Here is a 57,172-nt window from a genome sequence, read left to right as displayed (position 1 = left end):
GGTCGGCGTGTTCGCAGTGGCGCAGGTGATGCGCGCGATGCTGACGCCCGAGCCGCCGCCGCTGCCGCGGCGAAAATTCGGAAGTATCATGGCCGGCCAATGGCGGCTGACGAAGCTCTACCATTGGCAGATGACGCGCGGGAACATCGTCGGCATCATCATCGGCGTGCTGCCCGGCGCCGGCGCCGACATGGCCGCGTGGGTGTCCTACGCGATGTCGAAGCGCTTCTCCAAGGAGCCGGAAAAGTTCGGCACCGGCCATGTCGAGGGCTTGGTCGAGGCCGGCGCCAGCAACAATGCCAGCATCGCCTCCGGCTGGGTGCCTTCGCTGCTGTTCGGCATCCCCGGCGACACCATCGCCGCGATCGCGATCGGGGTGCTCTACATGAAGGGCCTCAATCCCGGGCCGACGCTGTTCACTGAGAAAGCGTCGAGCATGTACGCGATCTACCTGATGTTCATCATCGCGAACATTCTGATGATCCCGCTCGGCATCGCCATGATCCGCGTCGCCACCTACATCCTGCTGGCGCCGCGCTCGGCGATCATGCCGATCATCATGCTGTGCTGCGCGGTCGGTTCGTTCGCGATCGGCAACAACATGTTCGGCGTCGTCACCGTCGCCGCCTTCGGCGTGATCGGCTATGTCATGGAGACCAACGGCTATCCCGTCGCCGCCATGGTGCTCGGCATCGTCATGGGCACCATGGTGGAACAGGCCTTCGTCACCTCGCTGATCAAGTCGGACGGCAGCATCTTGCCGTTCTTCGAGCGCCCGGTCGCGGCCATCCTCGCCGCGATGGCGATCGGCGCGCTGCTCTGGCCGGTCATGGTGTGGATCTGGCGCAAGGTGAAACAGCCGCAGACCGCCGCGGCAACGACCCGGTGATATCGAGCGGGCGGCCCTCGCCTGCCCCGCCTCGGCGTTGTAAAGCAGAGGCATGACTGAGAAGAAGGCCTCGCTCGACATCAAGACTCTCGCCCGCGACGTGCGCGCCGGCAGTCGCGCGGCCCTCGCCCGGGCCATCACGCTGGTGGAGAGCCGGCGCAGCGACCACCAGGCGCTGGCGCGGGAGCTGGTGCAGATGCTGCTGCCCGACACCGGCAAGGCGTTTCGCGTCGGCATCACGGGATCGCCGGGCGTCGGCAAATCCACCACGATCGATGCGCTGGGTACGTATCTCATCGAGCAGGGCCACAAGGTCGCGGTGCTCGCGGTCGATCCGTCCTCGGCGCGCAGCGGCGGCTCGATCCTCGGCGACAAGACCCGGATGGCGCGGCTGTCGGCCTCGAACGACGCCTTCATCCGGCCCTCGCCGTCCTCGGGTACGCTCGGCGGTGTCGCGGCGAAGACGCGCGAGGCGATGCTGCTGTGCGAGGCCGCCGGCTTCGGCGTCGTGCTGGTGGAAACCGTCGGCATCGGCCAGTCCGAAACCGCCGTCTGCGACATGACCGACTTCTTCCTCGCCCTCATGCTGCCGGGCGGCGGCGACGAGCTGCAGGGCATCAAGAAAGGCCTGGTCGAGCTCGCCGATATGATCGCGATCAACAAGGCCGACGGCGACAATTTGAAGCGCGCCAGGATTACCGCGGCCGACTATCGCGGCGCGCTGCAGATCTTGGCGCCGCGATCGCAGCATTGGCATCCGCCGGTCGAGACCTATTCGGCGCTGACCGGCGACGGCATCGCAAAGATCTGGCAGAAGGTTTTGGATCACCGCAAGGCGATGAATGCCTCCGGCGATTTCGCCGCGCGGCGGCGCGAGCAGCAGGTGAAGTGGATGTGGTCGATGCTGGAGCAGCGCATGCTGGCGCGGCTGCGCAGCGAAGCGTCGGTGCGGACCAAGGTCCGCAAGATCGAGGCCGAGGTCGCCGACGGGCATCTCACGCCGGCGCTCGCCGCCGAGCAGATCCTGGAGTTGCTGCAATGAGCGACAAGCTCCGCATTCTCCTCACCGGTTTCGGTCCATTTCCCGGCGCGCCCTATAATCCGACTCAGCCGCTGGTGGCGCGGCTGGCGCAGTTGCGCCGGCCCGCGCTCGACGATGTCGCCCTATCGAGCCACATCTTCCCGGTCACCTATGCCGCGGTCGACCGCCAATTGCCCGAGGTGCTCGCTACGCAAAAGCCCGACGCGCTCCTGATGTTCGGCCTCGCCGCCCGCACGCCTTACCTGCGCGTCGAAACCCGGGCGCGCAACGCCGTGACCATGCTCTGGCCCGATGCCGCCAACACCCGCTCGACCAAGCGCGGCATCGCCGGCCATGCCGACGCGATGATGTTCGGCCCGCACACCGCAAGGCTGCTGCGCGCCGCGCGCCTCACCGGCATCGACGCCCGCCCCTCGCGCGACGCCGGCGCCTATCTCTGCAATTACCTGAGCTGGCGCGCGATTGAGCAGGTGAAGGCGGGCGGCCCGAAGCTCGCGGCGTTCATCCACATTCCCCTACTCGCGCGCAGCGGCGGCATGCACTGCAAGGGCGCAGCCCGCATCACGCTCGAGGAGCTGGTGGATGCGGGGGAAGCGATGCTGATGGAGATGGTGCAGTTGGCACGGAAGGCGCGGAACGCCTCGGTCTCGTAGCGTGGTAGGGTGGGCAAAGCGAAGCGTGCCCACGTCTTCTCTTGTATTTGACAGGCGGTGGGCACGGCGCAAGCGCGCCTTTGCCCACCCTACGGCACCGTCTCTTGCGTAAACATTTAACCCTACCGCGAACAATCCTCACGGTCCTCGCCGTGCTGCGCTACGAAACCGCTGCGGACACCTCCCGCGTCCGCCGGAGGACGCGTCATGGACCTCAATCGCCGTCATTTCATCGGGGCTTCGACCGCGGGCATTGCCGGTGCGCTGGCCATGCCGGCCGATGCCGCGCCGCTGACGTCGCTGCTCGGCCGCGATGCCAGCCAATACGGTGTGCGGCCAGGCAGCGGCGAGGACCAGACCCGCGCGCTGCAGCGTGCCATCGACGAGGCCGCGCGGGCGCAATTGCCGCTCGCCTTGCCACCCGGCGTGTACCGGACCGGTCTGTTGCGGCTGCCGAACGGCGCGCAGCTGATCGGTGTGCGCGGCGCGACTAAGCTCGTCTTCACCGGCGGGGTCTCGGCGATCCAGAGCGACGGCTCCGATGCGATCGGCCTCACCGGGATCACCTTCGACGGCGGCGGCATTCCGCTGCCGACACGGCGCGGCCTGATCCACGTTCTCGGCGGGCGCGACGTGCGCATCACCGATTGCACGATCGCAAGCTCGGGCGGCAGCGGCATCTGGCTCGAGCAGGTCGCGGGCGACATTTCCGGCAATATCTTCACCGACATCGCGGTGACGGCGGTCGTGTCGTTCGACGCCAGGGGCCTCAGTGTCTGTCGCAACACGATTCTCGGCACCAACGACAACGGGATCGAGATCCTGCGCACCGCGATTGGCGATGACGGCACGCTGGTCGCCGACAACCGCATCGAGAACATCAAGGCCGGCCCCGGCGGCTCGGGCCAATACGGCAATGCCATCAACGCCTTTCGCGCCGGCAACGTGATCGTGCGCGGCAACCGCATCAGGAATTGCGACTATTCGGCGGTGCGCGGCAACTCGGCCTCGAACATCCACATCAGTGGCAACAGCGTCAGCGACGTGCGCGAGGTCGCGCTCTATTCCGAGTTCGCGTTCGAGGGCGCGGTGATCGCCAACAACATTGTGGACGGCGCGGCCGTCGGCGTCTCCGTCTGCAATTTCAACGAGGGCGGCCGCATCGCGGTGGTCCAGGGCAACATCATCCGCAACCTGATCCCGAAGCGGCCGATCGGCACCGCGCCCGACGACGATGCCGGCGTCGGCATCTACATCGAGGCGGATTCTTCGGTGACCGGCAACGTGGTCGAGAACGCACCGTCCTACGGCATCGTCGCCGGCTGGGGCAAATATCTGCGCGACGTCGCGATCACGGGCAACGTGATCCGCAAGGCGCTGGCCGGCGTCGGTGTCTCCGTGGTGGCCGGCGCCGGCACCGCGCTCGTCAACAACAACATGATCTCCGAGACGCCGCGCGGCGCCGTGGTCGGCCTCGATCACGCCCGCGCGGTGACGTCGGATCTGTCGGCCGACGGCGCACAACGCTTCGCGCAGCTGGTGGTCGGCGGCAATGCGGTGCGGCGCTAGAACGCGTTCCTGAGCAGCGGGTACTTCGCTTCCAGGCCGTCGAGGCTGAAGGTGAATTCGACGACGCGCTCGGGGGCGGCGACGATTTCCTCGGCGGGCGGGGCGAACTGCGGCAGGAGCGCCGCCATCGCTGCAGGCGCGGTTTTCGGCGGCTTCGCCGCAGGCACGGGCGGCCTCACTTCCGGCGCGGTGAAGGGGGCACTCGCAGCCGGCTCCACGCGCGGTGATCTCACGGCAGGTGCGGTGAACGGTGGCTTCGCAGCGGGAGCCTTGAGCGGCGGCATCTCGGCAGGCGCGACGAACGACGGCCAAGCTACGGGCATAGCAAGCGGCGTGATCGGGGCTTCGGTGAGCTCCGCGAGCACGTCCGGTTTCGGATCGAGCCTCACCGGCGTGACGGTCTCGGGAGCGATGTGAACGGCCTTGGGCTGCACGGTCTGCGCCTGCTCGCGCGGCGCCATGCGGGGCATCGTCGCCGGCGACCAACCGAATGCCGGCGTCACGCTCGCAGCCGCCTCGGCGACATCCCCGCCCGTTGCAAGCGCGCGCCAGGTCTGGACGGCGCGTTTGGCCTCCTGGATGTTTTCGAGGAACGCGATCTCGGAATGATAGCGGCGCCAGCGGCCGGTCTCGAACATCTCGGAGAGATGTTGCAGGCGCTGCTCGGCGAGAGCGCACCAGCGCGCCGCGATTTGGCGGCTGCCCGCCGCGTCGCGAACGAACTCTTGGCGATGTGTCATGAACCAGCCCGTCAGGAGAAAACACGGACGCGGGGGACGCAACGCACACGAATCAATTTAGACGCGACATGAATATTTTGTGGAAAAGTTTTGACTTGTCCAGCAACGACGCGGCATTCGTCACCAGACACCGTAGTCGTGCGGAGAATTGCTGTGTTTTCGAGTCAAGCTTCGCACAAGCATGACGGAGTTGCGGCGTGTCGCGCGGGCGACGGCGACCGGCGCCGCGTCGATCTTCAACCGCACGCTGAACAAATGCGGAGCTTCAAAAAATCGGACGCAAGATTCTTGTTCTGACGCGTTTTCTTCACGCGAACCGGCATCCACTTCGCTCAAAAACGCTCTGAAAAGAAAAGACCCGTCCGGGGGGACAACCGGACGGGTCGAGCCATATGGGCGCTTGGGGTGGATGGGCGCTCGCGCCTGATATGACTGATGGGGAGGGATGACCGCTCCCACATCAGTTGGTCGTGGCAGCGGGCTGAACGTTCAATGCGGGGGGTCGCTTTTTTAACCTTCGGCGTGAGCGCAAAGGTGGCGCAGCGACTATCGCGCCGCCGGCCTATCTGCCTGAGAAACCGCGGATTTATCCTCCGCGCTCGTCAGCGAAGGCTGCTCGATCGCGCGTATGCCCGGCTCGTCGCGACGCTTCGGAGCATCTTCACGTTTTGTTGTACCGGAGGCAGCAGCGACCGGCGTCGCGCTGTCGGCGGGAACAGCCATGACGGCGGCAAACGCATCGGCATGGCCGTCGCCGAAGAGGTCGTCACGCCCGGGAGAGCCGAGGTCGCGTGCGGTCTTCACCAGCGTCATGCGCAGCGCTTCCGGCTTCAGTGTGTAGTTGCGCTCGAGCAGCAGCGCCGCGACGCCTGAGACATAGGCGGCCGAGAACGAGGTTCCCGACGTCACCTGGTATTTGCCGTCTGGCGCCGGCAGGAAGATGTCGACGCCGGGGGCCGCGACGGCGATGTAGTTGCCGCGGTTGGAGGCGGCGAACAGCCTATCCTGCCGGTCCGTCGCGCTGACCGCGATCACGTTGGGATTGGCCGCCGGATAGAGCGGCGGCGATTTCGCGCCGGCATTGCCGGCGGCCGCGATCAGCACGAGACCACGCGCGGCCGTCGCCGCGATCGCGCGTTCGATCACCGCGTCCTTCGGACCGGCAAAGCTCATATTGACGATCTGCGCGCCGTGCTCGGCGGCGTAGTTCAGGGAACGCAGGATGATGTAGGACGAGCTCTCAGCACTGCCATTGGCACCGCCGAAGGCCCGGATGGCGATGATGCGGGCTTCGGGCGCGCTGCCCATCAGACGGGCATGGGCCGCGATCGCGCCGGCGATGCCGGTGCCATGGACGTGCGGCCCCTCGGCACTGCCGAGCGCGTCGAAATTGTCGGCGACGGAATTGGCGAGCTCGGGATGCCCGGCGTCGATGCCGGAATCGATCACGGCGATCGTGACGTTGGCCCCGTGCGCCAGCGTATGGGCCTGCGGCAGGCGGAGCTTTGCCAGCGCATATTGCGCAGGATCGCCCTCGGTCGTGGCCGGCGATTTCTGGTCCTGGAGGACGTAGCGGAAGTTCGGCTGCAGCGAGCGCACGCTGCCGTCGGCCGCAAATTCGCGCCGCACGGTCTCATAGGGCCGGCCGTCGGTGATGCGGAACAGGCCGAACGTGGCTCCGATCAGCGGGAAATTCTCGGAAGCGAGGCGGGTCAGGCCGTGGCGACGCGCCAGCTCGTCGGCCTCGGCCGTCGACAGCGCGCCGTCGATCTCGGCGACAAATTCGCCTGCGAAGCTGCGCGAGGTCAGCGCGACCCGCGTGTTGTTGCCGCGCCCTTTGCCGGCGCTTTTCTTGCCGGATTTTCCGGTGCCCTCGCCGCCCGCGTTCGGCTGCGCCAGACATTCGCCGTCGCCACTGCGATAGGGCGCGGTACAGGCCGGATAGAGGTTCGGCGAGTAACGCGCATAGGGCAGCACCGGCGTCGTCGGCCCGATCCGCGACGTCGTGGTACGGGGAATGGTCGCCATCGTCCGCGGGCCGCGGTCGACGCTTGCCGCGCGCGCAGCGATGTTCGGGCTGACCCGCGGGGTGATGTTGGGAGAGACGGTCGGCGTGCGCGAGGGCACGCTGATCGTTGGCGTGCGCATGATCGCCTGCGCCTGCGCAACCTCGACGCCGAAACAGGAGGCGACCAGAAGCGCAACGCCGACGGATGAAGCGCGGGCCCCGGCGCGCACCCTGCTCTCGGGTTTGCCCGACATCGGCTGGGCGGCGCGCCTAAGGCGCCGCGACGGCGAGGTTGACGAACTTCTCGCGCTGCATCCTGCCGAGCAGCGACGCGAGTTCGTCCTGGCCCATCGCCTTGTCGAACTGGAGGCGGAACATGCCGCCCTTGGCATCGCCGATGATCGAAGCCTGGTAGCTGTCGAGCAGCGCGGTGATGTCGGCGACGCGCGCCTCGGGCGTGAAGCGCACCAGCGCGCGCGCCGGCGCGGCCGTGCTGCCAAGCTCGCGCGTGATCGGCGCGCTGGTCGAGAGCGAAGCGGTCTGGAAGGTCGCCGGCTGGTTCTTCATCAGCACGGCGCCGATGATGCCGGCCTGCAGCACGAGCGCGACGGCACCGAGGCTCGCCGACCACGCCAGCGTGCGCGGCGACAGGCTCGCGAAGAAGGTCGAGATACGCGCCGACAGCGGCAGCGAGCCGCTCGCCCTCGCCGGCTCGGCATCGATCGCGGCGAACAGCTTCTGCATGGCGCGCGCCGACGGCGCCCCCAAGCTCTCGTTCAGATGGATGGTCTCTTCGTACTCGGCGCGGATCACGGCGTATTGCCTGGCAAGCTCGGAATCGCGCGCCAGCGCTTCCTCGACACGGCGCGCATCGCGCGCGTTCAGCGTGCCGGCAGCGTGCCAGGGCAGCAGCAGTTCAATTTCACTGGGCTCTTGCTCCAGCATCTTCTTGCTCAAAGCCATCATGGCCAGCCTCGCTCGACGCCGGCTGCCTTCAGCAGTTCGGCCAGTTTCTTGCGCGCATAGAACAAGCGCGTCTTCACAGTGTTCTCCGGTATCCCGACGATTTCGGCCACCTCTTCCACGGACTTCTCGTGGTAGTAGACGAGATCGACGATTTCCCGATGATCCGGCGAGAGGCCCGTCAGACACTCCCGCAAAGCCTCACTGGTATCCTTCTTCTGCACCACCGTTTCCGGATCGTCGGACGTATCCTCGATCGCGTTGGCGGCCTCTTCGTCTAGCTCGAAATCCTTCCTGCGCCGGAGCGCAGATAGGGCCTTGAACCGGGTGATTGCCAGCAGCCAGGTGGAAACGGCAGATCGGCCCTCGAACTTGCCGGCTTGACGCCAGACGTCGAGAAACACCTCGCTGATGAGGTCTTCCGCCGCCTGCTCGTCCCGCACGAGCCTCAGCCCGAACCTGTAAACCCTGACATGGTGCCGCCCGTACAGCACCTGCATGGCGAGCCGGTCACCTTGAGCGATCCTGGCGATCAGGATCTCGTCCGAAGCCGCCTGTGTCGCGCTCAATGGCCGTCTCGCAAGGTTGGTCGGGTCGATGCGGTGGACGGTTCGACGTGGGGGGCAAAATTGTTCAACCTACCGCACTCATACGGGGGCCTGTGTGAGCTACCCCACATACGGGCATTTTTCTTGTCCCACCCGTGGTGGTCAGCGTCGTCAATCCGAAACGGTACCATAATACTGAGATATTCCCTACGGAATGCCTGCCCGGGCACATGCGGCCCGGCCTCATCCGGTTCCATAGCAGCCCCTCACCACCTTTGTCGCGTCAAGCCTTGTTTCGGCTCGACCGCAGCGCACACGATGCGTGATCACCGGTAAAATTCTCACGCTAGATGATCGCCTTGTTCCCTGCTGCACGGTTCGGATTCGATTTCAAAGGATACCAAACCTAAAGGCTTGCCACGTAGGTTTTTACGCTGACATCCACCATTGGCGGGACCATGGGTACGGCCGCGACGTCCTTTCCGGAGAGGAATGCCGCAGAGGTCGCGGATCTCGTCCTCGCGCCCGAGACGACGGCTCCCGAGGTCAAGGCGCGCCGCGTCTGGCAGCGCCGCCAGATGTATATCGGCCAGGTCGCGAGCTACTCGCTGGGCGGCGCGGTTCTGCTGCTCTACGCCTATGACGGCGCGGTCTCTATGGCCGTTCCGACGCTGTTCTGGTTCGGCGGCCTTCTGATCATCGGGACTTTCACGGTGCTGTCGGAGGCCGGTTTCGGCGACCGTTTCGAAGATCATTACCTCACCGTCTATCAGATTTCGGCGCATATGGCGCTGCAATTGGTGTTCCTGCTCTCGGTGCCGACCATCGGGGTCGCGTTTCTTGCCGTGTTGTTTCTAATCTTCGCGTTCGGCACGCTGCGGATGACCTCGAGCCAGGCCATGCTCACCTGGGGCCTCGCCACCTGCGGGCTCACCGTGGTTTTCCTGGGATCGGACCTGCCGATCGGACTGCCGGTCGCGACCCGCCTGCAGCGAACCGCCTCGATGCTCTGCTTCGTGCTGGTGATCGGGCAGTGCGCCTTCCTCGGCCTGTTCGGCGCCACCTTACGCAAGATCCTGTACCAGCGCAGCATCGAACTGAAGGCCGCCTATCGGCGCATCGAGGAGCTGGCAGAGCTCGACGAGCTCACCGGCTCCTACAACCGCCGCTGCATCATGCGGCTCCTCGATGCCGAGATCGAAAAGTCTCGGCGGGCATCCACGCCCTTCGCGATCGCGCTGATCGATCTCGACTGGTTCAAGCGCATCAACGACGCTTACGGCCATCCCATTGGCGATGAGGTGCTGCGCACCTTCGCGATCACCATTTTCGCCAACATCCGCCCGGCCGACAGTTTCGGCCGCTACGGCGGCGAGGAATTCCTGCTGCTGCTGCCGCACACGTCGGGCGACGTCGCGCTCCGCATGCTCGAGCGCCTGCGCGGCATCGTCGCCGATCTCGACTGGGGCGCGTTCTCCCCCAGCATGCGGGTGACCATTTCCGCAGGCGTCGTGACGCTGCGCGACGTCGATACTGCCGACACATTTCTCGCGCGCGCCGACAGCGCGCTCTATTCCGCCAAGGCGCAAGGGCGCAACTGCATTGCAGCGAGCTGACCGATCCATTTTCCTCCGGCACGACAGAAGCCGCTGCCGGGCCGAACGCTCCAGGACAGAGCAATGAGATCCAATTCCGCAAGACCATCCGAAAACCTGATCGAGGAATTGCAGGCTGCCCTCTCGCACGGGACCGTCGCGCGTCGGGTGGAGACGCTGCGCCGGGTCACCGATCTCTTCGTGGGCAACGCGGTCGACTATTCCGACGACCAGATTCGCGTGTTCGACGACGTGTTCCAGTGCCTGATCGAGCAGATCGAGACGTCGGCCAAAGCGCTGCTCGCCGAACGGCTCGCGCCGATCGCGGCTGCGCCGCCGCAGATCATCCGCACGCTCGCGCTCGACGAGGTGATCGAGGTCTCCGGCCCCGTGCTGTCGAAGTCGGAGCGGCTGGACGAAGCAATATTGGTCGAGATCGCGCACACCAGGGGCCAGGCGCATCTCAAGGCGATCTCGCTGCGGCGGACGTTGTCGGAAGCGCTGACCGACGTGCTGGTGGCGCGGGGCAACGAGGACGTGGTGCAGTCGACCGTCGGCAATCCGGGCGCGCGGTTCTCGGAGGAGAGTCTCGCCGACCTCGTGGTCCGCGCCGAGCGCGACGACGACCTCGCCAGCTGCATCGGCCTGCGGCCCGACCTGCCGCGCCATCACTATCTGAGGCTGGTCGCCAAGGCATCCTCGAGCGTGCGCAGGAAGCTCGCGGCCGCGCATCCCGAGCTCGCGGACGAGGTGTCGAGGGCCGTCGAGGAAGCGGCCCAACGGGTTCGCGCCGTCGCCAGGACCAAGCAGACGGAAATGGCTCGCGCGCTGGTGAAGTCGCTGCACGAGGACGGCCGTCTCACCGAGCTCCAGGTCGCCACCTTTGCCGAGCAGGGCAAGTTCGACGAGACCAATGCGGCGCTGGCCGCACTCGCAGGGATCGCGGTCGAGACCGCCGAGACCATGATGATCGAGAGCCGCACCGAAGGCGTGATGATCCTCGCCAAGGCCGCGGGCATGCAATGGTCGAGCGTGCGCGCCATCATCGCCTTGCGCGAGAAGCTCTCCGGGGGGTCGCAGACCGACATGCTGAAGCTGCGCGACACCTATGAGGCGCTGCGCTCATCGACCGCGCAACAGGTATTGCGCTTCCACCGCATGCAGTTGCACGCGACGCCGGCGGCGTGAAGCCGGCGCTAAAGCGCGATGCGATTAGGATGAATCGTCATCGCGCTTTAGGTTATTGTTTGAGCATGATCTTTTCGGAAAACCGCTACACACTTTTCCGGATCATGCTCTAATACCGCAACACCTTCGATCCGACCGCTGCGCCGATCGCCGTCACCAGCGCGGTCGCGAGCGTGTACCAGGTCGCGACGAACAGAGGGGAATCGTCGGTGCAGTGCGAGGCATAGAGGGTCGCCGCAAGTCCTGCCGACACCAGCCCGGCGAGCGCTCCGGCGAGAGCGGGGCGGGACGGCGCGCCGTGGCGCAGGCCGAACAGCGCCCCCGCAAGCAGCGGCAGCGACATAGCGGGGATCGCGACCAGGCACACCCTGGAGTTCTTGCCCATCAGCCGCATGGTCATCGGCATGGCTGGCGCCATCATCGCCTCGCTGCCGATCGCCACCGCGAGCAGCCCGACGGGAAGCAGCAGCAGCCAGCCCCAGCCGCGCAGCAGGGCTTCCGGACGCGACAAATGCAGGCTGACGATGATGGCGGGGATTGCGAGCGACAACGTCACCGCGAACTTCGTGTCGAAGAACGGATTGCGCATGGCGCTCATGACATCGGCGCGCACGCCGAGGAATGTCGCGAAGATCAGGATCGACAAGGGCGCGGCCACCAGCAGCGCCATGATCAGCACGGCGCCGACGCGTGGGGCACGGTGCGCGTTGTCGGCCGCGAGCGAGCGAATGAGTTGATCGGTGTCCATGATCAATGGTCCCGCAATTTTGCCGTCAGCGCCGCAAGTCCGCGATGCAGCGCGACCCGGACCGCACCCTCGCTCATCGACAGCTTTGCCGCCGTATCCTTGATCGAAGCGGCCTCGACCGCGATCGATTGCAGCACGTCGCGCTGACGCTGCGGCAGGGTCCCGAGCTGGACGGCGACCTCGCCGGCCGAAGCGGTCTCCTGCGGCGTCTCGCCCGGCAGCGTCTCGGCGAAATCGTCGATATTGACGAACACGCGCCTGCCGCGCCGCCGGAGCACATCGATCAGCTTGTTGCGGCCGATCGCAAACAGCCAGGGCGCGAAGGGGGCTTCGCTGTCCCAGGTATGCCGCTTCAGATGCACCGCCAACAGAATCTCCTGCACGATATCCTCAGCCTGGTCGGGCGGCTGACCTGCCCGCGCCAAGCCACGCCTCGCGGCGGCCCGCAGCACCGGCGTGACTGCCTTCAACAGACGATGATACGCTGCATCATCGCCTGCCATGGCCGACCGCATCAGGCCGGTCCATTCGTCCTCACGTCCGCGCACCCGCGCCCCTCACCATGCAATTCGGCCGCTCTTTCAATTTGTTACGCGGGCACCAAGCATATCACGAATTCGTGATCAAGATCCGGGCCGCGCGACCGATGCGGCCGCAAACATCTGGGACGGCTCATAACACCGATCGGTGCGTCCTGCATCGGGCGGGCGGCTGCGCGAGGGGGTTTGCCGCGTTTTTGGCGGGTGTAGCCCGAAGATTCCCATTTTCTGCCGCGCTGTCGTCACGCCCCGGGGTCTCTGTTCGCTGCCGGGACGGGCGGAATTGGGGAGATCGTCGACATGATGAAAGCCAGCACGCGCGCGGCCCTGATCGTTTTGGCCGGGCTTTTCCTGCTGTCCGGGGGCGTCGCACAAGCGGCGCCGAACTCGGCCGCAGGCAACAAATCGGAGAGCGCGGACAAGGGGGCCGATACGCCCAAGCACCGGCGCCACGACTCGCGCCGCACCGACGGCAAGAAGACGGTGCAGAAATCCGAGGACAAGGCCGACAAGAAGGAAACAGTGGCCAAGCCCGACGAGGCCAAGAACGACAAGACCGACAATCAGGTCCCGGCCTCGAGCCAGATGGCCCCGGCGGTCGCCAACGCCAATGCGCAGCTCGCCGATGCGCCGACTGCCGCGGCCGCGGCCGCGATGACGAACCGCGCCAACGACAACATCCAGGCAGCCGCCGGTAATACCAACGCCGAGAACCCCGAAAGCCAGGTCGTCGCGCCCGATCAGCTCAACGACATCGATCGCGCCTTGCAGGAGACCCCGCCGCCGCAGAAGGCGGTGATCGCCGCAACTGAGGCGCAGCCGCGGCCGGCGCCGGTGATGGCCAGCGCCCAGCAGAGCTCGGCGTGGGACCAGAGCTCCCTGATCGGCAAGATTTTCATTGGCGTCGGCACGTTGCTGACCCTGGCCTCCGCCGCGCGCATGTTCATGGCCTGATGGCTGGTTCCGCCGGGACGCGACCCGCGCGCGCGTCCCGGCCTCCGGCCCCCTTGAAGGCATCCGCGCCAGCGGGCACATTGCCCGCTCAATCAAAAGCGTGGGTGGAGCATGAGCACGTTCGAACACATCATCGTCGAGAGCATCGGTGCGGTCGGCATCGTGAAGCTGAACCGGCCGAAGATGCTCAACGCTCTCTCGTTCGGCGTCTTCCGCGAAATCGCCGCAGCGGTCGACGATCTCGAGGCCGATGACGCCATCGGCTGCATCGTCGTGACCGGCAACGAGAAGGCCTTTGCCGCCGGTGCCGACATCAAGGAGATGCAGCCCAAGGGCTTCATCGACATGTTCTCCGAGGATTTCGCCGCGATCGGCGGCGACCGCATCGCGCGCTGCCGCAAGCCGACCATCGCCGCGGTCGCCGGCTATGCGCTCGGCGGCGGCTGCGAGCTCGCCATGATGTGCGATTTCATCATCGCCGCCGACACTGCGAAGTTCGGCCAGCCCGAGATCACGCTCGGCACCATTCCCGGCATCGGCGGTACCCAGCGGCTGACGCGCGCGATCGGCAAGTCCAAGGCCATGGACCTCTGCCTCACCGGCCGGATGATGGACGCGGCGGAAGCGGAGCGAAGCGGCCTCGTCAGCCGCATCGTGCCCGCCGACAAGCTGATGGACGAAGTCATGGCGGCCGCCGAGAAGATCGTCGCGATGTCGCGCCCTGCGGCCGCGATGGCCAAGGAAGCGGTGAACCGCGCCTTCGAGACGACGCTCTCCGAAGGCATGAGCGTCGAGCGCAACCTGTTCCATTCGACATTCGCGCTCGAGGATCGCTCGGAGGGCATGGCGGCGTTCATCGAGAAGCGCAAGCCGGTGAACAAGAACCGGTAGCGCACACGCCGGTCAGGCCAGTGTAAGGCTCTGGCGCTTTCTCGCACACATCCTGTGACGCGCCTGCAACAAGCACGGAATACATGGGGGTTTTGCCCGCGGCAGTTTGCCTGCGGGACCTCGGCTGGCTAAACAGTTAAGAGGCCATCGTCGGCGGGGGCGGACAGCCGGGGTTAAGCGGGATTACATGATTGGGCGTACCGCCAGAGCTGGTCGCGAGGTGACGCGACGTCGATCGGGCGCGGGTCATGTGCTTGCGACATGGACCACGCTGGCGTTCTCGTGCGCCCTTCCCTCCGCGGCATGGGCCGAAGCCCTGCCGGAAGCCCTGGCAAAAGCCTATCAGACCAATCCGCAGCTCAATGCCGAGCGTGCGCGCCAGCGCGCCACCGACGAGAACGTGCCGCAGGCGCTGGCCGGCTACCGGCCGCAGATCGTGGCGAGCCTCAGCGCCGGCCTGCAATCGGTGCGCAATCTGTTGCCGGACAACACCATCCAGACCGGCAATCTGAAGCCCTGGATCATCGGCGTCACCGTGACGCAGAGCCTGTTCAACGGCTTCCGCACCGCCAACGGCGTGCGGGCCGCCGAGCTCCAGGTGCAGTCGGGCCGCGAGGCACTGCGCAATGTCGGTCAGGGCGTGCTGCTCGATGCGGTCACCGCCTACACCAACGTTCTCGCCAACCAGTCGCTGGTCGAGGCACAGCGCTCCAACGTCGCCTTCCTGCGCGAGACGCTCTCCGTCACCCAGCGCCGGCTCAATGCCGGCGACGTCACGCCCACCGACACCGCGCAGGCCGAGGCCCGCCTCAATCGTGGCCTTGCCGATCTCAACGCGGCCGAGGTCGCGCTTGCGGTCAGCCAGGCCACCTATGCGCAAGTGATCGGCAATGCGCCGTCGCAGCTCAGGCCTGCCGAGGCCGTCGACCGCTATCTGCCGAAGAGCCGCGAGGACGCCATGACGATGGCGATCCGCCAGCATCCGGCGGTGATGGCCGCCAGCTTCGACGTCGATGTAGCCTCCACCAACATCCGCATCGCCGAGGGCACGCTGCTGCCGAGCGCGACCATCCAGGGCAGCGCCAGCAAGAGCCGCAACAACGACCCGACGCTCGGTACCTTCGCCGAGGACCAGGCCTCGATCGTCGCCAACGTCACCGCGCCGATCTACGACGGCGGCCAGGCCGCGGCGCAGACCCGGCAGGCCAAGGAGATCACGGCGCAGAGCCGCCTCGTGCTCGACCAGGTGCGCAACCAGGCGCGCACGGCGGCGATCAGCGCCTGGGTCGCCAATGAAGGCGCCAAGATCACGGTCTCGGCTTCCGAATCCGAGGTGAAGGCGGCCACCGTCGCGCTGCAGGGCGTGCAGCGCGAGGCAGCTGGCGGCCAGCGCACGACGGTGGACGTTCTGAACTCGCAGGCCGACCTGATCCAGGCCAAGGCCCGCCTGATCGGCGCGCAACGCGACCGCGTGATCGCCTCCTACACGCTGCTCAGCGCCATCGGCCATCTCGATGTCAAGACGCTGAATCTGAACACGCCGGATTACCTGCCCGAGGTGCACTATCACCAGGTCCGCGACGCCTGGCACGGCCTGCGCACGCCATCGGGGCAGTAGCCCCTGCGCGCAGCGCCTCCAAGCCCAACCATATCGCATCGCCATCTCGACCTGCCGCCACAACCTTCAGGCCTCGTTGACATTTTGTAGCCTATGGACTACAGATGCAGCTTATGGTCGAGGTTAGGCAAACCGAACATTTTTCGGAGTGGCTGAAGCGCCTCAAGGACGCCAGCGCGGTTGCCCGGATCACCGTCCGTATTCGCCGCATGGAGATGGGCAACCCCGGTGACAGCAAAAGCGTCGGGCGCAATGTCCGGGAAATGCGCATCGACTACGGCCCGGGCTACCGGATTTACTATATGCAACGCGGACCGCGGATCATGATCCTGCTCTGCGGCGGCGACAAGGGCACGCAACGACACGACATCAAGCTAGCCCAGCAACTAGCGGAGACATTGTGATGCCAAAGGCAGCAAAATCGACGTTGAAAACGGCATCCAGGACGACGCGCTTCGATGCCGCCGACTATCTCAATACAGAGGAGCGTCAGGCGGCCTATATCGCGGCTGCGCTAGAGACTGGCGATGCCGATTTCGTGCGTGACGCGCTTGGGCTCGTCGCACGTGCGCGCGGCATGAGCACGATCGCAAAAAAAGCCGGCTTGAACCGGGAGAGTCTGTATAAGGCCCTCGGCGAGACAGGAAATCCCGAGTTCGGCACGGTCATGCGCATCGTCGGCGCGTTGGGCCTGACCTTGTCGGCCCAACCTACGACAAGCGGGCGGACGTCAAGGCGCCGCCGCGCCGCCTGAACGAGCGCTACGAGTCGCCCTCATACGTCCGATCGCCGTTTGCCAGCCGTTCCCACGCCTTCGGCCAAGCTCAGGTTGTTCATATGAAAAGCCGCCGCATCCATCTGATGGGAGCCTCAGGCTCCGGCGTGACCACGCTCGGTCGCGCCCTCGCGGGCCAGCTGGCGTTGCCGCATCACGACACCGACGACTATTTCTGGCTGCCGACCGTGCCGCCCTATCAGACCCCCCGCCCGGCCGCTGACCGCTTGCGCCTGATGCGCGAGATGTTCTTGCCGCGCCTCGACTGGGTGCTGAGCGGGTCCGTCACCGGCTGGGGCGAAGAGCTCGTTTCGTACTTCGACCTCGTCGTCTTCGTGACCGCGCCGCGCGAGATCCGGATGAAACGATTGCGCGCCCGCGAGGCCGCCCATTTCGGCGCTGATGCCGTCGCGCCGGGCGGATGGCGCCATGCCGAAACCGAAGACTTCGTCGAATGGGCCTCCCATTACGAAGCCGGCGATCGCGAAGGTCGCAGTCTCGCCAAGCACGAAGCGTGGCTCTCGAGCCTGCCCTGCCCGGTCGTGCGCGTGGACGGCTCACGTCCGCTTGCGGACCTTGTCGAGCAGCTATGCAGCGAAGCGGAGCGGCTGCCCGGCTGATGTGATATTCTCAACTCGCCGATAAAAAACAAACCGGGAGAGAAACCATGCTCAGCCGACGCAGCGTCCTGCTTGCCTCCCTTGCGGCCGGAGTAGCCATGACCAGCAAAGCCCATGCCCGCGCCGCGCAGCCTGCGACGCCGATCAATTTCGACGTCCCGGCGCATGCCTGCGACTGCCACACACACATTCACGGCGATGTCGAAAAGTTTCCGTTCTTCGCCGGGCGCGTCTATACGCCGGAGCCGGCTTCGCCGGAAGAAATGGCCGCACTGCACAAGGCACTGCATATCGAGCGCGTGGTGATCGTGACGCCGAGCGTTTACGGCACCGACAATTCCTCCACGCTGTTCGGCATGAAGGCGCGCGGCGCGACCGCGCGCGGGGTTGCCGTGATCGACGACAAGACGCCGGAGAGCGCGCTCGATGCGATGCACCAGGACGGCTTCCGCGGCATCCGCCTCAATCTGGCGACCGGCGGCGTCAACGACCCCAATGTCGGCCGCCCGCGTTTCACCGCCGCCGTCGAGCGCATGAAGGCGCGCGGTTGGCACGTGCAGCTCTACACCACGCTCGCCATGATCTCCGCGATCAAGGACCTCGTCGACACGGCGCCGGTGCCGGTCGTATTCGACCATTTCGGCGGTCTCGAGGCTTCGCTCGGCCTGGAGCAGCCGGGCTTCTCCGATCTCGTCGCGCTGGTGAAGTCCGGCAAGGCCTACGTGAAGATCTCGGGCGCTTATCGCTCGTCGAAGCTCGCGCCGGATTATCAGGACATGGTGCCCTATGCCCGCGCGCTGATCGCGGCCAATGCGGACCGCATCGTCTGGGGCACCGACTGGCCGCATCCGGATTCGAGCCGCGTCGAGGGCCGCAAGCCCACCGACATCGCGCCGCTCTACCAGATCGACGACGGCCGCCTGCTCAACCAGCTGCCGGTGTGGGCACCGGATGCCGAGGTGCGCAAGAAGATCCTGGTCGACAATCCGGCGCGGCTCTACGGGTTCTGACGATCAGCGCGCGCGGCGGGAGAAGAAGGAGATCAGCACCGGCAAAGTCACCAGGATCACGACCGGCGCCAGCATCATGCCGGTGACGACGACGACCGCGAGCGGCTTCTGCACCTGCGAGCCGATGCCTTCCGACAGCGCCGCAGGCAGCAGGCCGACGCCTGCGACGACGCAGGTCATCAGCACCGGCCGAAGCTGCAGCTCGCCGGTGCGCACCACCGCGCTCATGCGGTCCATGCCCTCTTCGATCAGCTGGTTGAACTGCGACAGGATGATGATGCCGTCCATCACGGCGATGCCGAACAGCGCGATGAAGCCGATCGCGGCGGAGACGCTGAACGCGGTGCCCGAGATCAAGAGGCCGAGCACGCCGCCGAAGATCGCCATCGGAATCACGCTCATCGCGAGCAGCGTGTCGGTCATCGAGCCGAAATTGAACCAGAGCAGCACGCCAATCAGCGCCAGCGAGATCGGCACCACGATCGAAAGCCGCCGGATGGCGTCCTGGAGATTGCCGAACTCGCCGACCCATTCCATGTGCGAGCCCGGCGGCAGCTGCACCTGCGCGGCGATCTTGTCCTGCGCCTCGCGGATCGCGCTGCCGAGATCGCGTTCGCGCACCGAGAACTTGATCGGCAGGTAGCGCTCCTGCTGCTCGCGATAGATGTAGGCGGCGCCGGAGACGAGGCTGATGGTCGCGACCTCGCTCAGCGGAATCTGCGTGACGGTGCCGTTCGGCCCGGGCGCACCGATCCGCAAATTCTGGATCGCCTCGGCGCTGCGGCGGTATTCCGGCGCGAGGCGGACGATGATCGGGAAGTGGCGGTCGCTTCCGGGCTCATAGAGGTCGCCGGCGGTGTCGCCGCCGATCGCGACCTTGATGGTGGCGTTGATGTCGCCCGGCGCCAGGCCGTAGCGCGCGGCCTTGGCGCGGTCGATGTCGATCTGAACGGTCGGCTGTCCCAGCGAAGTGAACACGGCAAGGTCGGTGACGCCCTGCACGGTCGATAGCACCTGCTTGATCTTGTTGGCGGTATCGGTCAGCGCCTGAAGGTCGCTGCCGAACAGCTTGATCGAGTTCTCGCCCTTCACGCCGGAAACGGCTTCGGAGACGTTGTCCTGGAGATATTGCGAGAAGTTGAACTCGACGCCGGGAAAGCGATCGTCGAGCTGCTTGAGCAATTGCGCGGTCAGCTCTTCCTTGTCGCGGGTGCCGGGCCACTGGCTCACGGGCTTGAGCGGCGCGAAGAACTCGGCGTTGAAGAAGCCGGCGGCGTCGGTACCGTCGTCGGGACGGCCGTGTTGCGACACGACGGATTCCACCTCGGGCCGGGCGCGGATCACCTTGCGCATCTCGTTGACGTAGCTATTGCCTTCCTGCAGCGAGATGGTCGGCGGCAGCGTGGCACGGATCCAGAGGTTGCCCTCCTCCAGCTTCGGCAGGAATTCGAGGCCGAGCAGCCGGGCGAGCGCGACCGTCATCAACACCAGGCCGACCGCGGCGCCGAGGACGATGTTGCGGTTGGCCACCGCCCAATTCAGCACAGGCATGTAGAGCCGGTGCAGGATCAGCATCACCTTCGTCTCGGTCTCCTCGACATGCGCGGGCAGGATGATGGCGGACAGCGCGGGGGTCACGGTGAAGGTGGCAAGCAGACCGCCGGCCAGCGCATAGGCATAGGTGCGCGCCATCGGCCCGAAGATGTTGCCCTCGACGCCTGACAGCGTGAACAGCGGCAGGAAGGCCGCGATGATGATCGCCGCGGCGAAGAAAATCGATCGCGAAACGTCGGCTGCCGCGCTCAGGATGGCATGGCTCTTCATGCCGAACAGCGTCTCGTTCGACATATGCTCGGATTCCGACATCGGCGTCGTCTGCGTGAGGCGGCGGAAGATCGCTTCCACCATGATCACGGTGGCATCGACGATCAGGCCGAAATCGATCGCGCCGACCGACAAGAGGTTGGCCGATTCCCCGCGCAGCACCAGGATGATCACGGCGAAGAACAGCGCGAACGGGATGGTGGCGCCGACGATCAGCGCGCTGCGGAGATCGCCGAGGAAGATCCACTGCAACAGCACGATTAGCAAGATGCCGATCACCATGTTGTGCAGCACGGTGTGGGTGGTGAGCTCGATCAGGTCGCCGCGATCGTAGATGCGCTCGATGCGCACACCGGGCGGCAGGATGCTGGAGTTGTTGATCTGCTGGACGAGTTCGTGGACGCGCTTGATGGTCGGCGAGCTCTGCTCGCCCCGCCGCATCAGCACGATGCCCTGCACGATGTCGTCGGAATCGTCGAGGCCGGCAATGCCGAGACGTGGCTTCTGACCGACCGTGACGGTGGCGACGTCCTTCACCAGCACCGGATTGCCACCCGTCTGCGCCACCATGGTGTTGGCGAGATCGTCGATCGAGCGGATCAGACCGACGCCGCGCACGACGGCGGATTGCTGGCCGATATTGACGGTGTTGCCGCCGACATTGACGTTAGAATTGCCGACTGCCTGGAGCAGTTGCGGCAGCGTCAGACCGTTGGCGACCAGCTTGTTGAAATCGACCTGGATCTCGTAGGTCTTGCTCCTGCCGCCCCAGCCGGTGACATCGATCACGCCGGGCACCGCGCGGAAGCGGCGCTGCAGCATCCAGTCCTGGATGGTCTTGAGGTCGAGCACGCTGTAGTTCGGCGGGCCGACCAGACGATAGCGGAAGATCTCGCCGATCGGGCTGAGCGGGGAGATCTGCGGCTGCACGTTGCCCGGCAACGGCGCGAGTTGCGCCAGGCGATTCAGCACCTGCTGCAGCGCCTCGTCATAAGTGTAGGCGAAGGAGAACTGGATTTTGACGTCGGACAGACCGTAGAGCGAGATGGTGCGGATGGTCGTGATGTTCTTCAGGCCGGCGACTTGGGTCTCGATCGGGATCGTGATGTAGCGCTCGATCTCCTCCGCCGACAGGCCCGGGCTCTGCGTCACGATGTCGACCATCGGCGGGGTCGGATCGGGATAGGCCTCGATGTTGAGCCGGTTGAACGCGATCAGGCCCCCGATCAGCACGGCGACGAACATGCCGACCATCAGGAAACGCCGGTTGACGGCAAGGGCAACGAGACGATCCATTCAGGTCTTCAATTTTCTTGGGTCGTCGATCAGCTGCCGGACGCCGCGCGGTCGATGAACAGACTGCCTTTGGTGACGATCTGCTCGCCGGGTTTCAGATTGCTGGTGACCTCGACGAGATTGCCGTTGATGAGACCGATCTTGATCTGGCGCAGCTCGACCGACTTGTCCTCGCGCGCGACCCAGAGGCGGACCTTGTCGGCCTCGTAGATCAGCGCCTGCTTCGGCACTGCCGGCGCGGCACGGTCGCCGGCCGAATAGATCGTGACGTTCGCGAACATCTCCGGCTTGAGCAGCCCGTCCTTGTTGTCGATCGTAGCGCGGACCAGCAGGCGGCGGGTGGTGGGGTCGATCGCGGCGGCAACGTAGTTGATCTTGGCGCTGAAAGGACGGCCAGGCAGCGCCATCACGTTGACGGTGATGTCCTGCCCGATGCACACCGCGGCCGCATCGCTCTCGCGCACGAAGGCGGTGAGCCAGACCGTGGAGAGGTCGCCGACCACGAAGACCGGATCGCTCGCGCCGGAGTTGACGTATTGGCCCGGACCAATCTTGCGCTGCACGACCGTGCCGGAGATCGGCGAGTAGATCGTGATTTCCCGATCGATGACGCCTTTTTCCTGGAACGTCCTGATGGCCTCGTCGGTGAAACCCAGGATGCGCAGCTTGTTGCGCGCCGCTTCCAGCGCCGTCACCGAAGAGCGCATGTCGTTGCGCGCCTGCACCTGGGCCGCTTCCGCCTGCTGGTAATCCTTAAGCGGAATGGCGTGGCCCTCGTAGAGGTCCTTGGCGCGCTTGAACTGGATATCGGAGAGCTCGAGCGCCGACTTCGCCTTGTTCTGCGAGGTCATCGCCGAGATGAAATCGTTCTGGGCCTGCACGGTGTCGGCGGCCTCGATCGTAAACAGCGGTTGACCTTGCTTCAGCACCTCGCCGGGCTTGGCGAGCAGCTTGGTGACGCGGCCTGCATAGGGCGAGAACACCGGCGTCGAGCGGTCCTCGTCAACCGCGACCTTGCCCTCGGTGACATACTCGGCGCGGAAGCTCCTGGCGGCGACCGGCTCGATCGTCAGCGTCGCCCATTCGGATGGCGTCGGCGTGAAGTTCTGCGCATTCCTGCGCGACTGGCTGGAGATCTCGGAGTGCTTCTTTTCCTTCGGGCCCGAAGAGAACAAGCCGTACGCTCCGACACCGCCGCCGGCGAGAGCTAGTAAAACTACGGATGCGATCACCCGTTGTTTTGCAATCACGTGCAATCGCTTGGTATTCTCAATTGCCATGGGGCCCGGTCGTGTCTGCGACGATCTCGGCAAATGATTGCCTCATCGGTCGCGCTAATAGTGCCGAATTGGGAGTTCAAACAACCTAAAAAACGCGTGGCTCTTTCCGTTTGCGTTAAAATTTTGCGACATGTCAGCTTCACGTCAGCTTCGGGCCGGCCACCGTGCCGGATGACTGCCGAGCGGCATCGCCGGACGGCTCCATTGCGCCGGCGTCTTCGACAGCCGAGCGGAATGTTGCACCGCCTTCAGCGTGCCGAAGCCAGATTGCATGTGTTCTATGAACGCAGCATGTACGGCCTCTCCCGTAATATCCGGGGTATTCAATCCGCCCTCGAGCCGGCCAAGATTCCAAAGCCAGCGCCCGGTCTGCGCCAGCGATACGCGCACATGCCAGCTGCCGCCTTCGCGCACCTGGCGTGCCTTGGCCATCATCGCGCCGAACGCCATCAGATAGCCGGTGGCGTGGTCGAGCATCTGTGCCGGCAATTCCTTGGGACCATCGATGCCGGCGGCCTGGCCTTCGGCATGGTTGAAGCCCGTCGTGGTCTGCACCAGGGAGTCGAAGCCGCGCCGCTCGGCCCAGGGGCCGGCGTGGCCATAGGCCGACAGCGTGACATAGACGATGCCGGGGCTGATCTGCGCCGCGTCCTCCGGCGCAAAGCCGAGTGCGGCGAGCGCACGCGGACGATAGCCTTGCGAGAAGACGTCGGCGTCCTTCAACAGCTCGCGCAACTGCGCCCGCCCGGCTTCGCTCTTCAGCTCGATGAAGGTGGTGAGCTTGCCGCGGCCGGTATCGATGGTGAGCCAGTCGATGGCGGGCAGCCCCGGTCCTGACACCAGCAGCACGTCCGCACCGTGCGCTGCGAGCGTGCGGCCGGCGACGGGACCTGCGATGACGCGGGAGAGATCGAGCACGCGAAGACCCGAGAGCGGACGATCGCCTTTTGGCCACCGCCTTGGCGGCGTCTCGCCGATCTTCTCGATCGAGAGCAGCGGCAATTGCGCAAGCGCGCGCGCCTGCGGCTGCGCGGACCATTCGTCGTAGGAGCGCATCAAGGCGACGACGCCGCCCGCGCCGTAGGCCGCGGTTTCGAAGTCCTCGCCCTTCCACTGCATCAGCGCGGCCTGCACTGTCTCGCGCTCGGGCTCGCAGCCGAGCACCTTGCAGACGGCGTCGCGGTGATGCGGAAAATTGGTGTGGCAGCGAACGAAGCGGCCATCGCCGGTTCTGTAGACGCCGGCGATGGCGTCCCAGGCGGGCGGCGGCGGCTTGTCGTCGAGGCGCAGATAGCGCTCGGAACGGCATTCGGCGACGGCATGGCGCATGTCGACGGAGACGTCCTGCGCCTCTCCGCTGCGCAGCTTCCATAACTCGGCGGCGGCAAGGCCGGCCGCGGCGATCGTGGTCTGGCCGGCGACGGCAACGCGAAACGAGGACGGGATTTGCGGCTCCCCCCCGGTCAACCGCACGCGGCCGAGCGCAATCGGATCGCCGCCAGCGGACGTCCAGATGCTCTCGAGAATGTCGGCAGGGCTTTGCATGACCGCTTCTCTCCCTTGCAGTTGAGCATGATCTTTCGGAAAACCGCTGCACAACCTTCCGGATCACGCTGTATTTTTACGACCATCCATCAGCACATAAGGGAATGCAATGGCCGCCATCGATCCCCTCATCGCAGGTGCCGTGTTCATCGCGACGGCGGCCACCGACGCCGTCTATGTCATGTTCACCTCGGCCGTGATCGCGCGCAAGCGCATCTCCGCGGCGAACTGGAGCGCGGTCTGGTACCTACTCTCCTCTTACGCCGTGATCAGCTACACCGAGAACGCCTTCTATGTCGCCTTCGCCGCGATCGGATCCTGGGCCGGCGCCTATGCCTCGTTGACCTTCCTGCACCGCCCGCCCGGCGGCCCGCCGGTCGGGGCGGCGCCGGAGTGAGGTTTCTCCGCCGTCATTGCGAGGAGCCCTTGCGACGAAACAATCCAGGATCTTTCCGCGGATGCATTTCTGGATTGCTTCGCTGCGCTCGCAATGACGAATTGGAGAGTTCAGCATACCAGCCGAAACAGCTACACTTGCGGCACCAACAAAAAGGAGCCAACAATGGATCTCGGTCTCAAAGGCAAGAACGCCGTCGTGCTCGGCGGCACGCGCGGCATCGGGCGGGCGATTGCGGCGACGCTGGCCGGTGAAGGTGCCAATGTCGCGGTATGCGCGCGCAACGCCGATCAGGTTGCGGCAACCGTCGCGGAGTTGAAGGCGAGCGGCATCAACGCCACCGGCGGCCCTGTCGATATCACCGACGGCGCGGCGCTGAAAAGCTGGATCGAGGCCTCAGCAAAAGAGCTCGGCGGCATCGACCTGCTGTTCTCCAATGCCGGCGCAATGGCGCAGGGGCACGATCCCGCATCCTGGGAGCAGAATTTCCGGCTCGACGTGCTCGGCGCCGTGCACGCCTTCGACGCCGCACGGCCGTTTCTCGAGACAAGTGGCGCCGAAGGCGGCGATGCGGCCTTCGTGATCATCTCGTCGATCTCCGCGGCGCAGGCTGACACGGCGAGCTCCTACGGCCCGATCAAGGCCGCGCTGATCCACATGGCCAAGGGACTGGCGCGGCAATACGCGAAGAAGAAGATCCGCGTGAATGTCGTGTCGCCCGGCACCGTCTATTTCAAGGGCGGCGTCTGGGAGATGATCGAGAAGAACATGCCGGAGCGGTACAACGATGCGATGAAGCGCAACCCGACCGGCCGCATGGCGACGCTACAGGAGATCGCGAGCGCGGCGGTGTTTCTGGCGAGCCCCGTGTCGGGATTTACCACCGGGTCGAATCTCGTCGTGGACGGCGCGATCTCGAACCGGGTGAATTTTTGAGGGTGGAGTTTGCGGCGCTCCCTCCGCCGTCATGGCCGGGCTTGACCCGGCCATCCACACGCCGCTGCACATTCGGAAAGACGTGGATGCCCGGGTCTAGCCCGGGCATGACGACTGTTAGTGACGCGCCCGATCGCGCAACAAAGTCGTCATTGCGAGCGCAGCGAAGCAATCCAGACTTCCCCCGGGGAAAGACTCTAGATTGCTTCGCTGCGCTCGCAATGACGACTTTGTTGCATCCCGCACCATCCCCTCAATGAAAATCCCGTGACGGCGGCAGGATGCGGACGTTGCGGGGGTGGCGGACCTTTTGCGCGGGCATGTCCACGAGGGCACGGGGGTCTTCATTCAGCGGCTCGACGACGGTGGCGCCTGCCGGCACCGGATGTTTGCGGCTTAGCGCATCGTTGGCCAATCCAACCAGGTCATGCGAGCGGTCGACCATGCGCTGGGCGATGAGATGCGTCACCTTCTCCGGGCTGCTCTGGATGTAGCCCTCGACCAGGATGAGGCGCGCGCCCATCACCTCTTTCCGGTACTGCTCCATGATCTTGGGCCAGACCACGACATTGGCGATGCCGGTCTCATCCTCCAGCGTCATGAATACGACGCCGCTGGCGCTGCCCGGCCGCTGCCGGACCAGGACCACGCCGGCGCAGCGGACGCGGCGCCGCTCGTTCTCATGGCTGATCTCCTTGCAGGCGACGATACGCTCGCGCGTAAACATCTCGCGCAGGAATTCCATCGGATGGCCCTTCAGCGACAGCCGGATGGTCTGGTAGTCCGCGACCACCTGCTCGGCGCGCGGCATCGCCGGCAGCGGCTTTGCACCTTCGTCCGGCTGCTCGCGCGCGGTCGCCGCCTCGAACAGCGGCAGCGGCACGTCGTCGGGCAGCCGCCGCACCTGCCATAGCGCCTCGCGGCGATCGAGCCCGAGCGAGCGGAACGCATCGGCATCCGCCAAGAGGATCAGCGCGCGCTTGGGCAGGCCGGTGTCGCGGGCAAAATCTTCCAGCGAGGTGAAGGGACGACGGTTGCGCGCGGCGACGATGCGGTCGGCCCAGTCCTGGGCTTTCTCGACATCGTCATTCCAGGGCGTCGCGTCAGCGACGAACCCGGAATCCATTTCTCCAGGCGTATGCGGCTCGATGGATTCCGGGTTCGCGCTTTGCGCGCCCCGGAATGACAACTGAGAGCGCTTCAGGCGCTCCTCATCCTCGTCCAGCCAGTGAAATCCATCGATCTGGCGGAAGCCCAGGCGCACGGCGCAGAATTTGCCGCTTCCCTCCTCCAGCGTGTTCTGCGCAAAGCTGTAGGACACGTCGATGTCGCGCACTTCGACGCCGTTCTTGCGGGCATCGCCGACGATCTGCGCCGGCGCATAAAAGCCCATCGGCTGCGAATTCAACAGACCGCAGCAGAAGGCGTCGGGATGGTAGTGCTTCAGCCACGACGAAATGTAGACCAGCTGTGCGAAGCTCGCGGCATGGCTCTCCGGGAAGCCGTAGGAGCCAAATCCCTTGATCTGGTCAAAGCAGCTCTTGGCGAAGTTGGGATCGTAGCCGCGGGCGACCATGTTGCCGATCAGCTTCTCCTCGTATTGGCCGATGGTGCCGACATTGCGAAAGGTCGCCATCGAGCGGCGCAGACCGTTGGCTTCCTCGGAGGTGAAATGGGCGGCCTCGATCGCAATACGCATCGCCTGCTCCTGGAACAGCGGAACACCCAGCGTCTTGTGCAGCACCTTGTAGAGCTCGTCCTTGTCACCGTGGTCCGGCGACGGCGAGGGATAGCTCACCTGCTCGAGCCCGTTCCGCCGCCGCAAATAAGGATGCACCATGTCGCCCTGGATCGGCCCGGGGCGCACGATCGCGACCTCGATGACGAGATCGTAGAAGGTACGCGGCTTCAGCCGCGGCAGCATGTTCATCTGGGCGCGGCTCTCGACCTGGAACACGCCGAGCGATTCCCCGCGGCACAGCATGTCGTAAACTTTGGGGTCGTCCTGTGGGACGCTCGCCAGCACAAGACGCGCGCCCTTGTGCTGGTCGATGAGATCGAAACATTTCCTGATGCAGGTCAGCATGCCCAGGGCGAGCACGTCGACCTTCATCATATGAAGCGCGTCGACGTCATCCTTGTCCCATTCGATGAAGGTGCGATCGTCCATCGCGGCATTGCCGATCGGCACATAGGTGTCGAGCCGGTCCTGTGTCAGCACATAGCCGCCGACATGCTGGGATAGGTGACGCGGAAATTCGATCAGCTCGGTCGCAAGCTCGACCGCGAGGTTGATCATGGGATTGCCGGGATCGAGCCCGGCCTGCCGGACCTGCATGTCGTTGAGGCCCTTGCCCCAGCTGCCCCAGACGGTGTCGGCAAGCGCGGCGGTGACATCCTCGGTCAGGCCGAGCGCCTTGCCAACGTCGCGGATGGCGCTGCGCGGGCGGTAGTGGATGACGGTGGCGATGATCGCGGCGCGGTGGCGGCCGTAGCGGCGGTAGACATATTGCATCACCTCCTCGCGGCGCGAATGTTCGAAATCGACGTCGATATCGGGCGGCTCCAGCCGTTCCTTGGAGATGAAGCGCTCGAACAAGAGGTCCACTTTGGTCGGGTCGACCGAGGTGATGCCAAGCACGTAGCACACCGCCGAGTTCGCCGCCGAGCCGCGGCCCTGGCACAAAATGTTCTGGCTGCGCGCGTAGTGCACGATATCGTGCACGGTGAGGAAATAGTGCGCGTATTTCAGCTCGGCGATGAGCGCAAGCTCCTTGTTCAAGGTCGCGCGCAGCTTGTCGTCGATCTTGCCGCCGAAATATTTATCGACGCCCGCCCAGGTCAGATCCTCCAGATGACCTTGCGCGGTCTTGCCCGGCGGCACCGGCTCGTCCGGATATTGGTATTTGAGCTGGTCGAGCGAGAAATCGATCTTGTCCGCAAAGCGCATAGTCTCCGCGACTGCCTCGGGGAAATCGCGGAACAGCCGCGCCATTTCGCGTGGTGTCTTCAGGAAGCGCTCGGCATTGGCTTCGAGCTTCCGCCCAATCGCCTCGATCGTGGTCTTTTCCCGGATGCAGGTCAGCACGTCCTGAAGCGGACGGCGGCCGGGATCGTGATACAGCACCTCGTTGGTCGCGAGCAGCGGCACCTTGGCCTTTGCGGCGAGATCATCGAGCCGGGACAGGCGACGCTTGTCGTCGCCTCGATAGAGCAGGCTCGCCGCCAGCCACACGCCCTCGGCACGGCTATCCCTGAGCTTTGCGAGGACATCCAGCGCCAGCGCCGGCTCGAAACGATGCGGCAGCGTCAGGACCAGGAGCTGGCCTTCCGAGAATTCCAGGAGATCGGCGAAGGTGAGACGGCACTCGCCCTTCTCGATCCGCGTGATGTCATCGCCGCGCTTGCCCCTTGTGAGGAGCTGGCACAACCGGCCATAGGCCGCGCGATCGCGTGGATAGACCAGGATGTCGGGCGTGCCGTCGATGAAGACGATGCGGGCGCCGATCAACAGTTTCGGCTTGTGCAGCACCTCGTCATTGTCGAGCTCCTGGTAGGCGCGCACCACGCCGGCGAGCGTGTTATGGTCGGCGATGCCGATCGCGGGAATCCCGAACTTGCTCGCCTGATGCACATAGGCGCGCGGATCCGAGCCGCCGCGCAGGAAGGAGAAGTTTGTGGTGATGCCGATCTCGGCATAGCTAAACGTATTCATGCGAAGAGACCGTGCACATACCAGCCGGGAGACGCAGGCTTGCCGTCACCGTCGAACACCTCGCCTTCATAGAGACCGTCGCGAAAGATCCAGAAGCGCAGGCCTTCGGCATCCTCGATGCGGAAATAATCCCGCGTCAGCTGCTTGCCGTCCTGCCGCCACCATTCCATCGCGATGCGCTCGGGCCCCTCCACCCGCACCACCGCATGCAGCGCGCGGCGCCAGGTGAATTGATGCGGCGGACCATCGGGCACGGTCGCGAACGGCACCTTGATCGGCTCCGGCTTGTCAAACAGCCGCAAGGGACGCAGCGGCGGCTCGCATGCGACGCGCGCCGGCCATTCGGCCTGCATGGCAGCAGCGAGATGATGCTGCCCCGATGCGGCCAGCACCGCGCTTTCGGGGATATGGGTATCCTGCGGCAGGTGCACGACGACGCGTTTTCCCCCGATGCGCGCGGCGATGCGGTCGATCAGCGCGGCGAGCTCGTCATTGTCGTGGACATGGGCATCGAGATCGCGCTGCTCCTGCACCACGATCTCGGTACGGCTCGCCGACAGCCGCACCATGTCGAAGCCGAAGCCGGGATCGAGGGGATCGGCGAGTGCATCGAGCCGCTCGCGGAACAGGCGGTCGACCACGGCGCTTCGCGTCACCGGACGTCCGGTCTCGACCGTGATCGTACGCACCACACCGTCGGTGCGGAAGAAGGCCGCTTCAAGCCGCCGCGCGCCTTTGCCCTGCTTCTCCATGGACGCGATCAGCGTGTCGGCCAGCCGCGACAGCGTCATCGCGATCATGGTGTCGGTCGCGATCGGCTCGGCAAAACGCTTCTCGACGATGTAATCGGGCAGCGGTTTGCGCGGGCTGATCGGCGCATCGCCCTGCCCCAGCGCATACGCGAGCAGCGTGGAGAAGCGGGCGCCGAACCGCGCCGTGATCTCGCCCGGCGCGCGCGAGGCGACATCGCCGATGGTCTTCAGCCCGGCGCGGCGCAGGCCGGTGGTGATGGCTTCACCTGCACCAAGCGCGGAAACTGGAAACGACCTGATCGCCTCCGCCTCTCCGCCATCAGCGACGATGGTACCGGATGCCTGCCGCGTCAGCGTGCGGGCGCAGATCGAGGTGCCGGCGATCGCCGCGCTAACGGCAAAGCCTTGCCGGCCGAGCGCGCGGACCAATGTCCGCAACAACGCGGCCTCGCCGCCGAACAGATGCGCGCAGCCGGTGATGTCCAGGAACAGCCCGTGCGGCGGATCGAGCGCCACCAGCGGCGTGAAGCGATCGCACCAATCGGCGATATCGCTGAGTGTCTTCGCATCGGCCACGGTATCGGCGTCGAACACACGCAAGTCCGGGCACATCGCCCGCGCATTGGCCAGAGGCTGGCCGATATACAGGCCGAGACGCTCGGCGGCCTCGTCCAGCGCATGGATCACCAGCGCATTGTTGTCCTTGATGACGACGATGCTTGGCTCAGGATTGGCTTTACCCAGCCCGGCGCTGTTGAAGAACCGCTGGATCCTGTCGATGGGCAGGCGCGGCAACCACAGGCTGAGGATACGTCGAGGGTTCACTGAACTGGCACTCATCACAATTCCATTCCATGATCCACCGGCCGCACGGGCCATGACGATTGCGCAAGAGTTCGGCATCGAACACCGGCGCGCCCCAGGCACTCCACACCGAGCCCGGCGGCGAATGCGCCGCACGCAGCATCCACCTGGTCTCCGCGGTCGAGGGCAGCGGCTGCGCGGCCATCCGCAGCAAGAGGCCGGTAACGCCCGAGCCTTGCGCAGCCAGCGTCAGCTTGCGGCTCGCCACCAGATCGAACTGCCTGACCTCGCCCCAGAGCTCGAGCACGACAGCGCCCAGCGCATCGCAGGCAAGCGCATCGGCCGAGGTGCGCAGCGCGCTCTCGACATCGGCGGCGCGCACCATCACCACATGGCGCGGATCGAGGCCGAGTTCGGATAACCCGCTCATCGACAGCGCGCCGGTTTCGAGCTCCGAAAAATCCTGCCGCACCCACAATAGCGGCCGGCGTGCGCTCACGCGTCCCGCAAGGCCCATGACAAAGCCCGTCGCGGCCGCGCCCTGGCGCCCCTCGCAAAACACCTCGTGGATCGCCGCGCGCGCGAGCCCGCCCTTCAGCGCGGCGTCGGCCGCGCCATGGCCGAGCGCGATGCGATCGCGCGGATGCACGACCTCGGCCGTCTCGATGCGCTCGATCTGGCCGCGCAGGATTGCAAGCGCGCTCATACGTGCGCCGCTCATGCTCGCCGCTCCTCAGAGATGATTGCCGAAGTTCTCGAAAATAAGAACCTGCGGCTGGCTCATTTGTTCATGATATGTTCTAATATAAAGCTAACGGCGCCGGCAGAGTCAATCGAATTGGCGCCTCTAAAGATTCATGAGCAGAATCAAAGAGATTCAAACATGGACGTACAACGCAAGCTGGAGATTCTGGCGGACGCCGCCAAATACGACGCATCCTGTGCCTCCAGCGGCACCGAGAAGCGGGATTCCAGCGACGGCAAGGGCATGGGCTCGACCGCGCCGGGCATGGGCATCTGCCATTCCTACGCGCCGGACGGACGCTGCATCTCCCTGCTCAAGGTGCTGCTGACCAACGCCTGCAATTACGATTGCCTCTATTGCGTCAACCGCGCCTCCTCAAACGTCCCACGCGCCCGCTTCACCATCGACGAATTGGTCAAGCTCACGCTCGACTTCTACCGGCGCAATTACATCGAAGGCCTGTTCCTCTCCTCCGGCATCATCCGCAGCCCTGATTACACGATGGAGCAAGTGGTGAGCGTCGCACGCAAGCTGCGCGAGGAGCATCATTTTCGCGGCTACATCCATCTGAAGACCATTCCCGAGGCCGACGACGTCCTGATCGCCGAGGCCGGCAAATATGCCGACCGTCTTTCGATCAACATCGAGATGCCTGAGGAGACGAGCCTGCAGCAATTCGCGCCGGAGAAGGACGTGCGCGCGATCCGCCGCACCATGGGCCGGCTGCGGTTGAAGCTGGACGAGGCCGAGGAGAACCGCACAACGAAAACAAAGGCCAGGCCGCAGCGCTTCGCGCCCGCCGGACAAAGCACGCAGATGATCGTCGGCGCAGATAGCGCCTCCGATCACACCATTCTCCACACCAGCGCCAATCTCTATGGCGCCTACCGGCTGCGGCGCGTCTATTACTCCGCCTTCAGCCCGATCCCCGATGCCAGCCGCGCGCTCCCCCTGCGCGCGCCGCCGCTGCTGCGCGAGCACCGGCTGTACCAGGCCGACTGGCTGATGCGGTTCTACGGCTTCGATGTCGGCGAGATCGTCGACGACAGCGCGATGCTGCCGCTCGACATCGATCCCAAGCTCGCCTGGGCGCTGCGCCACCGCGACCGCTTCCCGCTCGACGTCAACCGCGCCAGCCGCGAGGAGCTGCTGCGCGTGCCGGGCTTCGGCACCAGGACGGTCGAACGCATCCTCGCGACCCGGCGCACCACCACGATCCGCCTCGCCGATCTCGCGCGGCTTCATGTACCCCGCAACAAGGCGCTGCCGTTCATCGTCCTCAGCGATCACCGTCCCTCACTGCATCGTCTCGATGCCGCCGGGCTGATCGAACGGTTCAAGCCGAAAGCAACGCAGCTCGGATTTGGCTTCTGATGCAGTACATCATGCTCGACACCGAAACCGATTTCGACGGCTGGCGCAAAGCCGCGCGCAGCCTCGTGCTTCGCCACGTGCCGCCCAGCGACGTCACGTGGACCGTGCGGGGCCGCGAAGACGAGCTGTTCGCGCCGCAAGCGCCGTCTCCGATCCTCGAGGTGAACGAGGGCACCTTCACCGTATCAGGCAAATTCATCGAGCTCGCCAAGGCCGCGCTTCTGCACCGCGATCCCGAGCGCTTCGCGATCCTCTATCACCTGCTGTTCCGGCTGAAGGACGATCACGATCTCATCGAGGTCGCGACCGATTCCGACGTCGCGCTTGTCACGGCCATGGCGAAAGCCGTCTATCGCGACGAGCACAAGATGCACGCCTTCGTGCGCTTCCGCGAGATCGGCCGGGAGCGTGAGGCGCATTACGTCGCCTGGTTCGAGCCGGAGCATCACATCGTCGAACTCGCTGCCCCGTTCTTCGCCAAGCGCTTTGCCGACATGCCATGGTCGATCCTGACGCCGGACCTCTGCGCGCATTGGGACGGCCATGCGCTCGCGTTCACGCCGGGCGTCAGCAAAAGCGAGGCGCCGGGCGAAGACAGGCTAGAGGAAACCTGGCGGCGCTACTATGCCAGCATCTTCAATCCGGCGCGGCTCAAGGTGAAGGCGATGCAGGCCGAGATGCCGAAGAAATATTGGAGGAACCTGCCCGAGGCTTCGATCATTAAGCCCTTGATCGAGGACGCCGAGCGCATGACCGGCGCCATGATCGCCAATGCCGCAACCGATCCGCACAAGCCTCAGAAGCGGCCGGAGGCTCCGATGAAACGCAAGTCAGCTGCCGATGATCTCGAAACGCTCCGCGAGGAGGCTGCACATTGCCGCGCCTGCCATCTCTACAAGGATGCGACGCAAACGGTGTTTGGCGAAGGTCCGAGGAACGCCAACATTATGCTGGTCGGCGAGCAGCCCGGCGACAAGGAAGACCTCGCCGGTCATCCCTTCGTCGGCCCGGCCGGGCAAATGCTCGATCGCGCACTGGAGGAGGCCGGCGTCGACCGCAAGAAGGTCTATGTCACCAACGCGGTGAAGCACTTCAAATTCGTGCCGCGCGGAAAGATCCGCCTGCACCAGAAGCCGAACACACCTGAGATCCGGGCGTGCCGGCAATGGTATGAGCGGGAAGTTTCGGCAATCCAGCCCGATCTCATCGTAGCTATGGGCGCCACCGCCGCGCAAAGCGTGTTCGGCAAGATCACTCCCATCGGCAAGAACCGCGGCCGGTTGATCGATCTTCCCGACGGGCGTAAAGCGCTCGTGACGGTGCATCCGTCCTATCTGCTGCGGCTGCCGGATCCCGAAGCCAAGGTGTTGGAGTATCGACGCTTTGTCGAGGACCTGAAGATCGCCGCCGGCCTGCAGAAGAAGGCCGCGCGGGCCGCCTGAGCACGGCCAGGGCAACGGCATACTGGCAGGCAAACGGCTTTCGCGCCTTGGTTGTCATCCGGCCTTCAAATCCATCGCGGACAATACCCGGACCGAAAGTGAAGGGGCGTCCAGACATGACCGATGTTGCATTCGACCGCGCGGTAGTAGATCCCGCGCCGATCCAGCCGGCCTCACGGCCGAATCTCGACAAGGGCTTCAATCCGCTGACGATGATCCTGTTCTTCGGCGTCCTCGCCGGAGGCCTGCTGTTCGTCGCCTACAGCATCTATGTCGACGTCAATGCCACCGGCACGCGGGTGACAACCTACCTGCCCTACATCCTCCTCTTCATCGCGCTCCTGATCGCGCTCGGCTTCGAATTCGTCAACGGCTTCCATGACACCGCCAATGCCGTGGCGACCGTGATCTACACCCATTCGCTGCCGGCCGAGGTCGCGGTGATGTGGTCGGGCTTCTTCAACTTCCTCGGCGTGCTCTTGTCCTCCGGCGCGGTCGCCTTCGGCATCGTCTCGCTGCTGCCGGTCGAGCTGATCCTACAGGTCGGCTCCAGCGCCGGCTTTGCCATGGTGTTCGCGCTGTTGATCGCCGCGATCCTGTGGAACCTCGGCACCTGGTTCTTCGGCCTGCCCGCCTCTTCCTCGCACACGCTGATCGGCTCGATCATCGGCGTCGGCGTCGCCAACGCCGTCATGCGCGGCCGCGACGGCACCTCAGGCGTGGACTGGACCAAGGCGACCGAGATCGGTTACGCGCTGCTGCTGTCGCCCCTGTTCGGCTTCATCTGTGCCGCCACGCTGTTGCTCCTGCTCAAGTTCATCGTGCGCAACCCGGCGCTCTATTCCGCGCCGGAAGGCCACAAAGCGCCGCCGCTGTGGATCCGCGGCCTCTTGATCGCGACCTGCACCGGCGTCAGCTTCGCGCATGGTTCGAACGACGGCCAGAAGGGCATGGGCCTGATCATGCTGATCCTGATCGGCACCGTGCCGACCGCCTACGCGCTCAACCGCGCGCTGCCGGAATCGCAGGTCGTCCAGTTCCAGAAGACCTCCGATGCCGCCGCCAAGGTGATCTCGGCGAAGGGCGCCGGCCACAGCATCATCGGCGATCCCCGCCCCGGCGTGACGCAGTACATCACCCTGCGCCACATCAACGAGGGCACCTATCCCTCGCTCGCGGTGCTGGTGAAGGAGGTCGGCGATCAGGTCGCCAAATACGGCACGCTGAACAAGCTGCCCGCGGAAGCCGTCGGCAACACCCGCAACGACATGTACATGACCTCGGAAGCGATCCGCTTCCTGATGAAGGACAAGGAGAACGATCTCAACAAGGAGGAGATCGCGATCCTGAACGCCTACAAGGGATCGCTCGACGCCGCCACCAAGTTCATCCCGAACTGGGTGAAGATCGCGGTCGCCATCGCGCTCGGCCTCGGCACCATGATCGGTTGGAAGCGCATCGTCATCACGGTCGGCGAGAAGATCGGCAAGAGCCATCTCACCTACGCGCAAGGGGCGTCCGCCGAGCTCGTGGCCGCGGCCACGATCGGCGCCGCCGACGTGTTCGGCCTGCCGGTCTCGACCACGCATGTGTTGTCGTCGGGCGTCGCCGGCACCATGGCGGCGAATGGTTCGGGCCTGCAATGGTCGACGATCCGCAACCTACTGATGGCCTGGGTACTGACGCTGCCCTGCGCGATCATGCTGTCGGCCACGCTCTACGTGATCTTCTCGCGGATGTTCTGAGCCGACCGGCAAACTGAAAAGCGTGTGGCCGGGCTTGCGCCCGGCCATTTACATTTGCAGGGTCATTCCGGGGCGATCCGCAGGATCGAACCCGGAATCTCGAGATTCCGGGTCTGGTCCTTCGGACCATCCCGGAGTGACGACTCAGACGCTTTACGACGCCGCGAGCTGCTCCTCGACCAGCTTCACCCAATAGGACGTGCCGTAGACGATTGCCTCGTCGTTGAAATTGTAGGCGGGGTGATGCAGGCCGGCGCTGTCGCCGTTGCCGCAGAAGATGAAGGCGCCGGGCCGCGCTTCCAGCATGTAGGCGAAATCCTCGCCGCCCATCAGCGGCGCCATCTCGTGCACATGGGCCTCACCCGCGACCTGCGTGGCGATGCGCCGTGCCACCTCGGTCTCCGCCGCATGATTGTTCACGACCGGATAATTGCGCTTGTAGTGCAGGTCGATCTTGGCGCCGGTGATTTGCGCCACGCCCGCCACGACTTCGTGCACGCGCCTCTCGACCAGCTTGCGCACCTCCGGCGACAGCGTGCGGATGGTGCCTCTCAGGGTCGCGGTCTGCGGAATGACGTTGCGGGCGTTGCCGGCGTGGAATTCGCAAATCGATACGACCGCCGATTCCAGGGGATCGACGCTGCGCGAGACGATCGACTGCAGGGCCGTGATTACTTGCGCGCCGACCAGCACGGAATCGACGCATTTGTGCGGACGCGCGGCATGGCCGCCCACGCCCTCGATCATGATGTCGACCTCGTCCGTCGCCGCCATGATGGGACCCGGCCTGATCGCGAACGAGCCGACCGGAATGCCCGGGCCGTTGTGCATGCCGTAGACCTGCTCGATGCCGAAGCGCTCCATCAGGCCGTCCTTGACCATGGCCGCGCCGCCGGCGCCACCCTCCTCGGCCGGCTGGAAGATCACTACAGCCTGGCCGGCAAAATTGCGCGTCTCGGCGAGATAGCGGGCCGCCCCGAGCAGCATCGCAGTGTGGCCATCATGGCCGCAGGCGTGCATCTTGCCGGGGATTTTGGAGGCGTAAGGCAGATTGGTCTGCTCCTCGACCGGCAGCGCGTCCATGTCGGCACGCATGCCGATCACCTTGAGCCCCTCGCCGGCGGGCTTGTTGCCCTTGATCACGCCGACGACGCCGGTCTGGCCCAGGCCGGTCACGACTTCGTCGCAGCCGAACTCCCGCAACCGGTCCGCAACGAATGCTGCGGTGCGGTGGACATCGTACAGCAGCTCGGGGTGCTGATGGATGTCCCGCCGCCAGGCCTGGATATCGGGTTGAAGGTCGGCGACGCGGTTCACGATGGGCATGGAAGGTCTCGAGCTGTTGGAAATGCAGAACTGTCTACCATGCAAGCGTCGGTCCACCCAACCGCCGGCAATCGGGGTCTAGCCCTGTTCACCCGGCATGGCCGGGCTTGTCCCGGTCGGCTGCGTCTGCCTATTAAACGGAAAGCAAAGAGACCATCCGGGTGGAAGCAGAATGCCGAGGCGGCTTGAAGGTGAGTTTGACTACATTGTCGTCGGAGCCGGCACCGCGGGCTGCATCGTTGCCAACCGGCTGTCGGCTGCCCCAGGCAACCGCGTTCTCATCCTTGAAGCAGGTGGCGACGACAACTGGATCTGGTTCCACATCCCGGTCGGCTATCTCTTCGCCATCGGCAATCCTCGTTCGGACTGGATGTTCAAGACCGAGCCCGAGCCGGGCCTGAACGGCCGCTCGCTGGCCTATCCTCGCGGCAAGGTGATCGGCGGCTGCTCGTCGATCAACGCCATGATCTCGATGCGCGGACAGGCCGCCGACTACGATCATTGGCGCCAGCTTGGGCTGACCGGCTGGGGCTACGACGACGTGCTGCCGCTGTTCAAGCGGCTGGAGGACCACTTCCTCGGCGCCAGCGAGCATCACGGCGCTGGCGGCGGCTGGCGCATCGAGGCACCGCGGCTGTCATGGGCCATTCTCGACGCGGTCGGTGACGCCGCCGAGGAAATGGGCATCAAGCGCATCCCGGATTTCAACACCGGCGACAACGAAGGCACGAGCTATTTCCACGTCAACCAGAAGCGCGGCCGGCGCTGGTCCTCGGCGCGCGGCTTCCTCAAGCCGGCCTTGAGGCGCCCCAATCTGCGGCTCGAGAAGCACGTGCTGGTCGACCGCCTCATCATCGAGCAGGGCCGCGCCGTCGGCGTGCGCTTCATCCGGAACGGCGAGATCGTCGAGGCGCGGGCGAAGCGCGAGGTGGTGCTCTCGGCAGGCTCCATCGGCTCGGTGCAGGTGCTGCATCGCTCCGGCATCGGCCCTGCCGACTGGCTGTCGCCGCTCGGCATCGACATCGTCATGGACAAGCCCGGCGTCGGGCGCAATCTCCAGGATCATCTGCAACAGCGCGCGATCTACAAGGTCGAGGGCGTGCGCACGCTGAACGAGACCTATTACAATCTGTTCCGCCGCGGTCTGATGGGACTTGACTACGCCTTCCGCCGCCGCGGTCCGCTGACCATGGCACCGTCGCAGCTCGGCATCTTCACGCGCTCCGATGCGACGCGCGCCCGCGCCAACATCCAGTTCCACGTGCAGCCGCTGTCGCTCGACAAGTTCGGCGATCCCCTGCATCGTTTCCCTGCAATCACCGTCAGCGCCTGCAATCTGCAGCCGACCTCGCGCGGCACCGTGCGTCTCCGTTCGGCGAGCCCCGACGAGAAGCCGATCATTGCGCCGAATTACCTGTCGACGGACGACGACCGCCAGGTTGCCGCGGACGCCATTCGCACCACGCGCCGCCTGATGCAGCAGAAGGCGCTGGCCAAATATCGGCCCAGCGAATATCTGCCGGGGCCGACGGTCGGCAACGACGACGCCTCGCTGGCAAAAGCCGCCGGCGATATCGGCACCACCATTTTCCATCCCGTCGGCACCGCGAAGATGGGCACGGCGAACGATCCGATGGCCGTGGTGGACGAACGCCTGCGGTTCGACGGCCTCGGCAACTTGCGCATTGTCGACGCCTCGATCATGCCGACGATCACCTCGGGCAATACCAATACGCCGACCGCGATGATCGCGGAGAAGGGCGCGACGATGATCCTGGAGGATGCGAAGTAGCATCCCATCGCTCATGATCGATCCGCACCGTTTTTCGATCGGCCCCGCCGACGCAGAGATCGCCATGCTGCAATGGGGCGAGAGCGGGAAGCCGCCTGCCCTGCTCGTACACGGCACCGGTTTCGTCGCCGACGTCTGGGACGAGGTCGCGCGCGAGCTTGCATCGACCTACACCGTCTATGCCTTCGACCGCCGCGGTCATGGCGCAAGCCACAAGCCCGGCGCTTATCACTTCCTTGATTACGCCGACGACGTCTGTCGTGTGATCGATGCGCTCGAACTCCGCGACATCTATGGAATCGGTCACAGCGCGGGCGCGACCGATCTCCTTCTCGCTGCGAAGCTCTTGCCTGGTCGCTTCGCACGCCTGTTCGTGATGGAGCCGACCATTATGGACCCGCGCGCGGCGCGCTCCGGCGGATTGAGTGAGGAATCTCTCGCCCGCGTGCAGGGCACGCTGCGCCGGCGAGCCGAATTCGACAGCGCCGACGCAGTGTTGGAACGTTACCGCGCAGCACCGGCGTTTGCGGATTGGACCGAAACCTCGCTACGTGCGTATGTGCGCCACGGCTTCGCGCCGCTGGATGACGGCCGTATCCGGCTCTGCTGCACGCCCGAAATCGAGGCCGCGATCTTGCGTCCCATCTACGAGGCGATGGAGCAGGTTTACATTGGCGATGCCCGCGGCAATCCGTTTGCCTCGCTCACCAAGCTCCGCTGTCCGGTGCGTGTCACGACAGCGGCGAAGTCGGGCCCGATCTACAAGGAGATGGCGCGACGCGCTGTGTCGCTGATTCCGGGCGTGACCACGCTGGTGTTCGACAATGCCGGACACTGCGTCGCGCAGGAAGTGCCGGCGGCCGTGGTGGGAGCGGTGCGCGAGTTTGCGAAGTAAGTTCGGCCGCGAACGAGGCAGCCTGAGCGATCAGCCCTAAGCCGACCTTCGCACCGCGTTGTCCACCAGCGTCTTGCCGAGCGACCAGATTGCACCGGGGACCTTGTGGCTGCCGGCGATGACGTCGTCGAAGGCGCGCTCGATCCAGGCGCAGTCTTCCTCGGTGATGGTGAGCGGCGGCAAGAGCTTGATGGTGTGGCTGCCGTGACCGGCGACTTGCGTCAGGATCTTGTGATCCTTGAACAGCGGCACGGTGATGAGCTGGCAGAACAGGCCCTTGTTGGCGGTCTCCAGCACGTTCCAGGAGGCCCGCAGCCGCAGCGATTTCGGCGGGCCGAATTCGATGCCGATCATCAGCCCCTTGCCGCGGACTTCCTTCAGCAGCTCGTAGCCGGGCACCATGCGCGTCAGCGCGAGGCGCAGCTCGGCGCCGCGCTTGGCGGCCGCATCGATCAGCTTCTCCGATTCCATGACGTCGAGCGTGGCGATGCCCGCGGCCATGGCGAGGTCGTTCTTGGAGAAGGTGGAGCCGTGCACCACCGCGCGGTCCATCTGGTTGAAGATCTTGTCGAAGATGCTCTTGCGCGTCAGCACGGCGCCGACCGGCACGTGGCCGCCCGACAGCGACTTCGACAGCAGCACCATGTCGGGCTCGACGTTCCAGTGCTCGACCGCGAGGAAGCGGCCGGTGCGGCCCATGCCGGTCTGGATCTCGTCGGCGACGAACAGCGTGCCGTATTTCTTGCAGAGCGCGGCCGCGCCGGGCAGGAACTCGTCGGTGGGCATGTTGACGCCCTTGCCCTGGATCGGCTCGACGACGAAGGCGGCGACCTCGCGCGAGGCCAGCGCCTTTTCCAGCGCGGCCAAGTCGTTGAACGGGATCGGGGTGCAGCCCGGCAGCAGCGGCTCGAAGCCGGTGCGGAAATTGGCGTCGCCGGTCAGCGACAGCGCGCCGTAGGTCAGCCCGTGATAGCCGTGCGCGCAATAGACGATGCCAGGACGTCCCGTCGCGCCACGCGCGAACTTGATCGCGGCCTCGACGCATTCCGCGCCGGAATTGGCGAAGAACGCCTTGTCGAGGTAAGGAACGTATTTCAGGAGGCGCTCAGCCAGCACGCCGGCGAGCGTCGAGACGTCGAATTGGACGAGGTTGGGCAGGTCGGCATCGAGCACGCTCTTGAGCGCCTCGCGCATGACTGGATGATTGCGGCCGATTGCAAACACGCCGAAGCCGGACAACAGGTCGAGATAGCGCGCGCCCTCGCGGTCGTAGAGGTACTGCCCCTGCCCCTTCTGGAAGCCGACATCGTAGCCGATGGTCTTGAGGACCCGAACGAACTGCTCGTTCAAATACCGGTTATGCAGGGTGCTGCGCTGGGCCTGACGGTCCGCGAATAGCTGAGACATGTCTGGATTTGGGCTGTGCATCCGCTACATACTTCGCTTGAGGGCCGTCTCGTCAACTGAAAACGGAGCGTTACTGAAAACGGTCTGTGCGGCCTTTTGCCCTTTTTCGGACCATCTTCGCAAGCACAGCTTTAGACCATGTTGCACTGCCAAGGAACACTCATGCGTTTGGCCCTTTACACCGGACTAATACTGGCTGGCGGTTACGCCGGCCTGACGACCGCGCTCGCCGCGGATCCGACCGGCGACTGGCGGGTCGCCGACGGCGTTGCCAACATTCGCGTCGCCCAATGCTATGGCAGCATGTGGGGCGCGGTTTCCTGGGAAAAGCAGCCCGGCGGGCGCGACGAGAACAATCCGGATGTCTCGAAAAAGAACAGGCCGACGCTCGGCATGGCAACCCTGATCGACATGAAGAAGAAGCCCGGCGTCGACCAGTGGGAAGGACAGGTCTACAACGCCAAGGACGGCCAGCTCTACAGCGCGACCATCACGCCGGCCGGTCCCGACCAGCTGGAGATCAAGGGCTGCGTCATGGGCTTCCTCTGCGGCGGCGAAACCTGGGCCCGGGTCGGCCCGCCGATCCCCTCGAGCCCTGCCAACGCCATGGCCAAGGGCGCGCCGAAATCCAGCGGCACTGCGCCGAAGCCCCAAGCGGCGCAAGGCGCCCAAGCCACAGCCCAAGCCACGGCTCAAGGCACCAGCGGCGCCACCACGCCTGGGCCCGCCGCTCCCAAGTCCGCCGGCGCAGCCAAGCCCGGTCAGAAGGGCGCCGCCGACCCGGTCGGCGACATCTGCCTACTCCCTGAGATTGCGGGGTTTGCCCATTAGGGCCGGCTGGAACAGCAGCACGGCGGCGAGCGTCGTCACCAGCGAGAGTGCCAGCAGCTTGCCCATGCTGGACGTGCCGGGATGGCTCGACAGCCACAGGCTGCCGAACGCGGTCGCGGTCGTCAGCGCACTGAAAAAGATCGCGCGCGTCAGGCTGGTCTGGAGCAGGTTCGTCCTGCCCGAGCGCCAAGCCACGACGTAATAGATCTTGAAGGCGACGCCGACGCCGAGCAGCAGCGGAAACGCGACGATGTTGGCGAAGTTCAGCGGCAGGCCGATCAACACGCAGATCTCGAGCGTCACCGCGCCGGCAACCAGAAGCGGCACCAGGGTCATCAGCACGTCGACGAAGCGGCGAAGCGTGATCCAGAGCAGGAGCCCGATCACCAGCAGCGCATAGATGCCGGCGTGGATGAACGCCTTCACTACGGTGTCGCCGGATTTCAGGATTGAGACCGGCCCGCCGATCGCAGTCGGCTCGGCCTGGAGCACCGCCGCCGCAAATTTGCGCAGCGTGTCGTTGTCGTTGGGATCACCCTTGGGCAGCGCCTCGACGCGGATGACGCCGTCCTTGCTCTTCCAGGCGTTGACGAGATCGGGCGGCAGCGAGCTCAGGGTGACGGGACCTGCCTGCATCGCGTTCCTGAGCTGGTCGAACACGATCTTCAATGGTGCGACGAACACGTCCTGCGCCTTGTTGCGCGTGGCCTCGTCGGCATTGGCGAGCTTTTCGAGCGCGTCGGCAAGACGGCGCGAGGCGACAGCGCCCGGGCCCTTCGCGTCGCCCGCCGTCCGGCGCAGATTGTCGACCGACGACTTCAGCGATTCGACATTCTCCTGGTCCGTCGGCGCCGCGTCGATCTGATCGGGGTTGAGCGCGGGATTCAGCACCTTGGCGCCCTGCGCGATGAGCTTCAGCTTCGGCGGCTGATCCTGCGGTACGAAGCTGTCGAGCGACATCACCCTGAGCACCTCGGGCACCTTCTCCAGCTTCGCCTCGACCTGCCTCGCCTGCTCTTCCGACGTCGTCATCACATTGACGGCGTTGGCCCCGGTGTTCGGATCCTTGCGCAAATCGAGGAAGGTCGCGATCGACTCGGCGCGCGGATTGCGCAGGTTCATCGGGTTGAAGTCGAACTTCATGAAGTAGAGCAGCGGCAGGCCGCCGAGCGCGAGCAGCAGCGTGCCGCCGACGATCAGCACCCGGTGCTTTTCCAGGAAGTGATCGAGCGGCGCCAGAAAGGCGTAGCCGACGGGCTCCGGCTCGCCGGGTGGGTTCATAAGCTTCAGTAGCGCCGGCAGCACGGTGATGCTGGACAGGAACGCCACCAGCATGCCGACGCCGGCGATCTGGCCGAGCTCCGAGATGCCCTTGTAGTCGGTCGGCATGAAGCAGAGGAAGCCTGCCGCGGTGGCCATTGCCGCCAGCGACAGCGGCACTGCCGAGCGCTTGGCCGCCAGCACCAGCGCGCCGGCGAGGTTGTCGTGCTTGTAGCGCTCGGAGCGGTAGCGGACGCTGTACTGGATGCCGAAATCGACCCCTAAGCCGACGAACAACACCGCGAAGGCGATCGACAGCAGGTTGAGCGAGCCGACCATCATCAGGCCGGCGGCCGTCGTGATCGCAAGGCCGACGAAGAGATTGACGAAGACCGCGAAGATGATCTTCGCCGAATGCAGCGCCAGCCACAGGATCAGCAGCACGACGAGAACCGTGCCGACACCGTTGACGACGGCGCCCTCCTGGACGGTGGCGTATTCCTCGTTGGCGATCGGGACCGGGCCGGTCAGCCGCACGCGGGCCTGGTATTTGGTCGGGAAGTCCAGATCCGCAGCAGCCTTGCGGATCGCATCGGTCGCGCCCTTGCCCGGCTCCAGCGCGTTGTAGTCGAGGATCGGCTTGAACTCGATGAAGCTGCGCTTGTCCGAATCCTTGAGCGGCTCGTCGCTGACGAGCTGGCGCCAGGAGAAGCTGGCATTGCCCTTGTTGAGCACGGTCTCGACCGTCTGCGCGATCAGGTTGAAGGGGCGCTCGGTATTGTCGAGCTTGACCTGGCCGCGCTTGACGCCGGCAAGGCCTGTCTCCAGCGCCCCGGTGAGGCCGCGGATCGAGGGATCGCCGGCCATGATCTCGATCAGGGGCGCTGCGGATTCGAACTGGCCGGTGATCTTGGCGACCTCCTCGGTCGGCAGGAACAACAGGCCGTTCTTCTCGAAGAACTCGCCGCTGCCGAGCTGCTGCATGGACTGGAAATTGGCCTTGTCGTCCTTCAGCTTGGCATAGAGCGCATCGGCCGCCGCGCTCGCCATTTCCGGGGTCTTGGCCTCGACCACCGCCGTGATCGTCGCATCGCGGTCGAAGGCGCGATCGAATTGCTGATCGCGCTGACGCCAGTCCAGATTCTGGGCAATCAGCGAGTTGATGTCGGTGTTGATGGCGAAGTGGCGCGCAGCGTAATAGCCCGCCCCCACCGACAGCAGGAGCCCGATAACGACGACGAGGGAGGCAAACCGGGTGCAGGCCCTGACGATGGCAACGACGACGCTTTGCAGCACTTCTTTTCTTTCTGCGGTTAACAGCTTGCCGGAAACGCCCGCTGTTTATCGGAGTTCCCGGCCGAAACCTATTGCTGTTTTGGGTGGTTCTCGCCGCCAGAAGGTTCGAGGTAAACGGCGGGAGACCGTGGCAAAATCATGCGGGGCGGCCGGTATAGCCGGTGAGTTGAGGCGGGAAAGTGACGAAGGACCATGAAGGAATGTCGCGCACGCGTGCACCCCGTAAACCCTACTAAAATACCTCATAGGCGCCTCCCTCAGCGGTTCCACCTTCCCCTACCGCCGATTTTTTGACACAAAGTATTGCGCCTCCATGCGCCTGAGCCGCCCACAGGGTGGGTGGCTACCGCAGGCGCGAACCAATGGTGCGGATATTGCAACTCATTGGTCAGTATCGGAGTGCCGCTTGGGGACTGCAAAGAGCGGATTGGTGCAACTTGCGTGATGGGCGTCCAATGGAAGTTTATCTGGCGCAACCGCGCGGCTTCTGCGCAGGCGTGGTGCGAGCAATCGAAATCGTGGAACGGGCGCTGGAGAAGTACGGCCCGCCCGTCTACGTGCGCCATGAGATCGTGCATAACAAGTACGTCGTCGAGAACCTGAAGGCCAAAGGCGCCATCTTCGTCGAGGAACTCTCCGAGGTTCCGCCGAAGGCGGTGACGGTGTTCAGCGCCCATGGCGTCGCCCGCAGCGTCGAGGAAGAGGCCGCCGCGCGCGATCTTCCGGTGCTCAATGCCACCTGCCCGCTGGTCACGAAAGTTCACAATCAGGGGAAGCGCTATGTCGGCAAAGGCCGCACCCTGATCCTGATCGGCCATGCCGGCCACCCCGAGGTCGAGGGCACGATGGGCCAGGTCCCGGGGCCGGTGCAGCTTGTCCAGAGCGTTGAAGAGGTTAACGCGCTGACCCTGCCGGCGGATACGCCAGTGGCCTACATCACCCAGACCACCCTGTCGGTCGACGACACCAAGGACATCATCGCGGCGCTTCAGGCCCGCTTTACAGACATTCAAGGTCCGGATATCCGGGATATCTGCTATGCGACACAGAACCGCCAATCTGCGGTAAGGGACTTGAGCAAGCTGGTCGACGTGATCTTGGTGGTGGGCGCTGCCAACAGCTCGAACTCGAACCGGCTCCGCGAAATCGGCACTGAAGCCGGCGTCGCGAGTTATTTGATTGCCGACGGCAGCGAGCTCAATCCGGAGTGGTTGAAGGATGCGAGGACCGTCGGCATCACGGCCGGCGCTTCGGCGCCCGAGGTACTCGTGGATGACGTGATCGAAGCGATGCGGCGGATCGGACCGGTGAAGGTCCAGGTGTTGCCGGGCCGCGAGGAAAACATCGAATTCCGGCTTCCGGCCCAACTGGCCGCGAGCTGACCCATCCGAATTCAAAAGCCCAGAAAGAAACTTGTAATGGCTATCCCGTTCTTCAAGGAAATGCGTATCGGCGGCTATTTGCTCAAGCAGAAACTGCTTGGCCGCAAGCGCTATCCGCTCGTGCTGATGCTGGAGCCGCTGTTCCGCTGCAACCTCGCCTGCGTCGGCTGCGGCAAGATCGATTATCCCGATGCGATCCTCAACCGCCGCATGACCGCGCAGGAGTGCTGGGATGCGGCCGACGAGTGCGGCGCGCCGATGGTCGCCATTCCCGGCGGCGAGCCGCTGATCCACAAGGAGATCGGCGAGATCGTGCGCGGCCTCGTCGCGCGCAAGAAGTTCGTCTCGCTCTGCACCAACGCGCTGCTGCTGGAGAAGAAGCTCGATCTGTTCGAGCCCTCGCCCTATTTGTTCTTCTCCGTTCATCTCGACGGCCTGCGCGACCACCACGACAAGGCGGTGTCGCAGAAGGGCGTGTTCGACCGCGCGGTGTCGGCGATCAAGGCGGCCAAGGCGCGCGGCTTCACCGTCAACGTCAACGCCACCATCTTCGACGGCCACCCGGCCGAGGAGATCGCCAAATTCCTCGACTTCACCACCGAGCTCGGTGTCGGCGTCTCGATGTCCCCGGGCTACGCCTATGAGCGCGCGCCGGACCAGGAGCACTTCCTCAACCGCACCAAGACCAAGAAGCTGTTCCGCGACGTCTTTGCGATGGGCAAGGGCAAGAAGTGGAATTTCATGCATTCCGGCCTGTTCCTGGACTTCCTCGCCGGCAACCAGGAATACGAGTGCACACCGTGGGGCATGCCCGCGCGCAACATCTTCGGCTGGCAGAAGCCCTGCTACCTGCTCGGTGAAGGCTACGCAAAAACCTTCAAGGAGCTGATGGAGACCACCGACTGGGATTCCTACGGCACCGGCAAATACGAGAAGTGTGCCGACTGCATGGCCCATTGCGGCTACGAGCCCACGGCCGCGACGGCCGCGCTCAACAACCCGCTGAAGGCGATGTGGGTGGCGCTGCGCGGCGTGCGGACCAGCGGCCCGATGGCGCCGGAGATCGACCTCTCCAAGCAGCGCCCGGCGCAGTACATCTTCTCGGAGCAGGTGCAGAAGAAGCTGTCGGAGATCCGCAAGGACGAAGCCGCCGCCGCCCAGGCCAAGGCCGCGCAGAAGGCTTCGACGGCGGCGTAAGGCGCAAGCAACTCTCACGACGAAGGCCCGGCCGCGGACGCGACCGGGCCTTTTTCTTTTGCGCAAGTTTCGTGAGAATTGGAGGCACGCCGTCCACCCCAACGTCATTGCGAGCGTAGCGAAGCAATCCAGACTGTCTCTGCGGAAAGATTCTGGATTGCTTCGCTGCGCTCGCAATGACGGAGTGGCGGCACCAGCCTGCCGTTGCCATGCGCTGTCTTCCTCGCTGACAGACATCCGCGTTCTCGCGGCGCTTCCGCCCGAGCTTTGCTGTTCGTTTCGCCCCATGATTGCCAAAGGGCGCAGGGAAGGCCGGGCGCCGGCGGCACCCGCGGTCCGTATGCATCAAAAACGCACACGGGGTGGATCACAGGTGATGCCGGTCGCCCGGCCTTCCCTGCGCGGATGGTTTTAACGGTGTCCTTCGTGCTCTCCTCGGGGAGCGTTGCACTATTGCCCCCGTCGCCTCGCGGCTGATCGATGCGCGTTCCCGGTCGGGCTGCCGCATCACCGCGAAGTTTGACGCCAGAACCCCGGGCGTCGGGACCACACGACTTCTCCGTCCGCGGACGGTTTGGCCTGATCGCCGGAAGCTCGCGTGTGCTCGCCTCCGGTGACGACCAAAACCGCTTTGACGGCGCCGTGTCGTATCGCGATGCGCATGACTCACGGTTGCCCGCCCTGTCACCGCCTTTCGCGCCGGCGCTGCCGCGTCCACCGCACCCCGGCCCGCATCTCGTGACGATCGCGAAGCGCCCCTCTGGCAGGGCCGGGATGAGCGCTCTATGCCATAAATCCGAAATTCGGGAAAATATTTTGCGGCGAGGGGTTGACGGGCGTAGCGCTGTTTTGCCCGACGCCTCCTGGAGTGCCCTTTCGCAAGGATGAGCGACAACTCGTAGGATCGTCCCTCCTTGCATGTCTTAGCCAGGGCATGTATATACATTAAAGTATATACATGAGGTCACCATGCCCCACATCGCCAAGGTGTTCAAGTCAGGCAATTCGCAAGCCGTCCGGCTGCCCAAGGATTTCCGTTTTTCGGTCGACGAAGTGGAAGTCTCGCGCGAAGGCGACGCCGTGATCCTGCGCCCGAGGCAGAACGCCGCCGGCCCAGGGACGTCGCTTCGCGCGGCCGTCGCGCGTGGCTTCAGCCCGGACTTCATGGCCGAGGGCCGGGAGCAGCCTGAGGAGCAGGCGCGCCCCGATCTCGATCAGGCGATGCGATGAGGAAATGGCTTCTCGACACCAACGCCGTCATCGCACTGGTCACGCGCCGGTCAGAGCCTCTCCTGCGTCGGGTTGAAGCCACCGAGCCCGGCGCACTCGCCATCTCGTCCATCGTTGCCCACGAACTCTACTTCGGCGCCTATCGCAGCCAAAAGGTCGAGTTCAACTTGGAAACGCTTCGCCTTCTCTTTGCCGACCTCGACATCCTCGAGCTCGACCAAGAGGACGCGCGAGCCGCCGGCGAGATCCGGGCAGAGCTTGCGCGGCGCGGCACGCCGATCGGTCCCTATGACATCCTGATCGCCGGTCAGGCCATAGCGCGCGACCTGCCCCTCGTCAGCAACAACACTGCCGAATTCCAGCGTATTGCGAGATTGCGGCTGCAGGACTGGACGAAGGATTGATGCAAGCAGGCGCACGCCGACCAATGTCGCGCACGCGACGTCGCGCAGTTCAAAACAAAAGGCCCGGTCAGACGACCGGGCCTTCGATTTTGCCACCTGAAAGGAAGCGCTCAGGCCGCCTTCGACACCAGCGCCTCGCTCTCGACGAGCTCCGTCCCGATCAGATAGTCGCGGCAGCCGCGCAGTGACCGCAGCGCGCGGTTGAAGTCGATGCCGGTCGAGACCAGGGCATGCAGCGTTGCCGGATTGCGCACGATACCGCGCAGCACGGCTCCGAGGTCGATCTGGCCGTTCGGCTTGATCGCGGCGCGGGCGAGCGCCGGCAGCGCGCGATGGGCGGGATCGCTGATGACGCGGACCGCGGCGAAGGGCAGCCCGGCCTCGGCGGCGTAGGCGGCGGCGATGTGGCTTTCCATGTCGACGGCGGCCGCTCCCGTCTCGGAATGCAGCGCCGCCTTGCAGGCGCGCTTGGTGACCACTTCCTCGGCCCCGGCGAGGCTGCCGCGCACCACGCGGCGGCGGCCGGAGGTCAGGCGCTCGATCAGGTCATCGCCGAGCGACAGGCCGGCGGCCCAGCGGGCGTCGCCGGACAGCACCTCGGTCGCCAGCACGACGTCGCCGGAGCGCAAGCTCGGGTCGAGCCCGCCAGCCACGCCGAACGAGATCACGCCGCGAATCGTCTCAGGATCCACCACCGTCAGAAGCGCCCGCAACTGGGTCGGGCTGCTGGATGAACAGATGACCGCCATTCCGGGCCCGGCCGCGATGCGGGCCTCCTGCACCAATCCGGTCACGATCAGTATCGGCCGCGGGTCGATGGCCTGACCCACGGTAACATAGTCCCCCGTCCCCAAAGTCACATTCCGACCCCTACCACCCTGCTGTTGGTGTTCCGCAAGTTCCGATACCGCGCCAATGCCCACAGCGGAAAGAACTTTGGGTAACCATGATAACGTAGATAGAACACGCGGGGGAAGCCTGTGGCGGTGTACCGCTGCTCGTCCCACAGTCCTTTTTTGTCTTGTGTTGCAATCAGGTACTCCACCCCGCGGGCGACGGCCGGGTGATCAACCTCGCCTGCCGCCATCAGGGCAAGCAAGGCCCATGCCGTTTGCGAGGCGGTTGAGGGGGCGGCCTCCCAGCCCTTGTAGTCGAGCCGGTAGCTGACAGCGTCCTCGCCCCAGCCGCCGTCGTCGTTCTGGATCGAGGTCAGCCAGGCCGCCGCCTTGCGGATCATGGGGTCCTTGTGGTCGACACCGGCCATGTTGAGGGCGCACAGCACCGACCACGTTCCATAGATGAAGTTCATGCCCCAGCGGCCGTACCAGGACCCCTCCGGGTGCTGGGTCTTCCGCAAATACGCGACCCCGGCGGCAACCTGCTTGCTGGTCTTCGCGGTCTCGCCGAGCTGGGCCAGCATCGAGATGCAGCGCGCCGTGACGTCCTCGGTCGGCGGATCGAGCAGCGCGCCGTGATCCGAGAACGGGATATTGTTCAGGTAATATTCGAGGTTGTTGACGTCGAAGGCGGCCCAGCCACCGTCGTCGCTCTGCATGCCCTCGATCCACTCCCGGCCGCGGGCGATCGCGTGGTCATAGCCGGCCGCACCGTGCTCCCGCCGCATACGGTCCATCGACATCACCACCACGGCCGTGTCGTCGAGATCAGGGTAATGGGCATTGTTGTACTGGAAGGCCCAGCCGCCCGGGCGCACGTCGGGCCGCTTCACCGCCCAGTCGCCCTTCACCTCGAGCTCCTGCCTCGGGATCAGCCAGTCGAGGCCCTGCTTGGCGGCCGGCACCGCCTTGTCACCGCCGGCCTCCAGCAGTGCGTGCGCGGTGAGCGTCGTGTCCCACACCGGCGAGACGCAGGGCTGGCAATAGGCCTCGTCGTCCTTGATGACGAGCAACTTGTCGATGCCCCGGCGCGTCGTCGCGCGCGGCGGATAGTTCTCGTCCTTGCCGAGCGCGTCGTACATCATGACGATGTTGGCCATGGGCGGGTAGATCGCGCCCATGCCGTCCTCGCCGTTGAGCCGCTCCTCAATGAAGGCGAGCGCGGCGTCGATCGCGCGCTTGCGCAGGCTCTTCGGAAACAGCGGCTCGATCACGCGCAGGATCGCATCCAGCGAACGAAACAACAGAAACCAGGCCATGCTCTGGTGCGGCGCCTTGGCGGTCATGCCGATCGAGCGCGGATCCTGCAGGAACAATTCGTCGATGCCGACGCCCTTCGGATTCCTTGCGCGCGGCTTCAGCGCAGCGATCACCATCAGCGGCACCATCGTCGTGCGCGCCCAATAGGAGATCTTGTTGAGGTGGAATGGCGACCAGAACGGCAACAGCACGATCTCGATCGGCAGCACCGGCACCGCGCTCCAGGTCACGACACCGAAGGTTGCGAGCAGGAAGCGGGTGAAGACGTTGCTGTTGATCGCGCCGCCGCGGGCGTGGATCGCCTCGCGCGCGCGCACCATGTGCGGCGCGTCGACGGAGTCGCCGATCATCTTCAGCGCGAAGTAAGCCTTCACGCTGGCGCTCATGTCGAACTCGCCGTCGTGCACCAGCGGCCAGCCGCCATGGGCACCTTGAACGCGGCGCAGATAGTTGCCGATCTTGGCCTCGAGCACAGTGTCGACCGGTTCGGCGAGATAGTGGCGCAGCAGGATGTACTCGGCCGGAATCGTGCAGTCGGCCTCGAGCTCGAACACCCAATGGCCGTCGGATTGCTGGAAGCCCAGGATCCCTTGGGTGGCCGACGCAATGCTCGATTCCAAAGCTTCGCGGCTGGTCGCGGTCACGGAATCCATGTCGCTCGATTGCTCCGATAGTCGATTGAAAGTTGACCGGGACAATTGCCGGCCGCCTTCAGGATGTCTTGGCGCCCAGAACCAGATCGGCAGCGCGGTCACCCGACCGGACCGATCCCTCGATGGTTGCCGGCAATCCCGTAGCAGTCCAGTCCCCGGCGAGGAACAGGTTTTTCAGCGCAGTGACCGGCCCAGGACGCAGGGCATTCTGGGCCGGCGTCGCCGCAAATGTGGCGCGGCGCTCGCGCACGATCTGCCACGGAGGCAATTCGCCGGACACACCTCCCGCTTCGCAAACCTCGTTCCAGATCCTCTGCGCCAGTTCCTCGCGCGGCATGTCGACCAGGCGGTCGCCATTGCTGATGGTCACCGAGAGCCGGTTCGGAAACGCGAACAGCCATTCCACCACGCCGCCGATCACGCCGAGGATGGGCGCCGAGCCGGGCGGAGGCTCAAAGCGGAAATGCGCATTGACGATGGCGCGGAATTCGGTCGGCGTCTTCAGCCCCGGCAGCAGGTTAGCTGCCGCGCGCGGCGGCACCGCCATCACGACGACATCGCCCGCACCGAGCTGGATCACGTCCTCGCCGCCGAAATTCAGCGCGGTCACCTTGCCGTCCGTGCTGACGAACGAGCGGAGCTCATGGCCAAGCTGAACGGTGTGGCCACGCTCCTGCAGAAACTTCACGGCCGGCTCGATGAGAACCGCACTGAGACCGTCACGCGCAATCAGTGGACGGCAGGCCTGCCCGCCCGCAAGCAGCGTCTCGCGCACGATCGCGCCGGCAAGCCCGGCCGAGCCTTCGGGCGGATCGACGTTGAGAGCGGCCAGCAGCAGCGGCTGCACCAGGCGCTGATAGAGGATGCCCTCGGTCGGAATCGACCTGCCGACCAGCGTTTCTTCCGACGCCCAGATCAGCGGCGCCAGCTTGAGATAGTCGGAAAGACCGGTGTCGGGCACGCGGCGGCTTTCGTCGAGCACCCAGGTCGGCCACCGGCCATCGCCGAGATCGATTTGCCAGCGCTGCCCGGTCTTGATATCGACGAACGGAAATTGCGCGCGCTCGGGGCCGACCAGGCCCGTCTCGGTGCCGATCGCGCGCGCATAGGCGCGCGCATGGCTGTTGCCCGACAGCAGCAGATGATTGCCGTTATCGATGGTGAGATTGGTTGCGCCGTCGAAATAGGACCGGCAGCGGCCGCCGGCCTGGTGCGTCGCCTCATGCACGGCGACCTTGAAGCCGACATTGGCGAGCCGCACGGCGGCGGAGAGGCCGGAAATTCCAGCACCGATGATGTGAGCTGTGTTTTGCATCAGATGAAAGCGTAGCGGAGCAGGATCAGGATCCGTGTGATCTTCGACACACGCACCGGCTCGCGCGGCGCGGAGAAACCACGCGCGATCAGAAGGTCCAGAATGGAATGGTAGTATTTCGACATGATCCGCGGCGCGCGCACGGCGCGGCGCCTGTTGCGGTTCATGATCTCGTCCGACTTCTCGAAATGCACCTTCGCGCGCTGCGCCAGCGGCATGCAGACCTTCGGCAGCGCGCGCTCGGCGATCACGCGGTTCGGATCATCGGAGGTGATGCCGGCATGCAGCAGCGCCTCGCGCGGCAGATAGAGCCGGCCAAGGCCGGCGTCCTCGTCGATGTCGCGCAGGATGTTGGTGAGCTGCAGCGCGCGGCCGAGATGGTGCGCGAGCAGGATGCCGTCTTCCTCGGGCATGCCGAACACGCGCACCGACAGCCGCCCCACGGCGCTGGCAACGCGATCGCAATACAGATCCAGCGTCGCCATGTCGGGCGCACGGATGTCCTGCGGCACGTCCATCTCCATGCCATCGACGATGGCGAGGAAATCCTCGCGCTTGAGCCCGAAGGTCTTCACCGAGGCGACGTAGTCCTTCAGCCGCGGCGGCGGATGGCCCTGATAGAGCGCGTCGATGTCGTTGCGCCATTCCTGAAGTGCCGCGAGCCGCGCCTCGCGCGGGCCGTCGGAATCGGCGATGTCGTCGACCTGGCGACAGAAGCTGTAGATCTGGAACATCGCTTCGCGCTGGTCACGCGGCAGGATGCGCATCGCGGCATAGAACGAGCTGCCGGATGCGGTCGAGCCGTAATTGGCGCCGGGCGTGGTCGCCTCAAGCGTCATGGGCAGTCCCCGCTCTGGAAATGGCCTTGCGACCGATCGCACGGCGGCCGACTTCGCCGATGATCCCGGCGAGGCTGAAGGCGAGCAGCTCGAACTTGTTCAGATGCACGCGCTCGCGCAGCGGATCGCGGACCTTGAGCAAGCGCACGATGCGGTCGGCATAGGCCTGGATGACGGAGACGTCGACGCCGAGACGGAAATCCCGGATCTCGGCTGCGAGCGACCTGCCCTCCTCGAGCAGCGCCTCGTTGCGCACGGCGAGCGACTGCAGGCAGGCGAGCATCGCCGGCGGCGACTGGGCGAGACCGAGCTGCTCGACGGAGGCGCCGTGTGTTGCCAGCGCGTCGCGCGGCAGATAGACGCGGTTGAGCTCGCGATAATCCTTGCCGCAATCCTGCAGGTGATTGTTGATCTGCAAGCCTGCGCAGAGCGCGTCCGATGCGGCCCAGGTCGAGGTGCTCTCGCCGTGAACGTCGAGCATGAAGCGGCCGACCGGCATCGCCGAATAGCGGCAATAATGGATGACCTCGTCCCAGGTCTCGTAGCGCAGCTTGGTCACGTCCATGCGGAAGGCGATCAGCACGTCGAGCGCATGACGCGGCGCCATGCCGCGCTCGGCCAGCGCGCGGCGCAAGCTGACCGCCTCGGGCTGGGTGTCACCCTTGCCGAGCAGTTCCGCCTCGAGCAGATCGAGATAGCTAAGCTTCTGGTCGGGAGGCAGCGTCGCGTGGTCGGCGATGTCGTCGGCGGTGCGGACGAAATTGTAATAGGCCAGGATCAGGGCGCGATGACGCGGATGAATGATCCAGGACGCGACGGGAAAATTCTCGTCGCGGTCACCCTTGCCGGATCGCAATTCGCTCGCAGAGGTCATCGAGGGCTGGTTTACAATCGTTTGGACAGGAAGGGCTTTTTCGCTCGGGCGGGCTCACGCCGGCGACGCCGCCGCGGCCCCCATATAGGGGAATACGGCCGCAAAACCAATCCTGTCCGTCGATGGCTGCCCCTTCGGATGCGCCCGGAAAAGCGGCCGAGGGCCGGCTTTGGGGGGCCAATGGCCGAGTTTATTGATTGTGGTTCTTCAGCACCTGGTCGCAGGCCTGCGAGATCTTGGCCCGGTTCTCCTTGAGGCAGGCCAGGATGGTGAAATCGCCCTGGTCGATGACCGGACGGCAGAACTTCTGCACATCGCGGGTGCAGGCCTTCTGCTCGGCCTCCGTGCCACGCCCTTGCTGGGCGAACGCCGCCGTCGAAAGGGAGGCCGACAGCAGGGTGAGAGCGACGAGAAGATTACGCATTGTATTCCTTCATTCTGACGGCAGAATCGCACCGATCCCGGACTGCACAGGGCGGACGGCCGGAACGGATTGGTTCTGATGGCAAGTCGCCGCTTGTAGCGGCCTCAGAGAAGGCACAAGCACTGGCAAATGCGGCCAAATTGGCGCCGCCCCCGCCGAATCAGGTCTTCCCCGCGCCTTCATTGGCAGATGTAAGAGCTTGATACTACGTCATAATTCGGGAGCATTGCGTTTTAATGCAGACCTGTTGCCGCGCTGCATCTCTTCGCCCGTCCTTGGCTGCCGGAAAGATGCCGAAACGCGGCAAATCGCGCCCTGGAAGCGCGGCGGAGACCGCGTGAACCGCCGTCTCTGGCCGCCGGGCTTTGAACCTGCGACTTGCTCGGAGCACTAAACTTTCGATGTGGCGAGACGTTCTCAATCGTGAGCGAACGTCGTTCCAAAACGGGATATTTGCGATGAAATTCTTTGGGCGATCTGGACTGGCAATCACGGCGGCCGGCATCGGGGCGGCGCTGCTCTTTTCGGTGACGGCAAGCCATGCTCAGTCGTCCGGACCGTTTGCCGGCTTCGACGGCGCATGGAGCGGCACCGGCACGGTGTCGTTGTCCGACGGATCCACCGAGCGCATCCGATGCAAGGCGGATTATAAGGTGGCCGGCAGCGGCCTCAACCTGAAGCAGGCGCTGCACTGCGCCTCCGACAGCTACAAGTTCGACCTCACCAGCGATGTGACGAGCCAGGGTGACCGCATTTCCGGCAATTGGAGCGAGTCCAGCCGCAACATCTTCGGCAACCTCCAGGGCACCGCGGGCGGCGGCCAGATCGAAGTCTTCGTCGAGGCCAACGGCTTTGCCGCCAATCTGTCGCTGCGCACCAACGGCACCAAGCAGACCGTGCAGATCTCGTCCAAGGGCGAGATCCGCGGCGTCAACATCACCATGACGAAGGGCTGAAGACCTTTCGCGCGCAATGAGGAACATGCCCCCGGTTCTGCGAGCCGGGGGCTTTTTGCTGACATGGAAGGTAGCGCCGTCAATCCTTGCGCGCGACGCACTCGCATCGGCATCTGAAATAAACCGCATCCGGATCGTTTCCCCACGCATCCCATCCGGCGAGTGCCGCCTGAATTTCACTGCCAGTCGCGAGCCCCTTGCGCAAAAGTTGCGGCCCGAGGCTGAGCAGGCTTCGCCTCGCATCCGCGACGGCCTCGGCGCGGCTCGCGGCATCAGCGCTATGGTTGACGTAGCTTGCGCCCACCCAAACCGGCGTGAACCCGTGCCCACGCAGAATCGAGCTCTGGCGGCGGCCGAAGCGAAGCGTCTCCGGATCGTCATGCTCGTACCACCGCTGCCAGAGATCGAGTGCGAGGCACACTCCCTCGAGCTCGTAGGGCTATCGCATATGAGCGAGGGCGGAGAGAAGGAAGTCGTTATTCCATCTGGCTTCGAGCATTTTGTGGCTGGTGCGGGCAGGTCCAGGTGTTGCCTGCAGCGTATTGATAGCCAGCTTGCGGATGGCTGCGAGGTTTTCGGCAGCATGGCCTTTCCGGCTGCGGCAAGCGTCCTCGTCGAACAGAACGTCGAGAACCCAGTGCAAATTGTTTTCGATGCCCCAATGAGCGCGCACGGCTTCAAGCAGCTTCTTGGCTGGGAGCGGACGCGATGCCAGGAAGTATCGAGCCGT

The 57,172-nt window shown here is 65.1% G+C and carries 49 protein-coding genes (1 of these 49 cut by a window edge); 26 read left to right on the top strand and 23 right to left on the bottom strand.

The genetic code is table 11. The annotated features are described in order from the left end of the window. The 4 genes from HZZ16_RS00245 to HZZ16_RS00230 form a co-directional block, all read left to right on the top strand. On the top strand, window positions 1-889 hold the 3' portion of the coding sequence (locus HZZ16_RS00245; RefSeq protein ID WP_197946382.1) for a tripartite tricarboxylate transporter permease. It extends 623 nt beyond the left edge of the window; 889 of the gene's 1,512 nt are visible here — the last part of the coding sequence; the start codon falls outside the window, past its left edge; it ends in the stop codon at window positions 887-889. A gap of 52 nt (window positions 890-941) precedes the next feature. Beyond that, a complete protein-coding gene (meaB, locus tag HZZ16_RS00240) occupies window positions 942-1,931 on the top strand; it encodes a methylmalonyl Co-A mutase-associated GTPase MeaB (RefSeq protein ID WP_197946380.1) in 990 nt (329 codons plus the stop codon). Beyond that, window positions 1,928-2,584: a pyroglutamyl-peptidase I gene (locus HZZ16_RS00235; RefSeq protein WP_197946378.1), complete on the top strand. Its 657-nt coding sequence runs from the start codon at window positions 1,928-1,930 to the stop codon at window positions 2,582-2,584. The genes meaB and HZZ16_RS00235 overlap by 4 nt, the downstream gene beginning before the upstream one ends. Before the next feature lie 207 nt (window positions 2,585-2,791). Continuing rightward, window positions 2,792-4,153: a TIGR03808 family TAT-translocated repetitive protein gene (locus HZZ16_RS00230; RefSeq protein WP_197946376.1), complete on the top strand. Its 1,362-nt coding sequence runs from the start codon at window positions 2,792-2,794 to the stop codon at window positions 4,151-4,153. Here HZZ16_RS00230 and HZZ16_RS00225 read toward each other — a convergent pair. The 4 genes from HZZ16_RS00225 to HZZ16_RS00210 form a co-directional block, all read right to left on the bottom strand. Beyond that, window positions 4,150-4,893 carry a TIGR03809 family protein gene (locus tag HZZ16_RS00225; protein WP_197946374.1) on the bottom strand — a complete coding sequence of 248 codons (744 nt, stop codon included), beginning with the start codon at window positions 4,891-4,893 and terminating at the stop codon, window positions 4,150-4,152. The two genes, HZZ16_RS00230 and HZZ16_RS00225, sit on opposite strands and share 4 nt — an antisense overlap. Before the next feature lie 546 nt (window positions 4,894-5,439). Then, window positions 5,440-7,155 (bottom strand): S8 family serine peptidase, encoded by a 1,716-nt coding sequence (locus HZZ16_RS00220; RefSeq protein WP_197946372.1) that lies wholly within the window; start codon window positions 7,153-7,155, stop codon window positions 5,440-5,442. Between the two features lie 16 nt (window positions 7,156-7,171). Beyond that, window positions 7,172-7,867: a hypothetical protein gene (locus HZZ16_RS00215; protein ID WP_197946371.1), complete on the bottom strand. Its 696-nt coding sequence runs from the start codon at window positions 7,865-7,867 to the stop codon at window positions 7,172-7,174. Further along, entirely contained in the window at window positions 7,864-8,433 is a 570-nt protein-coding gene (locus tag HZZ16_RS00210) for a sigma-70 family RNA polymerase sigma factor (protein ID WP_025035047.1), read from the bottom strand. Before HZZ16_RS00210 ends, HZZ16_RS00215 begins: the two co-directional genes overlap by 4 nt. A gap of 437 nt (window positions 8,434-8,870) precedes the next feature. Between HZZ16_RS00210 and HZZ16_RS00205 the strand changes: the two genes are divergently transcribed. Both HZZ16_RS00205 and HZZ16_RS00200 read left to right on the top strand, forming a co-directional pair. After that, window positions 8,871-10,028 (top strand): GGDEF domain-containing protein, encoded by a 1,158-nt coding sequence (locus HZZ16_RS00205; protein ID WP_197946369.1) that lies wholly within the window; start codon window positions 8,871-8,873, stop codon window positions 10,026-10,028. Window positions 10,029-10,091: 63 nt separating this feature from the next. Beyond that, complete coding sequence (locus HZZ16_RS00200) at window positions 10,092-11,195, top strand: DUF2336 domain-containing protein (protein ID WP_197946367.1); 1,104 nt, start codon at window positions 10,092-10,094, stop codon at window positions 11,193-11,195. 109 nt (window positions 11,196-11,304) lie between these two features. On the opposite strand, the gene HZZ16_RS00195 is transcribed toward HZZ16_RS00200, so the two are convergent. Together HZZ16_RS00195 and HZZ16_RS00190 are read right to left on the bottom strand one after the other, a co-directional pair. Further along, complete coding sequence (locus HZZ16_RS00195) at window positions 11,305-11,943, bottom strand: NrsF family protein (RefSeq protein WP_197946365.1); 639 nt, start codon at window positions 11,941-11,943, stop codon at window positions 11,305-11,307. A 2-nt stretch (window positions 11,944-11,945) separates the two neighbouring features. Next, window positions 11,946-12,491: a sigma-70 family RNA polymerase sigma factor gene (locus tag HZZ16_RS00190; RefSeq protein WP_197946363.1), complete on the bottom strand. Its 546-nt coding sequence runs from the start codon at window positions 12,489-12,491 to the stop codon at window positions 11,946-11,948. A 291-nt stretch (window positions 12,492-12,782) separates the two neighbouring features. On the opposite strand from HZZ16_RS00190, the gene HZZ16_RS00185 reads away from it, so the two are divergent. The 7 genes from HZZ16_RS00185 to HZZ16_RS00155 all read left to right on the top strand — a co-directional run bounded on the left by HZZ16_RS00185 (window position 12,783) and on the right by HZZ16_RS00155 (window position 18,350). Further along, a complete protein-coding gene (locus HZZ16_RS00185) occupies window positions 12,783-13,436 on the top strand; it encodes a hypothetical protein (RefSeq protein ID WP_197946361.1) in 654 nt (217 codons plus the stop codon). Window positions 13,437-13,547: 111 nt separating this feature from the next. Beyond that, on the top strand, window positions 13,548-14,327 hold the full coding sequence (locus tag HZZ16_RS00180; protein ID WP_197946359.1) for an enoyl-CoA hydratase: 780 nt from the start codon (window positions 13,548-13,550) through the stop codon (window positions 14,325-14,327). 187 nt (window positions 14,328-14,514) lie between these two features. Then, entirely contained in the window at window positions 14,515-15,945 is a 1,431-nt protein-coding gene (locus HZZ16_RS00175) for a TolC family outer membrane protein (RefSeq protein WP_197946357.1), read from the top strand. A 113-nt stretch (window positions 15,946-16,058) separates the two neighbouring features. After that, window positions 16,059-16,349, top strand: coding sequence for a type II toxin-antitoxin system RelE/ParE family toxin (locus tag HZZ16_RS00170; RefSeq protein ID WP_197947243.1), 291 nt, complete (start codon window positions 16,059-16,061; stop codon window positions 16,347-16,349). Further along, window positions 16,349-16,699 (top strand): addiction module antidote protein, encoded by a 351-nt coding sequence (locus HZZ16_RS00165; RefSeq protein ID WP_197946355.1) that lies wholly within the window; start codon window positions 16,349-16,351, stop codon window positions 16,697-16,699. The genes HZZ16_RS00170 and HZZ16_RS00165 overlap by 1 nt, the downstream gene beginning before the upstream one ends. Window positions 16,700-16,782: 83 nt before the next feature. Next, a complete protein-coding gene (locus HZZ16_RS00160) occupies window positions 16,783-17,340 on the top strand; it encodes an ATP-binding protein (protein ID WP_197946353.1) in 558 nt (185 codons plus the stop codon). Window positions 17,341-17,387: 47 nt separating this feature from the next. Next, window positions 17,388-18,350: an amidohydrolase family protein gene (locus HZZ16_RS00155; RefSeq protein WP_197946351.1), complete on the top strand. Its 963-nt coding sequence runs from the start codon at window positions 17,388-17,390 to the stop codon at window positions 18,348-18,350. A gap of 3 nt (window positions 18,351-18,353) precedes the next feature. On the opposite strand, the gene HZZ16_RS00150 is transcribed toward HZZ16_RS00155, so the two are convergent. The 3 genes from HZZ16_RS00150 to HZZ16_RS00140 form a co-directional block, all read right to left on the bottom strand. Beyond that, window positions 18,354-21,470, bottom strand: coding sequence for an efflux RND transporter permease subunit (locus tag HZZ16_RS00150; protein WP_197946349.1), 3,117 nt, complete (start codon window positions 21,468-21,470; stop codon window positions 18,354-18,356). A gap of 29 nt (window positions 21,471-21,499) precedes the next feature. Continuing rightward, on the bottom strand, window positions 21,500-22,750 hold the full coding sequence (locus HZZ16_RS00145) for an efflux RND transporter periplasmic adaptor subunit (RefSeq protein ID WP_197946347.1): 1,251 nt from the start codon (window positions 22,748-22,750) through the stop codon (window positions 21,500-21,502). A gap of 144 nt (window positions 22,751-22,894) precedes the next feature. Next, the gene (locus tag HZZ16_RS00140; RefSeq protein ID WP_197946345.1) at window positions 22,895-24,295 is read right to left on the bottom strand and encodes a CoA transferase; all 1,401 of its coding nucleotides are present in this window, start codon (window positions 24,293-24,295) and stop codon (window positions 22,895-22,897) included. A gap of 109 nt (window positions 24,296-24,404) precedes the next feature. On the opposite strand from HZZ16_RS00140, the gene HZZ16_RS00135 reads away from it, so the two are divergent. Together HZZ16_RS00135 and HZZ16_RS00130 are read left to right on the top strand one after the other, a co-directional pair. Further along, window positions 24,405-24,692, top strand: a complete 288-nt coding sequence (locus tag HZZ16_RS00135) for a hypothetical protein (RefSeq protein ID WP_197946343.1) — start codon at window positions 24,405-24,407, stop codon at window positions 24,690-24,692. 165 nt (window positions 24,693-24,857) lie between these two features. Continuing rightward, on the top strand, window positions 24,858-25,628 hold the full coding sequence (locus HZZ16_RS00130; RefSeq protein ID WP_197946341.1) for an SDR family NAD(P)-dependent oxidoreductase: 771 nt from the start codon (window positions 24,858-24,860) through the stop codon (window positions 25,626-25,628). A 253-nt stretch (window positions 25,629-25,881) separates the two neighbouring features. On the opposite strand, the gene HZZ16_RS00125 is transcribed toward HZZ16_RS00130, so the two are convergent. Genes HZZ16_RS00125 through HZZ16_RS00115 form a run of 3 tightly spaced genes read right to left on the bottom strand, consistent with a single transcriptional unit; the run spans window position 25,882 to window position 31,620 of the window. Further along, window positions 25,882-29,343, bottom strand: coding sequence for an error-prone DNA polymerase (locus HZZ16_RS00125; RefSeq protein WP_197946339.1), 3,462 nt, complete (start codon window positions 29,341-29,343; stop codon window positions 25,882-25,884). Further along, complete coding sequence (locus HZZ16_RS00120) at window positions 29,340-30,935, bottom strand: Y-family DNA polymerase (RefSeq protein WP_197946337.1); 1,596 nt, start codon at window positions 30,933-30,935, stop codon at window positions 29,340-29,342. The genes HZZ16_RS00125 and HZZ16_RS00120 overlap by 4 nt, the downstream gene beginning before the upstream one ends. Further along, window positions 30,832-31,620 (bottom strand): ImuA family protein, encoded by a 789-nt coding sequence (locus HZZ16_RS00115; protein ID WP_197946335.1) that lies wholly within the window; start codon window positions 31,618-31,620, stop codon window positions 30,832-30,834. The genes HZZ16_RS00120 and HZZ16_RS00115 overlap by 104 nt, the downstream gene beginning before the upstream one ends. A 162-nt stretch (window positions 31,621-31,782) precedes the next feature. Between HZZ16_RS00115 and HZZ16_RS00110 the strand changes: the two genes are divergently transcribed. The 3 genes from HZZ16_RS00110 (at window position 31,783) to HZZ16_RS00100 (ending at window position 36,205) form a co-directional block, all read left to right on the top strand. Further along, window positions 31,783-33,018, top strand: coding sequence for a putative DNA modification/repair radical SAM protein (locus HZZ16_RS00110; RefSeq protein ID WP_197946334.1), 1,236 nt, complete (start codon window positions 31,783-31,785; stop codon window positions 33,016-33,018). Next, the gene (locus HZZ16_RS00105; RefSeq protein ID WP_197946332.1) at window positions 33,018-34,460 is read left to right on the top strand and encodes a UdgX family uracil-DNA binding protein; all 1,443 of its coding nucleotides are present in this window, start codon (window positions 33,018-33,020) and stop codon (window positions 34,458-34,460) included. The genes HZZ16_RS00110 and HZZ16_RS00105 overlap by 1 nt, the downstream gene beginning before the upstream one ends. Window positions 34,461-34,576: 116 nt before the next feature. Then, window positions 34,577-36,205: an inorganic phosphate transporter gene (locus HZZ16_RS00100; RefSeq protein WP_197946330.1), complete on the top strand. Its 1,629-nt coding sequence runs from the start codon at window positions 34,577-34,579 to the stop codon at window positions 36,203-36,205. Window positions 36,206-36,358: 153 nt separating this feature from the next. On the opposite strand, the gene HZZ16_RS00095 is transcribed toward HZZ16_RS00100, so the two are convergent. Then, the gene (locus tag HZZ16_RS00095; protein ID WP_197946328.1) at window positions 36,359-37,531 is read right to left on the bottom strand and encodes a M20 aminoacylase family protein; all 1,173 of its coding nucleotides are present in this window, start codon (window positions 37,529-37,531) and stop codon (window positions 36,359-36,361) included. A 172-nt stretch (window positions 37,532-37,703) separates the two neighbouring features. On the opposite strand from HZZ16_RS00095, the gene HZZ16_RS00090 reads away from it, so the two are divergent. Next, on the top strand, window positions 37,704-39,323 hold the full coding sequence (locus HZZ16_RS00090) for a GMC family oxidoreductase (protein ID WP_197946326.1): 1,620 nt from the start codon (window positions 37,704-37,706) through the stop codon (window positions 39,321-39,323). A gap of 13 nt (window positions 39,324-39,336) precedes the next feature. Then, window positions 39,337-40,218: an alpha/beta fold hydrolase gene (locus HZZ16_RS00085; RefSeq protein ID WP_197947242.1), complete on the top strand. Its 882-nt coding sequence runs from the start codon at window positions 39,337-39,339 to the stop codon at window positions 40,216-40,218. 36 nt (window positions 40,219-40,254) lie between these two features. On the opposite strand, the gene hpnO is transcribed toward HZZ16_RS00085, so the two are convergent. After that, window positions 40,255-41,646: an aminobacteriohopanetriol synthase HpnO gene (gene hpnO / locus HZZ16_RS00080; protein ID WP_197946325.1), complete on the bottom strand. Its 1,392-nt coding sequence runs from the start codon at window positions 41,644-41,646 to the stop codon at window positions 40,255-40,257. A gap of 141 nt (window positions 41,647-41,787) precedes the next feature. On the opposite strand from hpnO, the gene HZZ16_RS00075 reads away from it, so the two are divergent. Continuing rightward, the gene (locus HZZ16_RS00075) at window positions 41,788-42,456 is read left to right on the top strand and encodes a DUF2147 domain-containing protein (protein ID WP_197946323.1); all 669 of its coding nucleotides are present in this window, start codon (window positions 41,788-41,790) and stop codon (window positions 42,454-42,456) included. On the opposite strand, the gene hpnN is transcribed toward HZZ16_RS00075, so the two are convergent. After that, complete coding sequence (gene hpnN / locus HZZ16_RS00070) at window positions 42,424-45,012, bottom strand: hopanoid transporter HpnN (RefSeq protein WP_197946321.1); 2,589 nt, start codon at window positions 45,010-45,012, stop codon at window positions 42,424-42,426. The two genes, HZZ16_RS00075 and hpnN, sit on opposite strands and share 33 nt — an antisense overlap. 455 nt (window positions 45,013-45,467) lie before the next feature. Between hpnN and ispH the strand changes: the two genes are divergently transcribed. The 4 genes from ispH (at window position 45,468) to HZZ16_RS00050 (ending at window position 49,225) form a co-directional block, all read left to right on the top strand. Further along, window positions 45,468-46,394, top strand: a complete 927-nt coding sequence (ispH, locus tag HZZ16_RS00065; protein ID WP_197946319.1) for a 4-hydroxy-3-methylbut-2-enyl diphosphate reductase — start codon at window positions 45,468-45,470, stop codon at window positions 46,392-46,394. Between the two features lie 36 nt (window positions 46,395-46,430). Continuing rightward, window positions 46,431-47,591, top strand: coding sequence for an adenosyl-hopene transferase HpnH (gene hpnH, locus HZZ16_RS00060; RefSeq protein ID WP_197946317.1), 1,161 nt, complete (start codon window positions 46,431-46,433; stop codon window positions 47,589-47,591). A gap of 969 nt (window positions 47,592-48,560) precedes the next feature. Continuing rightward, the gene (locus HZZ16_RS00055) at window positions 48,561-48,821 is read left to right on the top strand and encodes an antitoxin (protein WP_197946316.1); all 261 of its coding nucleotides are present in this window, start codon (window positions 48,561-48,563) and stop codon (window positions 48,819-48,821) included. Next, the gene (locus HZZ16_RS00050; RefSeq protein ID WP_197946315.1) at window positions 48,818-49,225 is read left to right on the top strand and encodes a type II toxin-antitoxin system VapC family toxin; all 408 of its coding nucleotides are present in this window, start codon (window positions 48,818-48,820) and stop codon (window positions 49,223-49,225) included. Before HZZ16_RS00055 ends, HZZ16_RS00050 begins: the two co-directional genes overlap by 4 nt. Window positions 49,226-49,335: 110 nt before the next feature. Here HZZ16_RS00050 and HZZ16_RS00045 read toward each other — a convergent pair whose 3' ends face one another. The 6 genes from HZZ16_RS00045 to HZZ16_RS00020 form a co-directional block, all read right to left on the bottom strand. Next, the gene (locus HZZ16_RS00045; protein WP_197946314.1) at window positions 49,336-50,085 is read right to left on the bottom strand and encodes a phosphorylase; all 750 of its coding nucleotides are present in this window, start codon (window positions 50,083-50,085) and stop codon (window positions 49,336-49,338) included. Further along, window positions 50,082-52,034: a squalene--hopene cyclase gene (shc, locus tag HZZ16_RS00040; protein WP_197946313.1), complete on the bottom strand. Its 1,953-nt coding sequence runs from the start codon at window positions 52,032-52,034 to the stop codon at window positions 50,082-50,084. The genes HZZ16_RS00045 and shc overlap by 4 nt, the downstream gene beginning before the upstream one ends. Window positions 52,035-52,092: 58 nt before the next feature. Then, window positions 52,093-53,349 carry a hydroxysqualene dehydroxylase HpnE gene (gene hpnE, locus HZZ16_RS00035; protein ID WP_197946312.1) on the bottom strand — a complete coding sequence of 419 codons (1,257 nt, stop codon included), beginning with the start codon at window positions 53,347-53,349 and terminating at the stop codon, window positions 52,093-52,095. Continuing rightward, window positions 53,349-54,188 (bottom strand): presqualene diphosphate synthase HpnD, encoded by an 840-nt coding sequence (gene hpnD / locus HZZ16_RS00030; protein WP_197946311.1) that lies wholly within the window; start codon window positions 54,186-54,188, stop codon window positions 53,349-53,351. The genes hpnE and hpnD overlap by 1 nt, the downstream gene beginning before the upstream one ends. Next, window positions 54,178-55,062, bottom strand: coding sequence for a squalene synthase HpnC (gene hpnC / locus HZZ16_RS00025; RefSeq protein ID WP_197946309.1), 885 nt, complete (start codon window positions 55,060-55,062; stop codon window positions 54,178-54,180). Before hpnC ends, hpnD begins: the two co-directional genes overlap by 11 nt. A 190-nt stretch (window positions 55,063-55,252) precedes the next feature. Next, complete coding sequence (locus HZZ16_RS00020) at window positions 55,253-55,486, bottom strand: hypothetical protein (RefSeq protein ID WP_197946307.1); 234 nt, start codon at window positions 55,484-55,486, stop codon at window positions 55,253-55,255. A 458-nt stretch (window positions 55,487-55,944) separates the two neighbouring features. Between HZZ16_RS00020 and HZZ16_RS00015 the strand changes: the two genes are divergently transcribed. Continuing rightward, the gene (locus tag HZZ16_RS00015; RefSeq protein ID WP_197946305.1) at window positions 55,945-56,442 is read left to right on the top strand and encodes a hypothetical protein; all 498 of its coding nucleotides are present in this window, start codon (window positions 55,945-55,947) and stop codon (window positions 56,440-56,442) included. A 79-nt stretch (window positions 56,443-56,521) separates the two neighbouring features. On the opposite strand, the gene HZZ16_RS00010 is transcribed toward HZZ16_RS00015, so the two are convergent. Next, the gene (locus HZZ16_RS00010; RefSeq protein ID WP_197946303.1) at window positions 56,522-56,863 is read right to left on the bottom strand and encodes a hypothetical protein; all 342 of its coding nucleotides are present in this window, start codon (window positions 56,861-56,863) and stop codon (window positions 56,522-56,524) included. A gap of 18 nt (window positions 56,864-56,881) precedes the next feature. Beyond that, window positions 56,882-57,172 (bottom strand): ISAs1 family transposase (locus HZZ16_RS00005; protein WP_197946301.1); only part of this gene is annotated, 291 nt, incomplete at its 5' end.

The sequence above is a fragment of the Bradyrhizobium glycinis genome (assembly GCF_016031655.1).
GTDB classification, from domain to species: domain Bacteria; phylum Pseudomonadota; class Alphaproteobacteria; order Rhizobiales; family Xanthobacteraceae; genus Bradyrhizobium; species Bradyrhizobium glycinis.
This window is presented reverse-complemented; position numbering and strand designations above follow the sequence as displayed.

Excerpts from the sequence above, each read along its gene's own strand:
- meaB (WP_197946380.1), top strand. The coding sequence starts at position 942 with ATGACTGAGAAGAAGGCCTCGCTCGACATCAAGACTCTCGCCCGCGAC.
- HZZ16_RS00235 (WP_197946378.1), top strand. The coding sequence starts at position 1,928 with ATGAGCGACAAGCTCCGCATTCTCCTCACCGGTTTCGGTCCATTTCCC.
- HZZ16_RS00230 (WP_197946376.1), top strand. The coding sequence starts at position 2,792 with ATGGACCTCAATCGCCGTCATTTCATCGGGGCTTCGACCGCGGGCATT.
- HZZ16_RS00225 (WP_197946374.1), bottom strand. The coding sequence starts at position 4,893 with ATGACACATCGCCAAGAGTTCGTTCGCGACGCGGCGGGCAGCCGCCAA.
- HZZ16_RS00220 (WP_197946372.1), bottom strand. The coding sequence starts at position 7,155 with ATGTCGGGCAAACCCGAGAGCAGGGTGCGCGCCGGGGCCCGCGCTTCA.
- HZZ16_RS00215 (WP_197946371.1), bottom strand. The coding sequence starts at position 7,867 with ATGATGGCTTTGAGCAAGAAGATGCTGGAGCAAGAGCCCAGTGAAATT.
- HZZ16_RS00205 (WP_197946369.1), top strand. The coding sequence starts at position 8,871 with ATGGGTACGGCCGCGACGTCCTTTCCGGAGAGGAATGCCGCAGAGGTC.
- HZZ16_RS00200 (WP_197946367.1), top strand. The coding sequence starts at position 10,092 with ATGAGATCCAATTCCGCAAGACCATCCGAAAACCTGATCGAGGAATTG.
- HZZ16_RS00195 (WP_197946365.1), bottom strand. The coding sequence starts at position 11,943 with ATGGACACCGATCAACTCATTCGCTCGCTCGCGGCCGACAACGCGCAC.
- HZZ16_RS00185 (WP_197946361.1), top strand. The coding sequence starts at position 12,783 with ATGATGAAAGCCAGCACGCGCGCGGCCCTGATCGTTTTGGCCGGGCTT.
- HZZ16_RS00180 (WP_197946359.1), top strand. The coding sequence starts at position 13,548 with ATGAGCACGTTCGAACACATCATCGTCGAGAGCATCGGTGCGGTCGGC.
- HZZ16_RS00175 (WP_197946357.1), top strand. The coding sequence starts at position 14,515 with ATGATTGGGCGTACCGCCAGAGCTGGTCGCGAGGTGACGCGACGTCGA.
- HZZ16_RS00170 (WP_197947243.1), top strand. The coding sequence starts at position 16,059 with ATGGTCGAGGTTAGGCAAACCGAACATTTTTCGGAGTGGCTGAAGCGC.
- HZZ16_RS00165 (WP_197946355.1), top strand. The coding sequence starts at position 16,349 with ATGCCAAAGGCAGCAAAATCGACGTTGAAAACGGCATCCAGGACGACG.
- HZZ16_RS00160 (WP_197946353.1), top strand. The coding sequence starts at position 16,783 with ATGAAAAGCCGCCGCATCCATCTGATGGGAGCCTCAGGCTCCGGCGTG.
- HZZ16_RS00155 (WP_197946351.1), top strand. The coding sequence starts at position 17,388 with ATGCTCAGCCGACGCAGCGTCCTGCTTGCCTCCCTTGCGGCCGGAGTA.
- HZZ16_RS00150 (WP_197946349.1), bottom strand. The coding sequence starts at position 21,470 with ATGGATCGTCTCGTTGCCCTTGCCGTCAACCGGCGTTTCCTGATGGTC.
- HZZ16_RS00145 (WP_197946347.1), bottom strand. The coding sequence starts at position 22,750 with ATGGCAATTGAGAATACCAAGCGATTGCACGTGATTGCAAAACAACGG.
- HZZ16_RS00140 (WP_197946345.1), bottom strand. The coding sequence starts at position 24,295 with ATGCAAAGCCCTGCCGACATTCTCGAGAGCATCTGGACGTCCGCTGGC.
- HZZ16_RS00135 (WP_197946343.1), top strand. The coding sequence starts at position 24,405 with ATGGCCGCCATCGATCCCCTCATCGCAGGTGCCGTGTTCATCGCGACG.
- HZZ16_RS00130 (WP_197946341.1), top strand. The coding sequence starts at position 24,858 with ATGGATCTCGGTCTCAAAGGCAAGAACGCCGTCGTGCTCGGCGGCACG.
- HZZ16_RS00125 (WP_197946339.1), bottom strand. The coding sequence starts at position 29,343 with ATGAATACGTTTAGCTATGCCGAGATCGGCATCACCACAAACTTCTCC.
- HZZ16_RS00120 (WP_197946337.1), bottom strand. The coding sequence starts at position 30,935 with ATGAGTGCCAGTTCAGTGAACCCTCGACGTATCCTCAGCCTGTGGTTG.
- HZZ16_RS00115 (WP_197946335.1), bottom strand. The coding sequence starts at position 31,620 with ATGAGCGGCGCACGTATGAGCGCGCTTGCAATCCTGCGCGGCCAGATC.
- HZZ16_RS00110 (WP_197946334.1), top strand. The coding sequence starts at position 31,783 with ATGGACGTACAACGCAAGCTGGAGATTCTGGCGGACGCCGCCAAATAC.
- HZZ16_RS00105 (WP_197946332.1), top strand. The coding sequence starts at position 33,018 with ATGCAGTACATCATGCTCGACACCGAAACCGATTTCGACGGCTGGCGC.
- HZZ16_RS00100 (WP_197946330.1), top strand. The coding sequence starts at position 34,577 with ATGACCGATGTTGCATTCGACCGCGCGGTAGTAGATCCCGCGCCGATC.
- HZZ16_RS00095 (WP_197946328.1), bottom strand. The coding sequence starts at position 37,531 with ATGCCCATCGTGAACCGCGTCGCCGACCTTCAACCCGATATCCAGGCC.
- HZZ16_RS00090 (WP_197946326.1), top strand. The coding sequence starts at position 37,704 with ATGCCGAGGCGGCTTGAAGGTGAGTTTGACTACATTGTCGTCGGAGCC.
- HZZ16_RS00085 (WP_197947242.1), top strand. The coding sequence starts at position 39,337 with ATGATCGATCCGCACCGTTTTTCGATCGGCCCCGCCGACGCAGAGATC.
- hpnO (WP_197946325.1), bottom strand. The coding sequence starts at position 41,646 with ATGCACAGCCCAAATCCAGACATGTCTCAGCTATTCGCGGACCGTCAG.
- HZZ16_RS00075 (WP_197946323.1), top strand. The coding sequence starts at position 41,788 with ATGCGTTTGGCCCTTTACACCGGACTAATACTGGCTGGCGGTTACGCC.
- ispH (WP_197946319.1), top strand. The coding sequence starts at position 45,468 with ATGGAAGTTTATCTGGCGCAACCGCGCGGCTTCTGCGCAGGCGTGGTG.
- hpnH (WP_197946317.1), top strand. The coding sequence starts at position 46,431 with ATGGCTATCCCGTTCTTCAAGGAAATGCGTATCGGCGGCTATTTGCTC.
- HZZ16_RS00055 (WP_197946316.1), top strand. The coding sequence starts at position 48,561 with ATGCCCCACATCGCCAAGGTGTTCAAGTCAGGCAATTCGCAAGCCGTC.
- HZZ16_RS00050 (WP_197946315.1), top strand. The coding sequence starts at position 48,818 with ATGAGGAAATGGCTTCTCGACACCAACGCCGTCATCGCACTGGTCACG.
- shc (WP_197946313.1), bottom strand. The coding sequence starts at position 52,034 with ATGGATTCCGTGACCGCGACCAGCCGCGAAGCTTTGGAATCGAGCATT.
- hpnE (WP_197946312.1), bottom strand. The coding sequence starts at position 53,349 with ATGCAAAACACAGCTCACATCATCGGTGCTGGAATTTCCGGCCTCTCC.
- hpnD (WP_197946311.1), bottom strand. The coding sequence starts at position 54,188 with ATGACGCTTGAGGCGACCACGCCCGGCGCCAATTACGGCTCGACCGCA.
- hpnC (WP_197946309.1), bottom strand. The coding sequence starts at position 55,062 with ATGACCTCTGCGAGCGAATTGCGATCCGGCAAGGGTGACCGCGACGAG.
- HZZ16_RS00020 (WP_197946307.1), bottom strand. The coding sequence starts at position 55,486 with ATGCGTAATCTTCTCGTCGCTCTCACCCTGCTGTCGGCCTCCCTTTCG.
- HZZ16_RS00015 (WP_197946305.1), top strand. The coding sequence starts at position 55,945 with ATGAAATTCTTTGGGCGATCTGGACTGGCAATCACGGCGGCCGGCATC.